Source organism: Gimesia sp. (genome assembly GCF_048262075.1).
In the GTDB taxonomy this organism is placed as follows: Bacteria; Planctomycetota; Planctomycetia; order Planctomycetales; family Planctomycetaceae; genus Gimesia.
In genome coordinates this window covers 806,835-864,505 of record NZ_JBLXFK010000002.1, presented here as the reverse complement: position 1 = coordinate 864,505, position 57,671 = coordinate 806,835, and the positions used below count along the sequence as shown (strand labels likewise).

Sequence of the window (57,671 nt, the reverse complement as noted above, 5' to 3'; positions counted from 1 at the left end):
TCAGGTTCGCTTTTTTCCGGGACCACAGGTTTTTTGTTCTGAGCATCAGGGAACTCAGGAAAGAACCCGTTAAAAGCACCCAGGCGATCGTATAGTAAACAGGGAAATGTAATGTAATCAACTGGTCTCTGGTTAAGGAGTCAAAAGGCTGAAACGTGACGTCCTGTACGCCATTGATCACAAAAATCACTGCTGCACCTACCCAGGCCGACAGACAGAAACGGATTAAAACCAGGTTGAATGACTGCATAATTCACTATATTCAATCGAAAGTTATTGCGGTAGTGATTTCTTTTATCTCTCTCTAAAGCATGTTATCAGGTTAAACAATTCAGGAGGGGAGTGAAAAGCCCATTGAGTCGCCGAGTACACGAATCATCAAAATAGCTGGCTGAGATTCCGAAAAAAGCGGAGAGTCTTGCTGCAGGGGTGCATTGGACCTCGTTAAACGTTAATATTGTTTATAAATTCTCAAAAAGCAGGTTCAAGTAAGATAGAGAGTCGTCAATCGGTCGGTTACGATAGATTCGAAGTAAAGTCATTCCTTTTTGTGATTCCAACCAGAATTCAGTTTATATTGTTACGGTGGTCCAACATGAAATCAGCTACTTTTCTTGCGTTTAAACAACCCGCCGGTGATGGAAATCACTCGATCCCGCGATTCACTTCTCTGGCATTCCGCTGGGGTTCGCTCCTGCTTGTTGCCGCTGTCTGCCTGAAGTTCTCTTTCGCTGCGGATACTGCGAAAAAAGAAGTGCCCAAATCTCCCTTAACACCGGAGGAAAGTTTGCAGCAGACGGTCGTGCATCCTGATTTTGAACTGCAGGTGGTCGCTTCAGAACCAAATATCATCAATCCCGTGGCGGTTGCCTTTGATGAAACCGGTGTCCTGTGGGCCGTGGAAATGACTGACTATCCCCATGGTCCCCAACCTGGAGAAGAGCCGAAAAGTCGGATCAAATTATTACGGGATCAAGACCAGGATGGCTTTTATGAGACCGCTACTGTTTTTGCCGACAAACTCTTGTTTGCGACTGGTGTGCAACCCTGGAAGGGGGGCCTGATTGTCACCCTGGCGGGTAAGGTTCAGTATATGAAAGATACCGACGGCGATGATAAAGCGGATCTCGTCGAGACCTGGTTTACCGGTTTTAAAGAAGATAACTCTCAACTGCGGGCCAATCATCCCACACTTGGTTTAGACAATCATATTTATATTGCCAACGGCTTACGGGGCGGTTCCGTAATTGCCACTCATCCCGAATGGAAAAAGAAGGCGGAACAGGTTCCCATTAACGGTCTTGATTTTCGCTTTCACCCCCTGGCTGGAAAATATGAATCGATTTCCGGTATTGGACAGTTTGGCTTGACTTTCGATGATTACGGGAATCGTTTTGTCTGTTCCAATCGTAATCCCAATAAACATATCGTGCTGGAAAATCGCTACCTGAAGCGGAATCCTTATCTGGCCGTGAAGTCAGTTTACCATGATGTTTCTCCCGATGGTGAAGATTCCCGCGTGTATGCCATCAGTCGTACCTGGACGACTTCCACGTTACACGCCGGTCAGTTTACAGCCGCTTGCGGTGTGACCATTTATCGAGGCGGTCTGTTTCCCCACTCATTTTATGGCAACAGCTTCACCTGTGAGCCGACTGCGAATCTGGTTCACCGGGATGTGCTGACACCCATGGGGGCGACCTATGACTCTAAATATGGACGGGATCAGGTGGAGTTCATCGCCAGCCGCGATGAATGGTTCCGACCTGTCAACCTGGCCAATGGCCCTGATGGCGCATTATATCTGTGTGATATGTATCGTGCTGTGATTGAGCATCCGCAGTTCATGCCCGCCGAATTGAAGGAACGTTCCGACCTGAATGATGGAATTGACCGTGGCCGAATTTACCGGATTGTTCCTAAAGGGACAAAGATCGACAAACGTGTTTATACCTCTTTAAAGGATGCGACACCGGAACAACTGGTGGCTGCATTGTCTTCTGAAAATGCCTGGCAGAGGGAAACAGCTTCTCGATTGATTTTCGAACGCCAGGATGCATCAATTCAACCCCAACTGGAGCAGTTGGTTTCCAGCGGTAAAACAGAGCAGTCGCGAATTCTTGCCTTGTGGGCTCTGGAAGGTCTGGGAAAACTCAGCGATACGCTGATTGAAACAGCTTTGAAAGATAAGGCTCAGCGTGTAGTCGCCCAGGCAGTCAAGTTAAGTGAACCCCGGTTGTCACAGAATGAGCAGCTTAAAACCAAAGTGCTTTCTCTGGTGAAGTCTGCCGACGCGCCTCTGCGATTTCAACTGGCCATCAGCCTGGGAGAAGCGAAAGACGGCCCGTCGGCAGTAGACCAGTTGGCAAGCCTGATGTTAAACGGTGCCGCAGATCCCTTTACGCGTGCGGCTGTGCTTTCCTCTGCACCCGAACAGACGGTGGAGATTTTCACTTCTTTCTTAAAACAGCTGCAGGCCAGTGATGAGAGACAGGCAACTCAGGCGGGCATCACCGATGCCGTCGGAGAAATGACTGCCGTCATCGGACCCCGGTTGAAACCAGGGGAAATTCAGGAGACGCTGTCTTTGATTGCCGGGCTTAATTCTGATGTACTTCTACCACTGCAGATTGCCGGGTTTGAAGGGCTGGGTAACAGTCTCAGACGTCGTGGCAAGTCGATCACGGAATATCAGGCCAAACTGTCTGATAAGGATCAGCAGAATCTGAAGAAGTTCTATCAGAAGATTGTAAATACCGCCACCAATTCCAAAACATCGCTGGCACAGCGTTTGGATGCAATCAGTATTTTAAAGTTCGTCGGTTTTGAAATTAGCGGTGAAACACTGCTTACGCTGATACAGGATGGCAATTCACAGGCTGTGAAAATCGCAGCAATTGCAGCGATCAGCCCTTATTCTGATCCCCGGATTGGGGAAATCTTAATGGACGGTTTCGCGACACAGACACCCGGCATGCGACGGGCGATTCTGGATGCGATGCTGGCCAATCAGGATCGAACTGGTCTGTTGCTGGATGCGATTGAAAAAGATCAGATCAAAATTTCAGAGCTGGGGCCTTCACGTTCCAGCAGTCTGCAACGTCATCGCAACCCCGAAATCAAAAAACGGGCAGCCGCTCTGTTCGCTGCTGCAATCCCCGCTGATCGCAAGAAAGTTTTAGCCGACTATCAGAAGTCTCTGAAATTGAAAGCTGATCCTCTGCAAGGCAAGCTTGTGTTTGCCAAGAACTGTGTCACCTGTCACAAGATTGGCGAGATGGGAGTGAATGTGGCTCCCGATATCGGGGACTCGCGTACTAAAACTCCGGAATATCTGCTGACAAATATTCTCGATCCCAACCGGGCCATTGATGCGAATTTCTTCAGTTACACCATCATCACCATTGATGGCGTGGTTCACACCGGCATTATTTCTTCTGATAGTGGAGCGTCGATTACCCTGACGCAGCCGGAAGGCAAGACGATTACCATTCTGAAGGATGAGATCGATGAGATGAAATCGAACGGTGTCTCACTAATGCCGGTCGGACTGGAGAAGACCATTGATCCGCAACAGATGGCGGATTTGATTTCCTTCATCAAAAACTGGCGTTACCTGAGTGGACAGGTTCCTAAAGAGATCGCCAAGCCTCAGTAAAACTGAACTTATAAAATCAGCATGGCATCCCCATAGCTGTAGAAGCGGTATTCTGCTTCTACAGCTTTTTTGTAGGCTTCACGAATAAATTCAGATCCAGCAAAGGCACTCACCAGCACCAGCAATGTGGACTTCGGCAGGTGAAAGTTAGTCAACAGACAATCAACGGCCTGAAACTGGTAGGGAGGATATATGAAAATATCCGTCTCTCCCTGCCAGGCTTTCAGCGGTCCCTGTTGTGCAACCGATTCCAATGTACGAACGCTGGTCGTGCCGACACAGACAATCCGGCCTCCCTGTTGTCGCGTCTGGTTGAGCAGCTCAGCTGATTCGGCAGGCAGCTCGCACCATTCCGAATGCATCTGGTGTGCTTCGAGAGTATCGACGGAAATGGGTTTGAATGTGCCAATGCCAACATGCAACGTCACGTTCGCGATCCGGGTCCCCTGCTGAGTGCAGCGTTCCAGCAGTGCCGGTGTGAAATGTAATCCCGCGGTAGGTGCAGCAACGGCGCCCGGTTGAGCTGCATACACCGTCTGATAACGTTCCCAGTCTTCCTCGGTGGCAAGATCACGTTTCATATAGGGAGGGAGAGGCATCGTTCCAAAATGTGCAAGCAGACTGTGGTGATCTTCGTCAGACTGTACCTGGGCAGTCCAGTAACCTTCAGGATCTTTCGACAATAACTTCAGGGTCACCTGTTTCTCCAGCGACCGATGATGCGCAGGACGTAACTCGATGATTCCCCCGGGATGCAGTTTGCCACGGGTTTTACTCATCAGTTTCCACTCACCCGGTGCTGGGGAGCCAAGGTAAAGGCCTTCCCATTTGCCCCCCGTCGACTGACGCGTGCCAAATAATCGTGCTGACAGGACACGGGTATTATTCAGAACCAGGCAGTCGTCTGCATTCAAATATTGAGGCAGGTCAGAAATGCAACCATGTGTAATGGACTGGGACTTCCGGTCAAGAATGAGCAGACGCGACTGATCTCGCTGTTGGGTCGGCTCGGTCGCGATCAATTCAGGAGGCAGTTGATAGTCAAAGGAGTTTAAATCGGTCATTCAGCAGGGTTCCAGCTGGTATTCAGGTTTTGATTTGCTTTTCCTGTCGCTGAGGAATGAAGTACGCTTCTGTCAGCATGAACAGGGATCGTTGATCGTTTTGTCGAATAGACTGTCGGAAATGATGGATTTTAACGGAGATTTTCATTTTCTCCGCCCTCAATGAACACTAATTTCGAATCTAAGCTTGTCGGGTATTGCTACCTGAGAACAATAGACCTTATGTGAACAAGACTGTGTCCGGCTTTACCGTAGCGTCTCCAGAGGCAGTTGGGCCGAGTATAATAGAATGAGAGGCGCTTGTGAAACGGGATGCTTCTCCCATTCTGATAAATAATGGTTATGTATTCAGTGAGCTGATTCTTGGCAGATCAAACCAGACCCATTCCGATTGCGTTTTGTATTACCGGCCTGCAGCCCGGTGGCGCAGAACGTGCGCTGGTTCAGATTGTGACTCGCTTGAATCGAGAACGCTGGGCACCAATGGTCTACTCTCTGACGGGGAACGGGCCACTGGTGGATCGTCTGGATGCGGCTGGGATTCCTACGGAACTCCTGCAGGTTCGTTCTACCTGGGATGTGCGCATCATCTGGAAGCTGGCTCAAAGGCTGAAAGTTCAAAAACCGCTATTGCTACAGACATTTCTGTTCCACGCAAATCTGGCTGGCAGGCTGGCTGGGAAACTGGCGGGAATTCCACATATTGTCTCCGGAATTCGAGTTTCTGAGAAACGGAAAAATGGACACCTGCTGCTGGATCGACTCACAAATCGCCTGGTAGAGCTGAATGTCTGTGTCAGCCAGTCAGTGGCTGATTTCTCGATTCAACAGGGGAAGCTGCCCGTCTCTAAGGTGACGGTCATTCCCAATGGCGTTGATTTTGAAATGTTTGATACGGCTGAACCACTGGATTTAAGTCCATGGGGAATTCCCGCTGACGCAAAAGTGGTGCTGTTTGCAGGAAGGCTGGATCCTCAGAAGGCTCCTGCTGATCTGTTAACCGCGTTCGAGCTCTTTGCCAGACAGGCGGCTGGCTATCATCTGCTGTTTGTGGGAGAGGGGCCTTTGAAAGCCGAACTTCAGCAGAAAGCCAGTACTCTGTCCTGTGCAGATCGAATTCATTTTTCAGGCTGGCAGCCTCACGTACCACAATTGATGAAAGCTGCGACCTGTCTTGTTCTTCCTTCCTTATGGGAGGGGATGCCCAACGTGGTTCTGGAAGCGATGGCTTCCGGGTTACCTGTCATCTCCACTCGAGTGGATGGTGTTTCCGAGTTGATTCGTGATGGTGAGCAGGGGACTTTAGTGGCGACGGGGGAGCCTGATGAGATCTATCAGGCGCTATGCGACCTGAGTACCCAGCCTGCCAGGTTTATCGAGATGTCTGAGGTTGCGCAAGCTCTTGTTGAGAACGAATTTACATGGGATTCCATTGCGGACAGATATGACAAAATTTATGCGAAAATGTTGTCCCTGGAAGACTGATTTTGTGCGAATTTGTGGTCGCTGAATCTACTTCCCACAACAAAATTTAAAAATCCTTAAAGTCACAATTCCTGTCGTGATAAGTATCTAGGTCGATTCATGTTCCCCGAGTTCTAATCGAACTTTCAATCATCCTTGACGATTCCAATTTGGGTGGTAAATTCATCACTCTGTGGTGTCTGGTGGTGGTGAGTGGGGCTCAATGGCGTTAACGGGAACTTTCAATAAGATTCTGGATGGTAAACGTCGATTGGCAATTCCGAAACGACTCAAGGAAGAGCTTGTAGAGGAAAAGTCTCCCCAGATTTATATCGCTCCAGGTACTGCGTCCGTATTGTTGGTTTACTCGGAAAAAGGATTTGAACAGCAGGCACAACGATTAGCGGACTTTTCCAGAAATGGTCCGGAAGCTGCCCAATATCTGCGTCTGTATTATGCCAGAGCAGAAAAAGTGGAAGTCGACTCGCAGGGAAGAGTTTGTATCCCGGAGCGATTAGCGGAACTGGCCAGTCTGGAGCCGAAACAGGATGTGGTTTTAATTGGAGTTCAGGACCACGCGGAAATCTGGAGTGCAGAACGATGGAATACCTATCTTAATGATCATGGACCAAATTTTGATGAAGTGGCCGCTCAGGCCTTTGGTCAGATGCCCTGGTAGTCATTGAGGGAATGTGGAACATTTCCTTAAGAAGACCGGTTGGTAAACACAACTCATAACAATGTATTGTTCAAGGAGGACAAATTGGGACTCTTCCGCTGGCTACCGGGCTTTGCGGATTGAAGGTGAAATGGATGTCACCTGTGTGTGCTCATGATATTGGGTTGGGCCACCGGTCGTTCGTCTCCTGATACAAGTAGAATGGATGCTGCTTGAGACGGATGGCTTCAGGGGTCCCCTCCTTGAACAGGAGAAGCCTGTGCCGAAACAGAGTTGAGATGCCTCCTCTAGAACGCATCACATTTAACCATAGCGTCTGTCAATCTAATATACCCGGTCCAAGTGGACCTGGAGACGCTACAGTAAAACTGGACACAGTCTAGAGTCAGTCTGCCTGACGTTCGTGCTTTCAATCGGTTTCAAATCAGTCACTTAGGACTATTGAAATCGATTTCCCAAAAATCTTTAACTGATCTTGCCAAAAAAACAGGATTTTTCTAAACTCCCTGCGCTTGAGGATCGGACTTGTTCTAAGATCCGCGACTCAGGTCAATAATCTCTCTGAGTTACACTTCTCAAGTTTCTACCCCATCCTAAAAAATCAATTCGTATTTCTACTGCTTTCTGTCGGAATTATTCTGTCGGAGTCAGTCATCCAATCTATTGTTCAATTCATTTATTTAGAATCGTTTCCAGTTGAATGTCAGGTAAGCCCGGCGATCAGAAGAGGCCTGTCCATTTACCGGTCCTGTTACGTGAAGTGATATCACAACTGGATCTGTCTCCAGGGTTGATTGTCGTTGATGGCACAGTCGGGGCAGGTGGTCATAGTGAGCATATACTGCAAAAAATTAGCACAGAAGGCACCTTAATTGGTTTGGATCGAGATTCAATGATGTTGGGTTTTGCCACAGAAAAGTTAAAACCAGAATCAATACCAGCGGGGCGATGTTACCTGCGGCAAGGTAGTTATGCGGCACTACCCGCTGTGATGGAGGAATTACAGATTTCGTCTGTAGACCGAGTACTGTTGGACCTGGGATTATCTTCTGATCAACTGGTCGACGATGAACGGGGCTTCGGTTTTGAATCGACGGGTGAACTGGATTTGCGTTTTGATACCAGTACCGGAGTTCCTGCCTGGCAATTACTGGAAAACCTGTCGGAATCAGAGTTATGTGAGATTCTGGAAGTGTATGGTGAGGAACGTTTCAGCCAGCGGATTGCGAATCAGATTGTGAAACAGCGGAAAACAGCTTCAATCAGGACTGCAGCCGAACTAATCAAAGCGGTACAGCAGGCGATTCCTGGCAAAGCGCAGGCGAATGCAAGAAAAAATCCGGCAACACGTGTGTTTCAGGCGTTGCGGATTGCGGCAAATCAGGAACTGGAACAACTGGAAACCATGCTTGAGACTGTATTACCACAGGTACTGCGACCTGGAGGCAGAGCTGTGATTATCAGCTTTCATTCACTGGAAGACCGGATGGTCAAGCAGGCTTTCAAAAATCAGAAGATCTGGAAAAATCTGACTGCCAAGCCCATTGTCGCGACCCAGGCTGAACAAAGAGTGAATCCACGTTGCCGCTCAGCCAAGCTGCGAGTGGCTGTGAAAACATAAATGTGACAATTGAAAATAACAGGGAGGCAGACAGTTTACTGTTTGTCTGAATAAGACTTATTTCGTTTAAACGAGAAATGGTTTAGAGCCATGACTGAAGAAAAAAAAGCAGAACAGCCCGCCGAAGAAGACTGGGGAATCGAAAAACCCAAGTCGGGAATCGCCATTGAAACGAAAGTAGGACTGTGCCTGATCTGTATCCTGCTCAGTGCCTTTGGTTTGGTTGTTTATCAGAAAATAAACCGCCCGCAGGAGTCAGTCGCCATTAATGGGCCGGAAGAGGGAGGCCAGGAACAGGAATCGTCCGGGGAAGTTGATCCATTTGCAGCAGATAGCGGCGCTGCTGAAACGACAGACCAGGTAGCCGATCAGTCCCATGACTTTACCCCCCCCGCTGAGAATACAGGCTTTTCGACTCCCTCTGAGCAGCCGGTTCAGGATAACCCGTTTGCATCGGACCAATCAGCGTCAACGGGAACAAATCAGTTCGACCAGAGTTCATTTAATTCACAAAGTGAGCCGACACAGCCAGTTGAGATTGCAGCGAATCAGGCTGACAATGGATTTCAACAGTTTGATCCTCCGCCACAGCCTGCCAATGATTTTTCGAATCCCACTGCAAATCAATTTCAGGGAGGCATGCAGAATCAGGCGGAACCAGCGGCTTTTGATAAACCGCAGCAGGATCCTTTTGGCGGGACCGACCAGTTTGCGCAGCAACCAGCGGCTCCACCTCAGGCGAATGAATTTGGAAATGAACCAGCGTCCGATTTTTCTCAACCGGGGGCCAGTGATCAGTCAGGCTTGATGGAACAGCCAGCGGCAAATGAATTTGCTCCTGCCGCTGAAACGGGCGTTGGCACTGTTCAGGTGGATGACAACCCTTTCGGTGCCGAACCGCAACCGGCGCAGTCGATGCAACCTCAGCAGCCTGCTGTCAGTGAGTTTGATGACTTCGGACTGGCGGAAGAGAAAAATTCAGTACCAATGCAGAAGTTTGACCCCATGGCTGAGAAAACTGCCAAGGTGAATATCACGGAAGTCTCAAAATCCAATGGCTTTGATGAATTTAGTGATTCCGGTTTTGCTCAGGAACAACCCCAGGCACCCGCGGCAAGCGTCGAGAATTCCTTTGAGTCAGGTAATTCAGCCATGCCGAATCAGGAGTTTGAACGCCCCGCCGTCTCGGAATTCAGCGAAACAGAAGTCGTTCAAAGCCAAGAACGTTTTGGAGATTTTCGGGCCGAAGAGTTTTCAGCACAGCAGGCAGAAAGCGTGACGACAGTGAAACGCCCTGCAGCGGGTATCGATTCAAATACGTTTCGCGATTCCGAAATGACAGCGAAAAATCAGGTACAGGCTCGTGGGCTGTTTGATGGGCCGGCTCCTGTGAAGGAAGTTACCACTGAAGAGTTTGGAGCATTTCAAGAAGAGTCATTCAATCCGCAGCCTGCGACAGTAGTAGGCGGAGAATATGTGGTGCAAAATGGTGAGAATTTCTGGACGATCTCTAAAAAACTCTATGGCACTGGTCGCTATTTTCAGCTGTTGGCTCAGATCAACAAGAGTCGCGTGAGCGATCCTCGTAAAATGAAACCCGGTTTGAAATTAATTGCTCCCGATCAGGCAGCGATTGAAGCGCGCTATCAGGCCAATCATAAAGCAACTCAGACCACAGTCACCGAGTTTGCCGGTACAAAAGCCGTTCGTAAGCCAGGTAAACCTTCCGGGTTTTTTATCAGTTCCGACGGAAAGCCGATGTATCGTGTGGGAGGGAATGACACGTTGACTGATATTTCGCAGAAGCACCTGGGGCGCTCTTCCCGGTGGTATCAGATTTATCAGATTAACCGTCAGAGGCTGCAAAACCCGAACAAGCTTCAAATTGGAACAGAATTGCAACTGCCTTATGATGCCAGCCGGGTCAGTCTTGTGCCTGGAAACTCATCCAGCCGATAGTGAATACAGGCGCAATGGTACGTCATGTTTCATTATCCACTTAGCTGGCGGCGAACTTTCCGATAGCGTTCTCGCTGGTGGGGAAGGTCGGTCGGATGTTATTCCGTTTCAGTAGTGCAATTTTACTGGCGGTTGCCATCTCTCTAATCGGAATTGCACTGGAAAAAGAGAGCCTGAAGCTGAAACGCCTGGTCAGTCGGCAGTACTACCAGTTGGATGTTCTGGTCAATTCGCATGCCAAGATGAAGCTGGCGACACAACGCGCGGGTTCTCCCCGTCAGGTGTTAAATTCGATCGAAAGCGGGGAGCTGGATGTCGAATCAAATCAGCAGCCTGCTTTAAGTAACCGACGTGAGATGCCTTTACTGCAATGGCATTTAAACCCGCTTAAGGGGCAGGCAGAAAAATAATACTGTCTGCATGATGTTGTGTTCTGCCTGCCAGGCGGAGGTCAGCAGAAGCCAGATCTGCGGGAGAAGCAATCCTTGAATTTCGTACCATCAAATCTGCGAAACAGCTGGCGCACCTGGAGCCTGGTCCTGATAGTGTTGCTGGCCTGGCTCGTGATCTCTGGGCGTCTGGTCTATCTGCAATATGTCGGCCACCGTCAGTTTGCCCGAGTTGTAGCTCGGCAGCAGGTCTACAAAGAAAAAATTCCCGCACGGCCTGGGGATATTCTCGACCGGAATGGTCGACTACTGGCTACCACAATTGTCAGTAACAGTCTGTATGTCGTCCCCCAGCGGCTGGAAAATGAGAAACATCTCACCCGGATTTGTGAGATTCTCCAGCTCGATCAGGCAGCGTTTGAAAAACGATTGAAGGAAAACCAGGATAAGTTGTTCTTGTGGGTGAAACGCCGTCTTTCTGATCGGGAACTGTCCGGGATCAGGTCATTGGATCTCTCAGATGAGGTCTGGGGATTTCGACACGAATATCGCAGGCAGTATCCCCAAGGCGCTTTAGCAGCGCATGCTCTGGGATTACGGGATATCGATGGAGAAGGGCAGGGGGGACTGGAAGAAGCATTTAACCATCTGATTTGTGGTCAGGATGGTTATCGTTTTCTGATTCGAGATGCCCATGGCCGAGTGATTGAAGTACGCAATGACTCTCGTGTCGCAGCCAGAAACGGCGAAACGCTGGTGGTGACTCTGGATTCCATCATTCAGCTCTACACAGAGCGGCAGTTGCAGTCGATTGTTGAAGAGTGGAAGCCCAAAAGCGCCTGTGCGATCGTGATGGATGTCAAAACCTGTGAAGTTCTGGCGATGGCATCGGTTCCGACATTCGATTTAAATCATCCGGAAGCGATCGATGAATCCGCCTGGAAAAATACAGCCATCGCTTCGATCTATGAGCCTGGTTCAACACTCAAGCCGTTTATTGTGGCTGCTGCACTCGAAAAGGGACTGATTCAAACTGACGAAGAATTTGACTGTGAGCATGGCGAATACCGTATGGGAAAGCGACTGTTGCACGATCATCACAGTTACGGGGTATTGAGTGTGACCGACGTTCTGGTGAAGTCGAGCAATATTGGGATGGCCAAGATTGGGGAGAAACTGACCAACCCGGGATTGTATGAAGCAGTGGCGGCGTTCGGCTTTGGTCAGAAGACTGGCATCCAACTACCCGGTGAACTGGGGGGAATTGTCAGGCCCTTAAAAAACTGGAATATCTATTCGACAGGCTCGATACCGATGGGGCAGGAAATTGCTGTCACCCCCATACAATTGATTACCGGACATGTGGCCCTGGCAAATCAGGGGAAATTGTTGAATCCACGTTTGATCCGTGATCAGATCGATCATAATTACTTTCCCCGCTCTGAAGAAGAACCGGCACAGGTACGCCCCCTTGTTTCTACACCGATTGTTTCTCCGGAAGTTGCTGACTGGCTGGTTCGGATTCCGATGGTAGAGACAGTAAAAAGAGGGACCGGGAGAAAAGCTCAGCTTGAAGAGTATGTGGTGTTTGGGAAGACGGGAACCGCTCAAAAGCCCGACCCGCGAACAGGCAAGTATTCCTCTGAGTTGCATGTCAGTTCCTTTATTTGTGGAGCCCCGGCACATGATCCCCGTGTTCTCGTGCTGGTCGTGGTGAATGAGCCTTCCGTGGGTGAGAATCATTATGGGGGAACGATTGCCGGACCTCCTGCTGCAGAAATTCTGAAGCAGACATTAATGTATCAACGGGTTCCCTTTGATCATTCCAGTCAGGCGCCTCCCGAACGGACTGCACAAAGATTACGAAATGCCCTTCGCTGAATCTTTCAATTTACCTGTTTTGTGATTTACAGGTAAGAAAAGCCCTCTCTGGTCTGTTATCTGGGGCAGAGTGGAATCAATATTGACAAAAAATCACTTTTTTTTGTATTAATGCTCAAGTTACACCTCTCTCCGATTCCATTCTCGAAAAATTTCAACACTCTCAAATCAATTTTGCGAAGCGGTTTTCTTCCTTTCGTAGAATACGACAAGTCCTTTAGCAGTTCTGCTGATTACTCCAGTTTTCCATTCCAGAATTCACCTGCTGATATCAAATCAGGTCACAAATCCTTGTTGAGGATGCCCTGATTACCTCACAGGCAGCTCAGTCATGGCCAAAGAAACAATCGCGAAACCAGAATCAGATGAGTCAGCGAACGTCGCTGTTCCGGACTCGTCTGAAAAACCATCAGAGCAACCAGAGGTTGAATCTGCTGCATCCGATTCGGTCGCGTTGCGCACTCGGATAACAGACTTTGTCAAATTACGCTGGAAGATTCTGGCTGGTATTGGTGCGGCGTTTCTCCTGCTGGGCGGTTATCTGCTGTCGCTGTCAGGTGAACCGGAAAAGACTCCCAAAGAAATTTTGACAGAGGCACTGCAGACACTGGAGTCATCGACAGATTCCAAAACTCGGACCGAGGCGCTCGAACTGGCTTATCTGCTGAAAAAGCAGGAATATCTGGATCCTGATTTTCCGGGGGCGCTATACTTTATCTTTGGTGTTGTTGCTTTTCGGAATGCCGAAGAGCTGACTGGGGAAGCCCAGGATCACCAGTATCTGATTGCCAGCCGCTACCTGAAAGAAGCAGAACGCAGAGCCATAGATCAGGAACATCGTCCTGAATGGTGCTATGCACTGGGGACAAGTCTTTACCTGACAGGGTCTATTCAAAAGTCGCGTCCTCTGCTGGAAGAAGCCGTCAAGACGTTTGCTGAAGGCAAATTAAATGCTTCCATGTTATTGACCGATATTTATCTCGATAACAAAGAATCTGCTGAAATCAATCAGGCATTCGATTTAAATTCAGAATGTCTGCAGTTGGAAAATCTGGATCATGAATTGCACGATCGATTGTATTTGCAGCGTGCACAGATTTTTCTGGCACAAGGCAAGAATGCTCAGGCACAGGAGGTTCTGGAGAAGGTCAAGCAGCAGGAGTCTGTAAATCAGGTAACACTTGTGTTTCAGGCACAGACCTTGATGGCGGAAGGGAAATACCAGGAAGCGTTAACCATTCTGGCACCGGTGAAGGATAACCTGGGACTGGAACGTAAGTTTTCCAGGCAGGCGTCCTATCTGATGGGAGTGTGTGCTGAGTCGCTTGGTAATGCTGATGGTGCAATTGATTTTTTCGAGCAGACAACACATCGTTACGCAGGGACACAGGAAGGCCAGGCTGCATTTCTGCATCTAGCCGAATTACTGCGGAAAAACGGACGTACTGAAGAAGCTTTGATTGCTTATCGGACAGCATTGCGTTCTATCCAAAATCCTGACGAATTTCGTAATCGCTGGATCAGTCTGCAGGGCGTCAGGACTTATGTCCTGAATGCATGGAACGACTGGGTGGATGAAGACCGGATCAAAAACGATGTGACCTACTTCAATGCGGCAATTCAGCTGTCTGATTACCTGCCTCCACTGCTGCCGGAAGTCCAGGCAAAGGAACTGGCAGCGAATGCCAGTCGTCGCTGGGCGGAATATCTGGAACGCCGCTATGAGGAGGCAACGGAGACGGAGCAGGAGTCGCTCAGAGGCGAGTTAAATGAACACTGGAAGCAGAGCGGGCGTGCTTATTTTGAACTCGCCCGTCGCTTGACCACCTCTGACCGCTATGCAGATATTCTTGCCATCTCCGCAGATCACTTCCAGAAAGGATTGGACTTTGAGACCGCGCTCAAAGTTCTGACGCGGTTCATCAATACAAATCCAGATAAGCAAATGCCGCAGGCTCTGGTTCAGCGTGGTGAGATTTTACTGGAACTGGATCAACTTGAAGAAGCGATTAATCACTTCAAACGGGTAATTACAAATTACCCGACCGATGTCTCTGCCTTTGAAGCTCAGTATTTACTGGGGATTGCTTATCTGGAAAAAAATGAACTTGATCAGGCTCAAACCGTATGGAAAGAGATCCTGGAGTCAAGCAAATTAACACCCAAAGCCAAACAGTGGGGGGACGCGTTGTTTTCGCTGGGTAAGTTGAATTTTCACCAGGGAAAGATTGCCGAGTCAGAAAAAAAGAGTGAGGCCGCAGGTAACACGCCGGAGGAACAGACCAGCGGCTCCAGCCAGAACCTTTTTTATGAAGAGTCGACGCGTCGTCTGACTGAATACGTCAGTCGGTATCCTGAATCAGAAAAAATTTCTGAAGCCCGCTATCTGCTGGCACGTTCCTTACAGAATCTGTCAGATCAGCCACTACAGGAGATGAAGGAAGCCAGGACAGAAAACGCCCGACAAGAATTAAAGCGTAAGCAGTTTGGTTATTTGAATCAGGCCCTCGTACAGCTTCAATCTCTAAATCGTGACCTGCGCCAGCTGGAAAGTCGAGACAAACTGGATGCCCTGGGGAAGCGGTTACTGAAATCGAGCTGTTTTGGAAAAGCCCACATATTGTATCTGACTGAAGAGTATGCCGAGGCAATCAAATCATACCATGATGCCGTAAACCGGTACCCGCAATGCACAGAAGTGTTGATTGCGTATATGAAAATGTCCGGCTGCTATGAAGCGCTGGGGAAAAAAAATGAAGCCAAAAGTATGCTGGAGCAAGCCAAAATTATATTGAAACAGATGCCTGACAGTGTATTCGAGTCCGGGGCAACGAACCTGGGACGAGAAGAGTGGAATCGCTGGCTGGACTGGTCTCGCGAGTTTCGCGATTCCGACAGTCGAACCAGCGCTCTGCCATCTGTCAATGGTGCCTGAAACGAAGACTTGACCAGAGGACGGGATCTGATCCTCATTGTTAAACCTGAATAATGATGTAATTGATATGACTTCGACAAATACCATTGATTATCCCAAACTGTTTGCAGTGCGTCTGGAGTATTCCCGGGCGCTATTAACTTTGTCGCTTCAACAGCAGGAACTGATCAAAGAAGATGATTATTCCAGTCTGCTGGACGTGTTGGGGAAAAAACAGAGGTTGCTTGGTCAACTGGATCAATACAAGAAACAGTTGCCTCGACTCTGGGAGCAGTGGCAGCAGGACCGGGACCAGTTACCCTCCGAGCTGCGCGCTTCCTGTGAGCAGATTTTAAGTGATTCAGAAGCAGTGCTGGCACAGCTACTGAAGAATGAGGATACCAGTACACAGTCCATGGTTGATCGACGGGAGCAGACAAGGCAGCAGATCCAGTCGTTAAACCAGGGGGCAAAAGTCGGGGAAGCCTATCGTGACAGCCTGGCACCTGCAACACATCGGCATCTGAATATTGATCAGTAACAGTTACAAAAGATTAAAAAAAGTAGTATCCCTTTGATTGAAACGGGTTTTAAATAATGAATCATAGCTTGTTAAACAGCTCAACATCACGCGGTCTGGTCCAGATTGTTTCTGAGGATCGTATCCGCAGACTGGAAGTCTGTACGCAATTCTCAAATCTGGGATATACGGTTATACCATTGACCGAAATGACATTCGCTCCTGCATCCCAGCGACCGGAAGCCGATATTTGCGTGCTCCTGGATCAACGATCGATTACTGAGTTCATGTTTGCCGTCGATTCCGTTGCAGAACAGAATCTGATCCCGGTGCTTTATTATCCCATGCTGACACACGAGATTCAGCAGGCCTGTCTGAAGCCTTCCCGTACTGCATCCCATGAAACGATGGCACCGTTTGCGGAACTGCGTTCGAGCGATTCACTGGATCATATCAGTCGCCTTCTGGATGCTGCGATCAAATACTCCCGGCTGTCTCGTGAATGCACTGAGTTGATTTCTGAGTTAAACCTGCGTTCCAGTCGTCGACTGATCGGATACAGTCAGGCAATCCAGACATTGAGAGACCGGATCGCAGATCTGGTGCATTTGCGAACTCCAGTTCTGATTCAGGGGGGAGTCGGGGCCGAACTGTCTGTGGTCGCGGAAATCATACATGATACCATGTACCTGAACTATCAGCCTTTAATCAGAGTCAACTGCAGCACCTTGACCATTGAAAATATGGAACGGGGACTGATCGGTTATTATTCAAATGAAAAAAGCAGTTATGCAGATGAGCCCGTCTGGAATCCGGGGCAATTCGAACAGGCAGCGGGCGGCACACTGGTGCTCGATCAGGTCCACCTGACTTCTTTGCCGGTTCAGGCCGCTCTGCTGAAAATTCTGGAAAGTGGCGAATATTGCTCGCCGGAAGACAACCAGCAGAAAAAATTAAACTGCCGCATTCTCTCCCTGAGCCATGTCTCGCTGCATGAACTGTCGGCCCAAAATCAGTTCAAGCGAAAACTGGCCGGAATCCTGTCCGCTTCCATTCTTTCGGTCCCACGTTTAAATGACCGGAAAGAAGATCTTGCGCTGCTGACAGAAAATCTGTTAAATGAAGTGGCTATCGCTGAAGGGACAGTGCCCAAACTGCTCACCCTGGATGGCCTGGAATTATTGAAGAAACATGACTGGAGCGGGGACGTCCAGGAATTGCGAAATCTGATTCAACACGTGAACCGTGTCGATAATGGGCTACGACTGGATGCCGCCAGTTTATTGCCATGGATTGATTCGGAATCAATTTCAAGCGCTGATTCCCTGACGGGGATGACTCTGCGTGAAATGGAACAGAAACTGATCGAGAGTACGTTTGCACGTTGTGGAGGCAATCGCGAAAGTACAGCTCAGTTACTGGATATCGGGTTGAGAACGCTTTCTGGCAAGCTCAGATCCTATGGGTACCCCCCTCGGGGAGGCCCGGATTCCAAGCGGACTTTTTCGATCAGGCGTGCTGCCTGATCGCGGGTTTTGTGTTTTTATCCAGGCAGGTGACAGTATGTTAGATCAGATTTTAAATTCGAAAGCATTACCATTGCTGGAAAAAATGGCGGCGTTCTCCGAACGGCGACAGGATGTCCTGGCGGGTAATATTGCGAACATCGACACCCCCTCATACAAGATGCGAGACCTTCCTGTCCAGGAGTTTCAGCAGGCTTTACGTGATGCCGTCGTGTTGAAGGAGAATGCAGCTGGTCCGGTTTCACATTCTACATTGGCAATGCCTGTAACACTCGAAAAACCCAAGTCCATTGAGGCACAACTGGAGGATCTGTTTCCGCGCAGTCTGTTCCAGGCACGGGAAGCAGCTCCCCAGAACCTGACGTTTCAGGATGCCAATAATCGAAGTGTGGAATCACAAATGATGCAGATGACCAAAAACTCAATGATGCAGCAGTTTGCCATCGAGGTCATGATGGCGCAGATGAATCAGATGTTGACGGTCATTTCTGAACGCGCTTGAGGTTCTGACTAAGCGAGCGGAAAACAGCAGAAAATTTAAAAGGAGCAGCGAATGTTAAAAGGAATTGATATCAGTACCAGCGCCCTGGTCGCCCAGAGGCAACGGATGAACACGATCGCGGGCAATATTGCCGCGGTTAACGTGTCACACGATCCCGCAAGTGGTAAAGAACCCTTTTATCGCCGGATTGTTACCTTTCAGACAGATACGGAGAGTCTGGACCAGAGCAATTCCGGAGTGGGTGTAAAATATCTTGTTGAAATTGATAAAGACAAACCCTTAAGAAAAACCTATGATCCCGGACACCGCCATGCGGACCAGGATGGGAATGTGACCTATCCTAACATTGATCTGGTGACCGAGTTCGTCAATGCGTTAGAAGCAGGACGCGCTTATGAAGCCAATATTTCGGCTCTGGATATTACCAAGGAAATGTTCAGCACTTCATTGCGGATTTTAGCATAAATTTAGATCTCTATAGAATAGTCCTATTCATCTGATCTCAGGGAAGGGAACAGCATGACCAGTTCCATCAGTCATATTGGTAACTCATTACTGCCCGGACTTTCACCGGCGGGCCTGAAAGATGCAGGCACAGGCACTCCAGCCGGCGCCCCTTCGTTCCAGAATATGATGTTACAGTCTCTGGACAGTGCCAATCAGTTGCAGCTTCAATCGGAACAGGCGATTCAAGCAGGGCTCCTGGGAGAAGATATTACTCAGGCAGAGGTTTTTTCCTCGGTCAAGAAGGCTGATCTGGCTCTGAGAATGATGGTTCAAATGCGAAATAAACTTCTGGAGGCTTATAACGAGATCCAGAAAATGCAAATGTAATACTCAAGTAAATCAGGCAATACTTTCACCATTTTGACACGGATTCGTCGATTGGTCACCCGGTATGGATACGATAAAAAAAATATATCAACAGTTCTCAAACCTGTTTCAAACAATGTCAGGCAGCCAGCGCGCGATTTTGCTGTCGGTCCCCTTACTGATGATGCTGGCTTTTGGCTTCCTGTTTTTTCGGGACAGTAAATCAAGCTATGTGTCGCTCTCTCTGGGTAAAGATTTTACGACCGAAGAGGTGATTCATGCAGAAGAGGTTCTGCTTCGGGCCGGGTTGACCGATTTCTCGCGAAAGGGGCAGCGAATTATGGTCCCCCAGAACGAAGTACCCCGCTATAACGCAGCGCTCATTGAAGGCGGAGGACTTCCGACAGACTGGGCTTCTGAATGGCAGGAGCAATTTGAAAAATCAAGCATGTTTGTCAGTAAAGATCAGTTGCAGGTGATGCGGGATATTGCTCTTGGAAACCAGTTGCGGCGGATGATCCGTGCGATCCCTGCGATTGAGGATGCCAGTGTGATGTGGGCACGATCTAAAAAAAGGTTACGCTGGAATAATACAACTCCGGAAGTGACGGCAACCGTCATGGTCAAACCCCGTCCGGGACAAGATCTGACTCCGGTGCTGGTGACCAGTCTGAGAGCTGCTGTCTCGACGATGGTCCCCGACCTGACTACAGATTCCGTGACGGTCTTTGATCAATCTACGGGCACATCCTATACCGCGGATGATAAAAATGATGCCTTTGACAGCAAATTCATCAGCTGGGTCAATAAGCATACTAAAAACTACCAGGATAAAATTCTCGATTCTCTGGCCTATATTCCGGATGTGATCGTGAATGTGAATGTGGACGTTGAAAATCTGAAACGGTATGTCGAACGCAAACAGGAGATCAGTACTGACGGCTCAGTCACGCTGCAGTCGAAGGAGCAATCCACCGAACGCAGCCTGACAGAAAAGCCAAGCCGGGCAGAACCAGGGGCCCGTTCCAACCAGCCTAACTCTCTGGCCGTGGGGCGGGGGAATGAAAAAAATGAGAAGGTGACAGAGACAAATAATGAAGCGACCACAGCTCCGTCCTTTACCTGGACAGAAAAAGAGTTTGTAGCTGCCATGCCCAGTACGGTGCAGGTTTCTGTTTCCATTCCGGAAGACTACTATTCTGCAGTCGCTGTGAAACGGGGAATCAAAAAGGGAGAAGCGGAAGCGGATCTTGCAACTTTCAAGCAGGCCACGACTGCCATTCAGACCGAAGTGGAAACCAGCATTCAAAAGCAGGTCCAGAGGCTGATTCCTTCGCAGTCGGCCGAAGATGCAGTCAGTGTGGCATCTTATGTACGCATTGATGCAGAGGTACCTGAGCTCGAATTGCCATTAACTGAAAGTGTCGGTGAGTTTGTGAGTCAGTGGGGGAGTACCCTCGGTCTGGGGTTATTTGCGATTTGGGCTTTATGGATGCTGAATAAGAGTATGCCTCAAATGGAAGAAGTCCAGTCTGAAGAGATCGATTTGCCTCAGAAAAGACCACCTGTACCCACGCCGGATGAAGAACTAGAAAAAACGAAGAAAGAACCGACACAGCGTGATGAGGTTCAATTGCTGGTTCGCGATAATCCGGAAGTTGCGGCGATGGTGTTGAGTAAATGGATCCACTCTAAAACCTGAGACTGAATTTCTGGTTTGAAGTTCTTGAAATACTTGTTTTGCAGGCTGAAATATGGACGAATTACAAAAAGCCGCTGTGTTGTTACTGAGCCTGGATAAAGCGCTCGCCGCTGAAGTACTCAGCCTGATGTCCAAAGAGGATGTCGAAAAAGTGACGATGATGATAGCCGGAATGCAGGATGTTTCCAAAGACCAGCAGTCCAGTGTCTTGACCGAATTTACCAACCTGCGCGGCGAACAGACCACAATGGAGCGAGGCGGTCTGGCTGCCGTGAACGAATTGCTTGAGCAGTCACTCGGGAAAGAAGGTGCCGGCTCGATTCTGGATAGTATTAATCAGACTATGAATTCAGTGCCGTTTGGATTCCTGCAGAAATCTGGCGCAAATAACCTGTTGACATTTATCATTGAAGAACATCCTCAGACGATTGCCATGATCATGTCACACCTGCCCAGTAACATGGCTGCGGAAGTTTTAGCCGGGCTGCCATCCAATAAGCAGATGGATGTGATCAAACGCATTGCCAATATGGAGCAAACCAGCCCGGAAGTGGTACGTGATGTCGAGAAGAGTCTGGAACATCGCATGAAAAATACATTCAGTCAGGGGACTGAAAAGGCCGGGGGCGTTGAACTGGTTGCCGAAATCCTGAACGTGACAGACCGCATGACCAACAAAGGAATCCTGGAAAATATGGATCAGGAAACTCCCGATCTGGCTGACGAAATTCGCCGTTTGATGTTTGTCTTTGACGATCTGGTGAAACTGGATAATAAAGCAATTCAGGCCCTGTTGAAGGAAGTGGATACCAATCAGTGGGCGGTTGCCCTTAAAGGGGCCTCAGAAGAGATCAAGCAGAAAGTGCTCAGTAACCTGTCTCAGCGGGCAGCGGATATGCTCCGAGAAGAAATGGAGTATCTTGGTCCGATCAAGGTCAGTGATGTAGAAACCGTTCAGCAGCAGATCGTGGACAGCGTCAGGCGTCTGGAAGATGCAGGAGAAATTGAAGTTGCTGCCGGAAATGAAAGTGAGCAGTACATTACCTGATGCATACCGAGTTTTGTCTTGAAAATCTAGTGGAACCAATAATAACAGGATTGATATAGTCGAAGATATGGCGGAACTGGAAACTGCAAAATTGTTAAAGGCGGATGCGTTTCGCGCGTTGGGTTCAAAAATCGCCTATAACTTCAATGACATTGAGAAACGCTGCGAAGACTATATCTTAAATGTGCGTAACCAGACGCGTCAGATGATCATCGATGCGCGAACAGAAGCAGAGCAGATCAAGCAGGAAGCGTATCAGGCAGGAAAGCAGGAGGGGCTGGAAGATGCATCGCGCGATGTGGAAGAGCAGGTCCAGTCACGATCTGAAGCGCGAGCCAGTCAGATCGTGGAAGAAAAACTGGGTACGGTCTTTCCCGCAATGCAGGCTGCAGTGTCAGGCTTGCAGCAGGAACAGGTCAACTGGAGACAGACATGGGATGATACTGCCGTCAAAATGTGTCTTGTGATTGCAGAAAAGATGGTACGGCATGAGATCAAGACTCATCCCGAAACTGTGAAACCCATGATGAGTGAAGCGCTCAAGCTGGCATCCGGAACTCAGCATATCCGGTTCCAGATGAATCCGATGGATGTTGTTCACCTGGGAGAGAATACACAGAGCTTTATTACCAATCTGACAGGATGTCAGACTTGTGAAATCATTGAAGATGAATCAATCTCCCCAGGGGGATGTATTATCGAAACACAGCATGGAACAATCGACGCCAGCATTGAAGCACAACTGGATCGAATTTTCCAGGAGCTGATTATCCAGACTCAGGACTAGCCGCATTCCATGTTCGATGTTTCACAACAGATTAAACAGATTTTACCCTTTCGCCTGACAGGCAGAGTCACGCGCGTGGTTGGATTGACAGCTTCCGTTTCCGGTTTTCCAGCGCCACTGGGATCCGTCTGTGCCATTGATCGGGAAAATGGGTCTGCAATCGAAGCGGAAGTGGTTGGTTTTCAGAATGAAGAAACACTGTTGCTGCCTTATGAAGATCTGTCGGGGATCCGACGGGGCGATCGCGTCAGTCTGATACAGTCGGTACCCGCTGTTGCAGTGGGGCAGGGAATTCTGGGAAGAGTTCTTGATGGCCGCGGACGCTGTATAGATGGTAAAAATCAGGCGATGCTTTCCCATCGTGCCAACTTAAAAGCCAAACCAATCTCTCCCCTGAGTCGTCCCCGTATCGATACCCCCTTGAGTACCGGCATCCGTACTATCGACGGACTGTTAACATGTGGGAAAGGGCAGCGCCTCGGGATTTTCGCCGGGAGTGGTGTTGGTAAAAGTACCCTGATGGGGCAAATGGCGCGTCAGAGTTCCGCTGATATTAATGTGGTATGCCTGGTGGGTGAACGAGGTCGTGAGGTACGTGAGTTTCTGGATCGTGATTTAGGACAAGCAGGGCTGGAACGCAGTGTGGTGATCGTTGCTACAAGTGATGAACCTGCGCTGATTCGATTACGGGCTGCTCATCTGGCAACCGCTGTTTCTGAATTTTTCCGTGACTGTGGTAAAGATGTCCTGCTGATGATGGACAGTGTGACCCGCTATGCTCTGGCACAGCGGGAAATCGGTCTGGCTGCGGGAGAGCCTCCGGCGACAAGGGGCTATCCACCCAGCGTGTTTTCCCTCCTGCCTAAGCTGCTTGAACGGAGTGGACGGACTGAATCTGGCAGCATCACCGGGTTCTATACTGTTCTGGTTGAAGCCGATGATGCGAACGAGCCGATTTCAGATACGGTGCGGGGAATTCTGGATGGGCATATCATGCTTTCCCGGAAACTGGCACATGAATCACACTGGCCGGCGATTGATGTATTGCAGAGCATCAGCCGTTCGATGAATGATATAACATCAGCCGCGCATCAGCAGGCTGTAGCTCAAATCAAGAAACTGATGGCCGCCTATCAGCAGTCAGAAGATCTGATCTCAATCGGCGCCTATCAGGCGGGATCGAATCCGGAGGTCGATCTGGCGATCAAGATGAGGCCTCTCTGGAATGAATTTCTGAAGCAGGGAAATACGGAAGATTCTAATTTTAATTCTGCCTCAGAGGGGCTCCATAATCTGATTGCCCGGATGCAGCAACTGAAACCAATGAATGCTTCAGAGGCAGGTCAGCAGCCTGCAACCGGTCAAACTGCAGAAGCCGCCCGCTAACTTAAAACATAGAGAGCGATCAACGTTTTTTAACCCTGTGTGAATCTGAGTAAGATGAAAAAATTTCATTTTCAATTTGAATCAGTGCTCAAAATGCGGCGGCATAAACGCAGTATGTGCCGTCAGTTGCTGGGGGAGATACTCCAGGCTGACCAGCGGCTGATTGATCAGACCGAGCAATTGAAACAACATCGCACAGAACAGCTTCAGGAAATCCGGGTACGTCAGGCTGAGGGGCGGGTCGACATCGATGGGTCGACGAGTTTGCGGTATTACGCCGGCCAGTTGCAAACACAGATTCAGTCAATCATTGCCAATCGGGGTGTCATAGCAAAACAGATTGGCCTCTGCAGGCAGGCGTTGGCCAAAGCCGAGCAGGAAGTGAAAGCCATGGAAAAGCTGTCTGATAAATATCGTGATGCATTCCTCTATACACAAAATCAGAAAGAGATGGTGGAGCTGGAAGAGACCTGGTCAGCAACACAGCAGACAGGAGGTTATCAATGATTCGTCCCCTGGTTGTTATTCTCTGTGTGTTTTGTGTGGCGACGATTATCTCCGAAATACTTGGGCTCAGTTTTTTATGGGTTCGGGGGCATCTGAATGCGGATTCCGTCAAGGACATTCGAATGATCGTGACGGGCCAGTCGCTGGATGATGTGGAAATCGTTGAGGAGGAAACCAGTTTGCCCTCACGTGATGAAGTAGCGGAAACACGGGCGATGCGAATTCTGGAATTAGCATCACGCGAAGATGAAATTGAGATGTTGAAAAGTTCGATTACGGAATCCTCCGATTTTCTCAAAAAAGAGCGGCTGGCGTTTGAACAGACGAAAAAAAACTTCGAAGAAGAACTGAAAACGCTGAAAGAGCAGAGTCAGAGTGTCGCGACAAAGAAGACTCAGTCTGTGCTGGTTGCTTTACCTTCCGGAGATGCAGTCCAGTATCTCATGCAGCTTTCCATCGAAGAAAATATCGAGCTGCTGAAAGGGATGGAAGGCAAGTTCATAGCCAAGCTCCTGAAAGAATTTCTGGTTGCTCCTGACCCACTGATAATTAAACGCGGGAAAGAAATTTTCAAAGAGATTTCTCAGGATGAACCGTTTCGCAGCTTCGCTGATGGTACATTAGACAACTTGTCACAGAGTAACTAGTGGAGTGTCATTTTTAAATTTTGGGTTGATAGATATCCCGAGAGTGCGACAACGGAGCACGTAAACAATACCCCCAACCCTCAATTTCCAGCTTGACAAAGCAGTAGAGCGCAACGCATTTGAGCAGGGCGTCTCTCGCACAATGATGTCCGATCCAATGCACCTGGAGAGGCTACAGTAAAACTGGACACAGTCTTGATAGCACGACGGACACTGTAAGGTGATCGCTGGCTGTCATCGTTCTCGCTTAAGGTCGTGCTGTACCTTCTCTCACCCTCTCAGATCAGGCCTGTAATCGGGTTAATGCAATTTTTCGCTAAAATTGATCTATTTTGTGTATTCTTACGTGATGTCCGGACGACGATTCTGACGAATATGATACTGATGAAACAGTCAATTTCCATTGTGGATGCCACTGCGCGGTTCCCAAGTAACCTGCAGAAAGACTGTCCTCGGTACTTATTTTACTTAAGGGTAATGAGAAATGTCAGATTCTCACAAGGTTTCACTGCTGGATCTGCAAACGCTGGATCTCGGCAAGTATGGAAAGCAAAATCTTGATTTGAATCAGGGAGCAACCCGCAATCCCGACTCAAGTTATCGCAGGCAGTTAAGTGAGTCTCTCTCCAAAAAACAGTCGAGTCTGTCCACTGAGCGAAAACCGGAAGTCGATTCGCGTTCACGGGATTTGCCCTCAGAGCGAACTCCTGTAGAGAATCAGGGCTCCGCCCCTCAGAGTGCGGCACAGAGCCGGGGAAATTCTGAATCCTCAGGTAATCTGCAGCGTGAAGATTCGAGAAACGACTCTAGAGAGGTACAGAATCAGTCGGCCGCTGCAGACAGCGTGTCGGAAAAGTCAGCAAATTCAAGTGAGCCAGCTTCAGAAAGCAGTACCGAGTCCGCAGAAGTCACATCTGACACGATCAATCCGCTGGCTGTTGAGACACAGCAACCTGTCAAACAGAAAGAACAGGCCTATTCACTGTTTAGCGATTCATCTGTTGGCGATTCCAGTCAGCAAGCTCACGTGGAAGTGACAGCGACTGATGGGGAAATTGAACCTCCCGCCAGTTTTCAGTTTGCCAAAAATGAGGCCCTGGTAAAATTGCCGACCGAAGTCACAGAGACGAATCCAGAGGGAGCCTATCCGATCCCAGAAGGTCTGGCAGCTTTAATGAAGAATCAGAGCAATGGTATTTCGTCTACAGAATCGACTCAGGTGGAATCGGCGAGTGAATCCATACTGGCAGATCAGCAGCAGAATCAGGCAGCAGAAGCTTTAACCGCAGAGGCAACGGCTGAATCTGTAGAGGAGTCTGTTTCTCCATTGTTGTCAGCTGGACTTCAGGAGATCAAAGTAACAGAGGAATTGAAGCAGGCAATTAAAGAACTGCAGTCGGAGAATTCAGAGAACGCGAATACATCGACAGAAGATTCCGAAGTTGATATTCAAGCGATTCTTCAACAGCGATATCAGAGTTCCGAAGAAGAAAACCAGTCAGATTCTCTCGCGGACGAAAATCAGCAGGGTGAACAGTCGCCGGAAAATACAGCTGTGGAAGATGTTTCCCGAACGGTGATTCAGCAGTTACAGCAGCCTGTAGAAGCCACTTCCGAAACACAGACTGAAGTCGCAGATAAGAAGACAGATGCCAGGACGGAGGCCGTTGATGATTCAGGTGATGATTCCATTGATGCTGTCGCTTTAAGCTCGGCACATTCAGTAATGAAGTCCGCGTCAGATTCAACGAATCCCCTGTTAACTGAGGCATCCAAGGCCGCTCCGCTGACTCAGGATACGATTGCAAATCAGCAGACAGATCACTCAAATGTTCAATCGTTGAACGGCAACCTGGCTGCGCCTGCCACAAATGATGTAACCCCAGCTGCGTCTGCGGGACCCGTGCTGGATGTGAAACAGGTTGATCAACTGGTGGAGCGGATTTCCACTGCAGTCAAACAGTCGCAATCCACCGGGCAGCAGCTAAAGATCCGATTGAGTCCACCTGAGCTGGGAACGTTACAGATTGAGGTCTCGTTGAAAAACGGTGAATACACGGCGAAGCTGGAAGTTCAGAACCGTCATGCACAAAAGGTGATCAATGATAATATCGCCCAGTTAAAGGAAGCGTTATCAAAAACGGGCGTCTCGTTAGATCGGATTGACGTGCACATCAATACGGATGCCAGTGAAGACCAGCGTTCTTCTCAGTCAGGTACGCAGTCAAACTCAGGAGAAGAATTTAATTCTCAGCAGTTTTCAGATAACCCGCAAGACAACGAGCAACGCTCGGGGGAACAGTCATTTGTAGAGGATGCAGTGAAGCAGGATGAATCTGCCGACGAGGATCGTCCGCAAGTCGTTCGTTCTCAAGGCATCGTGACAGAGAATGTCGAAGAAATAGACGTGCAGATTTAAGTCCATTTTTCAGGGATGAAGGAGTGCCGTTATGGCCGTTGATGGAATTGGTGGAAGTAGCAGTACCGGTGGTACGACTGAGGTAGATGTCGTTGATCCGGATAAAGTTGGCTTCAATGGATTAACCGCCGAATCGTTTATGAAACTGTTAATTACCGAACTGCAAAACCAGGACCCGACAGAGCCGTTGGGGAATGAGCAGTTACTGGCACAGATTTCCAGTATGCGGGAACTGCAGTCGAATATTGAGTTGTCAGATACATTGAAAGCCATCACAACAGGGCAGTCGTTGACTCAGGCAGCCGCGTTGATTGGAAAAGAAGTAGAAGGACAGGAAGGCCAGCAAAATCCAGTTACGGGTGTGGTGGACCGGGCTTTTGTCCGCGATGGGAAATCATATGTTGGCGTGGGAGCTTTTGAATTACCTGTCTCTGCAATCAGCAGTGTTCAAGAACCTGCAACTGTGGAATAGAGTTAGGTTTACGGTGAATAGATTTTGAACGGATTGTCAATAACAGAGTGATTCTTGAAAAAAAACGTATGAATTGTTTCCGTTTAGACGATATTCAGAACAGGGCGTAGCCTGAGTAAGGCTGATGCTGCGCTCTGGCGCCAATGGATTGGGTTTTACCTGGTTGATTCAACCGAGGAGTAGTCATGGGATTGACATCTGCATTAAATACATCGTTAGGTGGTTTAAGCCTGAATGAAACCAGTATCGATGTACTGGGTAACAATATTGCCAACGCAGGCACGAACGGCTTTAAAGCTTCAAATGTGCTGTTTACCACTCAGTTATCACGTACTTTAAGTGTGGGGTCACGCCCGACGACGAGTAATGGTGGTACGAATCCCCGTCAGGTCGGTCTGGGGGCGTTGAGTGCATCGATTCGCAAAGACTTTACTCAGGGAAGTGTGACCAACAGTACCAGTCCCTCTGACCTGGCAATCCAGGGAGATGGATTTTTTATCCTCGATGGTCCGGATGGTCAGGTTTACTCTCGTAATGGTAACTTCGAACTTAACAGCCAGAGCCTGTTGACAAACCAGAGTGGTTTTAAAGTCCAGGGATACGGCGTTGATGAAGATTTTAATCTTGTCACGACAACGTTGGCTGATATTGAAATTCCCCTGGGGGATTTGAACGTGGCTCAGGCTACACAGAATGTCCAACTTGGTGGTGCATTGTTACCGACGGGGGTCCTGGGAACTCAGGGGTCTATCCTGGCAACGGGTAACCTGACAGACGCGGGAAATGCAAATGCAGCCATTACGGGAACCACCCTGTTGTCAGATGTAGAAGCCTCCATTGGAACGCCATTGTTTACCGTGGGGGAGACACTGGAGTTTACTCCCAACAAGGGAGGTCGTTCGCTTGATCCAATGACATTGCTGGTCACCGGAACGACGACGGCAGCCGACTTTACAGATTTCCTGGATCGGACACTGGGAATTCAAAATGGCAGCGGTATTCCCAATGATGCCACCACGGGAGCCCAGCCGGGGGTTACGGTAACCGCGGGAGGGGCATTTCAAGTCGTCGGTAATACAGGAACGGTAAACGACATCGCTATTACGATCGGGAATATTACTTCCGACGGTGCAACGGTCTCTCTGCCCTTTACAAAATCAGAGATTTCCAATGGTGAAAGTGCAATTACCGACTTTGTGATCTTTGACTCACTTGGTGAGCCTGTGACAATGAAGATGACCAGTGTGCTGGAGTCTCGTTCGTCTAACAATACGGTCTTCCGCTACTTTCTGGAAAGTGCTGATGATAACGACGGAGACATCGCCGTCTCTAACGGAACCATTACGTTTGACAGTAACGGGAATGTCACCAACTATACGCCCAATACCTTTGGGATCAGTCGTGTGAATACAGCCGCCGATGAAATGGATGTGACAATCGACCTGTCAGATATTTCCGGTATTTCTTCGGCGAGTGCCGGTAGTACTTTGAAGTTGACTCTCCAGGATGGATCCGATCCGGGAACGCTTGCCAGTTTCGTGATTGATGAAACCGGGATTATCAATGGCGTATTCGATAACGGGATTATCCGTACCCTGGGGCAGGTAACCCTGGCACGCTTTGCGAACCCACAGGGGTTACTGGAATTTGGAAATTCGACATTTCAGGAAGGGGTCAGTTCAGGACCTCCCTTCCTGGTGACACCAGGTAACTTCGGAGCGGGAACAATTCGTGCTGGTTCCATTGAATTGTCAAACACCGATGTCGGTCGTAGCCTGGTTGACTTGATTGTTGCTTCCACTAACTATCGTGGAAATGCGCGAGTGATCAGTTCTGTGCAGCAGCTGGTAGATGAACTGCTGGTTCTGGGACGATAGTGAGACACGTATGAAGTTTCATGATCGCAGGGCAGAAACCGCTTTGCCAGAGAGGTTGGCGTTATGATCAAATTGACCCGGTTGAATGGCGAAGAATTCGTAGTGAATGCAGAGTTGATCCAATGCATTGAAAGTCGTCCCGATACCTTTATTACGCTGACATCAGAGGATCGACTGATTGTCCGTGAAAGCGTCGAAGAGGTGGTGAAACGTTCGATCGCCTATTCCCGGGCGATTCGTCTTGTCCCCGGATTATAAAATGAAACACGGCTGGTGTCACCAGGCCGTGAAATGAATTTACAGTGGCTGACACGCCACTAACACATCAGGAACATTCGCAGAAATGGATAAGGCAACCGCTGGTGGATTAGTTTCCGGGATGGCATTGCTGCTGTTGGCGATTGCGATTGCGCCGGGCTCCAGCTTCGCTGCATTCATTGATATTCCCTCTGCTGCAGTCGTGGTGGGAGGGGCTATCGCAGCCTGCTTTATTGCCTTTCCCGGTGCAGCCATGTTGCTGTTTCCCAAGGTGCTCAAGAAAGTATTCTTTCCTAAGCCACAGGAACTGGCGCCCGTGATTACACAAATCGTGGAGTTTGCCGAGATCGCTCGCCGGGACGGAATTCTGGCATTAGAGGCGAAAACGGAAGAGATTGAGGACCCGTTTATTCTCCTGGGGATCCAGATGGCGGTAGATGGTACCGATGTTGATCTTATGGAGCAGATCCTGAGAACAGAGATGGAAGCAGTTGCCGGCAGGCATAAAAACGGAAAATCACTCATGGATACGGTGGGGCGTTACGCTCCCGCGTTTGGGATGATCGGAACTCTGATGGGTTTGATCATCATGTTGGGAAACATGGATGACCCCGAGGCGATCGGCCCGGGTATGGCGGTGGCGTTAATTACCACGTTATATGGTGCTCTGGTTTCGAACCTGTTCTTTCTTCCGTTTGGTGACAAGCTGGCCTATTACAGTAAACAGGAATTTCAGGTCCGTGAAGTCATCATCAAAGGTCTGGTTGCCATTCAGGAAGGTGATAATCCGCGCGTGATCGAACAGAAACTGAATACCTTTTTACCACAGGATCAGCGAGTGGGCAAAGACAGTGAGGCAGCCTGATACTGTGAAAGTGTTCCTGGAATTCTGGTTCGTTTCAGCCCGTTTTGTTTTTTGATATTCGCAGACCGCAAAGGAGAGTACTCAGATGGCGATGCCGGAAGAAGAAGCACCTCCTGGCGTTCCCGAATGGGTGGTAACCTATGGTGATATGATGTCGCTGCTGCTGACATTCTTCATCATGCTGGTGTCAATGAGTGAAATTCGTAACGATGAAGGTAGTGTCCGCGCCATGCTGGATTCGTTACGAGAGCGGTTTGGTACTCATCAGGGGACAGCAGCGGTCCCGGGGAAATCTCTGGATCCCACCAGTAACCAGAGCAAGCCTGCTTCAAAAGGTTCCAGTTCAGATGGCGGGACCAAAACTGGAAAAGAAAAGTCCAGCGGGGGGGGCGGCCCGAATAAAACCGTCGAACGTATCAATACAGGTACGGAAGTGACTCTGGGGGGAGCGGCTAGTTTTGGCAGGTTTTCGGCTGAGCTGACTCCGGAAATAAAGAAAAAACTCGACATCATAGCCGAAATTCTTTTGCCAACGCCGAATCGACTGATTGTCCGCGGGCATGCGTCACCAGAGCCCTTACCAAAAGACTCAAAGTTCCTGGATTCACAGGAGTTGTCTTTTTATCGGGCTAAAAATGTCGCAGAATATCTTGAGTCCAAAGGAATTGAACCCGAAAGACTGATTGTCAGTTCAGTGGGTGATGCCGAGCCCAGGACGGTGACACGTAACCCTGAAGAGCAATACTTAAATCGTCGGGTTGACGTATTTTTAATTGATGCGTATATAGTCTCTCCTAAGACAGGCAATCGTTAATCCAAGACGATTGAATTGACCTGATCGAGCGTTTTCCAGATTCACTCGGTTATATATCGCGAAGCCTGTAATCACCAATCCGCCTGAAGCGGAGCGTACTTTCAAGACAACGGATTTGTCTTTACGCAAACAGGATGCGAGAGTTCAAGGAGGAGACTCGTGGCAACAGACACCGAAACGCAAGAGCCTGGTGTCGATTCGGAGGCGGATGCTTCAACAGAAGAAGCGTCCCAGGGGAAATCGAAAGGTAAGCTGCTGAAGATTGGAGGCTTGTTACTTCTGGTAATAATCCTGCAGATCGGCATTTCCTACTGGCTGCTGACTCCACCGGCTCAACCCGCTGAACTGGCAGAGGATTCACTTTCGAAAGGGAGTGAAAACCTACAGGTAACGACGGCCGAAGTGACTGTCGATAACTTCAGCGTGACAAACAATATCGCCGAACCTGGCGCGACGATTCATGTCACTTTTAATCTGGTGGCACTGGTCGAACAGGGAGCTGCCGCTGATTTTGATTCGATGGTCAAAGAGCAAAATAAGGCACGTGTCAAGCAGGCAGTCATTGAAGTCGTGCGAAAATCCAGTCTGAGTGATTTGAATGATCCGCAGCTAAGTACGATGAAACGCATGATGAAAGAGGCCGTTAACAAGGTTCTCAAGAAAAGTTATGTCATCGAAACTGTGATCAGCGAATATCGCACAATGACACAATAATGCGTGTATAGCACGACAGGATGGTAATGTGGCTGAAGAGAATGATGATCTTCTGGATCCCTCTGAAATCGAAAAACTGCTGAATTCTCAAGGGCAGGATGCGCCGGCAGATTCGCCTCCTGCCGGGGGAGATGAATCAGATAATCTTCTCGATCCTGCTGATATTGAAAAATTACTGCAGGGAGCTGGAGCCACTGAAACCGAAGATGCAGACAATCCGGGGAAAGTCGTCAACAACGACGATATTGATGATCTGTTTAATCAGCATTCCTCCGGGGCAGACGACCAGTCAGGGATGCCATTTTCTTCGCGCGAAGAGACGGAAGCGTTATTAAATCAGGCGGAAGCGAATCTGGCTGCAGCGATTTCACCCAATCTGGGACCTGGAAACGGGATCCCCAATGATCTGGGGGGAACCAAAGCGTTTCAATTCCCCAATTTTGAGTCAATGACCAGTAATCCGGAAGAGGCGATGAAGCTTTCATCGCTGCAAAATGTGGAACTGGACCTGTGCATAGAGCTAGGCAGAACAGAACTGCTGATTGAGGAAGTTTTAAAAATGAAAGAGGGCGTTGTGGTTCCTCTGGACAAACTGGCGGGGGATCCGGTTGATATTCTGGTGAATGGTCGGATTATCGCACGAGGGGAAGTGCTGGTTTTGAATGATAATTTCTGCGTCCGTGTCGCAGAAATCATTTCGCCTGAGTTGTAAACGGCGATTGGAAATCTGTGTTCCTGTGAATCGGGAAGACTGACGACGTGAAGGATGCGATGATTCGTCTTTGTAATATATCTCTGCTGGCATTGCTGTGCTCTCTGGCTTGTACTCCTCTTGTGCATTCAGCAGACAATCCTGCTTTTACACAGCCTGCGGAATTTCGCAACCAGAATCATTCTACGGGACAGTTCCCGCAAAAATATCAGCAGCCAATGCGAAGCGGAACACCCCGACCAGTAGCACAAAACAGCCGGACCAACGTGACTTCCGATCCGAATACACTCAACAATTCGAGAATTCAGGCATTGCCTCAGCGAAGTGCAGTCGATGTACGGAAATCCAAGCCTAATCCCATCACTCCCCTGGAACGCCAAAAACAGACAGGTTCAGGCTCCTCCAGTCAAAGTGTAAGCAAACGGGCTCCCTCAATCTGGGGGACATTTGGTGCATTGCTGGTTGTGATTTCGATTATCCTGGTAGGGGCAAAATTATTCAAGAAACATCATCCGCTCGGATCAGCGGGTCTGCCTCGTGAAGTGATGGAAGTACTGGGAAAGAAACCACTGGATGCCCGGCAGACCATTCACTTCATACGGTGTGGATCCCGGATTCTGATTCTGGGTTCCTCTCCTGCCGGGTTGGAAATGCTTAGCGAAGTGATTGATCCTGTCGAGGTCGACCTGATCACGGGCATGTGTCGGGAAGGTGCTGAATCGGCTCGATCTGCGAATTCATTTCGAAACCTGTTTCAAAGCGTACAGAAAAAAGAGCAGACGCGTTTTACACGTCCGGCCGAGGAACCATTTCAGGACTCAGACGAATCGGATCCCGTTCCGGAGCAGGAGCAGTATTCCGATTATGACTCGGCTGTGAGCCGTTTACAGCAGAAACTGCAGCATTCCCCTCGCCAGTCCCTGAATGAGCGCGCGGAGTCGGATCATGCATAGCCGGGGGGGCGTTTCAAAACGGATCACAGCTAAGATAGCTGAATCAACAGTACGAATTCAGCTGTTACTGCTGGTCATCCTGTGGCTGGGACTGTCAGTGCAGGGAGTCCACGCACAGCCGCCTGCTTCGAATCAGGCATTATCCAATCAAGGATTAGCCAGTCAGAATTCCCCTCAGACACCAGTTCAGCCCACCTTTTTATCGCAAGATAATCAAAAAGGTGGAGCAGGTGTTCCTGAAATGCTGGATGTCGAGCAGATGACATCGCCTCAGGGGTTGAATTCGACTTTGAAGCTGTTTCTACTGCTGACGATATTGAGCCTGGCACCTTCAATTCTGATCATGACGACGAGTTTTATTCGCTTTGTCATCGTGTTTGGGTTACTGCGACAGGCGTTGGGGACGCAACAACTGCCACCCAACCAGGTGCTGACTTCCCTGAGTCTGTTTCTGACGATCATGGTTATGGCGCCGATCTGGGAAAAAGCATATGAAGAGGGTGTTGTGCCTTACACGAATCAGACGCAACAGGCTCCGGTCTCACTCGAAGTCGCTTTTCAGAAAACCGTAGCGCCCCTGCGGAAGTTTATGAGTGATCAGATTGAATTAACAGGCAACAGCGATACGGTCTGGATGTTTCTGGATTATCAACAGCCACTGCCAGGTTCACCCGGGGCTGAGTCGTATCAGGCACCCAAAGATTATGACGAAGTGCCACTGACTGTTTTATTGCCTGCTTACATGTTGAGTGAAGTGAAGACGGCTTTTCTGATCGGTTTTCAGCTGTATCTGCCTTTTATTGTGATCGATATGGTGATCAGTTCCATCCTGATCAGTATGGGGATGATGATGCTGCCTCCCGTCCTGATTTCATTACCCTTTAAAATTCTGTTGTTTGTCTTAATAGATGGCTGGTTACTGACGGTCGGGATGTTGCTGGAAAGTATCAGGGCCGTCGGTTGACTTCGGGCGCTCAGGGTGCGCCCGTATTGTTCTTAATTTCAGGTAAATGTTATGGAAACATCCACTGTTCTCGATCTGGGACGCGAGGGGCTGCTGATCATGCTGGAAGTCAGCGGTCCGGTCATGCTGACTGCTGTCGTGGTAGGTCTGGTGATCAGTATCGGACAGGCTGTCACACAGATTCAGGATCAGACAATCAGCTTTGTTCCCAAAATTATCATGATGGTGCTGGCGATCCTGTATACGCTGCCCTGGATCACTTCATTAATGGTGGAATACAGTACGAATCTGATTACCAATATACCGGCACGTCTTTAACTGCCGCTTTAGCATGAACCAGGGAAACAACGGGTCCGGTGAGCGAACTCCTCGATCAATATGTAATGAATCCGATTCTGCAACTGGCTCCGGGACAGCTGCTGCAGTGGGCGATGCTGCAGTTTTATGCGTTTACGCTGGTACTCGTGCGAATCAGTGGTCTGATGATTATCGGTCCTGTGTTCGGGCAACCGATTTTTCCCACGAATATCCGAATTCTGCTGATCCTGAGTCTGTCTCTGCTCATTACTCCGACGTTGCATGACCAGACGACAGTCGGATTTTATCAACTGGACAGTAACCAGAATCAGAGGCTCAGTCAGGATGAAGTTCCAGAACATCTCCAGGACCGATTTGATGATCTGGTCGTTACAGCGGGTCGCCAGGCCACGCGGGAACTGACGGTTAATGATTACCGGTTCGTAACGCGGATGCCGAATTCACTGCTGGATTATGCCTGGTCGATTCTGGGGGAATTAACATTAGGTTTTTCGCTGGGCCTGGGGATATATATCATTCTGCTCAGTCTGCAGATGGCAGGGCAAATGATTGATCAGCAGGCCGGGATGGCTCTGGGGGAGGTTTTCAATCCCGGATTTGACATGAATGCTTCGCTCAGTGGTCAGTATCTGTATTTTATCGGGATCACCGTCTTCCTGCTGATGGAACCGGTCAACGGTCATCTGTTAATGTTGTCATCCCTGATTGATACGTTCCAGGTCTTTCCCGTCGGGGAAGGCATTGTCTCTACGAATACGCTGGATCTACTGCAGACATTGATGCATCAGTCGCTGGTACTGTCGATTAAAGTGGCAGCGCCATTGCTGGCAGTCAGTGCTTTAATCTCGATTTCAATGGGCTATCTCGGGCACACGGTTCCCCAGATCAATGTACTGGTGATCGGTTTTCCGATTCGAGCAATGATCAGTCTGATCGTACTGGTTTTCACACTGTCGGGAGCCGCGGATATTGTGGTTGAATCCATTCCCTCTGCCATTGATCAATTGAGTCGCAGTACCGTTTTATAAATCGATTTGAAAACGTTTTGTCATGGCTGAGAACGATACAGGAGAAAAGACAGAGCAACCCACGGATCGCCGGCGCAATGAAGCCCGCGAGAAGGGGAACATTGCGAAAAGTACCGACCTGACCGCAGCCGGAATGATGCTGGCGACCGCATCTGTCCTTTATTTCTTTGCCGTCAACCTCAGCAGTGATATGAAAAACCTCATGGAGGTTTCGTTGACGACTCCCGTCTGGCTGCGGGTTGATCCCCCATTGCTCATCGAACGCTGCGAGTCCATTATTGAACTGTTCCTGGAGGGGACGGTCGTGATGATGGTCGCGTTATTTTTCGCTGCGGTGTCTTTGAATATCGTGCAGGTGGGATTCATGATGACTCCGGATGTGCTCCAGCTCAAGTGGGAACGGCTGAATCCGATCGAAGGAGCCAAGCGAATCATTTCCATCCGTGGCCTGGTCAAGCTGGGGGTGAGTCTCGGCAAAATCTGTCTGCTGGTATCGATTGCTGCCTGGTTCAGCTATCTGGTATTTCCCAGTTTTCTGGGATTAATGGGAGCGTCTCCTGAAACGATTCTGCGTGATATTTTCAATTCGACAATTGAACTGGGACTGCTGTTGGCGCTGGCGTTAATCATATTGGGGGGGCTGGATTATGCATTTCAGAAGTGGAAGCATGAAAAAGACCTGATGATGAGCAAACAGGAAATTCGGGAAGAAATGAAATCAATGGATGGAGACCCGTTGATTCGACAGCGGCGTCGTGAAGCACACCGGAAGCTCGCGATGTCGCAGGAACTTTCCAAGGTGGCGTCAGCAGATGTCGTGATCACGAACCCCACACATATTTCGATTGCCATCAAGTATGATCCGGAATCTATGCCGGCACCGGTTGTGGTAGCGAAGGGGGCAGGGGAGATCGCGTTTCAGATCCGAAAAATTGCCAACGAGCACGGAATTCCGATTATCGAACGAAAAGCACTGGCACGTCAGATGTACCGCGATGTAAAAACCGGACAGGAAATCCCGTTTGAGTTATATGAGGTCTTCGTCGAGATTATGGCCTATGTTTACAGTTTGACCGGGAAAACCATGCCGGATCAACGTTGAGCTTGCAGAGAAGGAACTGCGACATTCTGTCAGCAGAAGACGGGGAGGGAAAACGATCTGTCATTCTGTCTGGCAGTATTTGTTGATAACCTACTTTTCAGTAACAATAACAGGTTTTCCGGTAGTATTCTCTGGTGTTTACGTTGAATATTCACCAAGATATTGAAGTGGATTCATGTAGAGTAATTACGTTTCTGAAGTTAGTGGGGGTTTGAATGCGTTGGGAACATCCAGTTCAGTTCGCATCGCAGAGTGATGTTGGCTTTCGGCGCAGGAATAACGAAGATTCGATCTCGGTTCGAATCTGTAAAGATCAGGAAAGCTGGCGAGACCACGGGCATTTCTTTCTGGTTGCGGATGGTATGGGAGGCCATGCCGTGGGGGAACTGGCAAGTAAGATTGCCTCAGAAACCGTACCTCATACCTTCTTCAAAAATAAACCCGGGCCTGTTGACAAATCACTGAAAACCGCGATTGAGGTTGCGAACCAGGCGATCAATGAACGAGGGATGGCCAATCGCGAATTTATGCGAATGGGGACGACCTGCAGTTCTTTGTGTCTGTGCTCAGAAGGCGCTGTCATCGGTCATGTTGGGGACAGTCGCGTCTATCGTGTGCGTGAAAATCGCATCGATCAGCTGACGTTTGATCATAGCCTGCAGTGGGAACTGATTCGTCAGGGACGGATGAAGCCCGAAGAGGTTTACATGAACGAGCCCCGCAATGTTATCACTCGATCGCTTGGACCTGAACCGGTGGTCAAAGTTGACATTGAAGGTCCCTATACGGTTCTGGAAGGGGATCGTTATATCTTGTGCAGTGACGGATTAACCTGTCACCTGAAAGATGAAGAGATCGGCATGATTGCCAAATACCTGGAACCGAGTGATGCCTGCCGCCTGATGATCAATCTTGCCAACTTACGTGGTGGTTCAGATAACATTTCGGTCATCGTGGTGCGCGTGGGAGATTTGCCAGATGTCAATTTGCCCCAGGAAAAAATGCCTGAACCAGAGCCGGAAATCGAACTGGAGCGCGAGTACGGAGAGTGGTTATGGCTGGCAGGAGTCTGGGTGGCTTCGCTGATGGTGGCAGCCGGAATTCTGATGTGGATTTTAACCAAGTTTGACCAGGGTGAGTTTCTGACCTTTGGGGGCATGTCACTCCTGGTAATGTTACTGGTCCGCAAAGTTTTTGCGCAGCGCGAATCCAATAAACGTGAAGAGTATCTGGACAAAAGCAAAACGATTGAGTGGAAGCCTTATCGATCTGAAAAGCTGAGGTTCAATACGGATTTCCTGCAGTATCTGACCACCATGGAGTCCGAGTTGCAGCGGGCCGCGATGGAAGAAGAGTGGACGATTGAATGGTCCCAGCATAATAAGATTTATTACGAGGCCAAAGAAGAGCTGGAACAGAAGAAATATTTGAATGCTTTTCGTGATTTCTCCCGCGCCATCGATATCTTGATGACGGGCCTGCATTCTTACCGTAAAGAGATGGTGCATCAGGCACGCTGGAAAAAAGGGCCTCCCACCTCTTCCCAGGAAGATTAAACTGTCCCCGGTTTTACCGTCGCGTCTCCCGGATCTCTGGGGTCGAGTATCATCGTACGAGAGGCACTATGTCACTGTCTGATGCGGTCCAGCTTCTCTACCGAATGTTCAGAACTCTGCAGCTGCTGTGGTTTTATGTGCACTTTCTGGTCTTTGTAATTTTAACATTGGATTCCTGTCGGGTTTCAGATATGATCCGTCCCTTATTTCAGTGACTCTGAAGGACTTGTGACACGGAGGTCAGTGTGTTCTTTACTCAAACAATCAGGCGCAAGCTGGGACTGGGGCTGGGGATTATCTTCTTCATGCTCATCATCATGGCCTATGGTGCCGTGTCCGGTTTACAGTCCTATCACAATACGGTTTACGAATTTAAGTATTCGCTGGACAATTTACCCAACCGTGATCGCATGATCGTCTCTGTGGTGGCACTGAATGAGCCCCTGCAGAGAATTCGCCAATCGCGACCAGAAGCCAGTGCACACTATCAGCAGGAGTTTGATAAACAGCTACAGGAAGTAAGAATGGAAATTCAGGGCTTCCTGCAAAAAGTGGATCGCTTACCGGCTGATCCTGCAATCAAAAACTGGAAAGGATTCGTTGAATCACAGTTGAGCGAATACAGTGCGTGCATGTCCATCCTGAATCAACTGGAATTGATGAAGGTACAACTGGAAAATCCCCAGAAGCGTCTAGAGATGGCAGAGCAGATGATTTTGGAAGTTGCCCATCTGGAGACGTTGATTCTGGAAGTGCGTGATGTTCCCTCAGGAACGAAAGCAGTTCTAACACGCGCATCTTCGGTGTATCGTTCACGCTATAATCTGGTCTGGGTGACCTGCGTGGTGGTCTTTGTCACATTCGGCTGTCTGATCTGGTATGGCTACCGTACTGTACTTGCGCCGATTCAGGCATTGCATGAAGGGGCACGAATTGTCGCCCAGGGGCACTATGACCACCATTTCAAAATCAAATCTAATGATGAGATGGCGGAGCTGGCGGAAGCATTCAACAAGATGACCATGCGGTTCAAAGAAAAACGAGACGAATTGAATCATAAGGTGGACGAGCGGAGTAAACAGCTGGTACGTTCAGAGCGCCTGGCGGGTATCGGTGTGCTGGCAGCAGGCGTGGCGCATGAAATCAACAATCCCTTGTCTGCGATTTCAATGGCATCGGAATCATTACAGGGACGGATCGTCGACTTAAAACCCCATTGTGAAGATGCGGACTTTGAAGTTGTCGAGCAGTATCTGAGTCTGATACAGCGAGAATCGATGCGCTGTCGCGAGATTACCTCGAAACTGCTTGATTTTTCCCGTGGCCAGAATTCCGTTCGCAGTCAGAATGATCTTGTAGGAGTCATTGATGAAGTCTGCTCCATGGTAAATCTGATCAAGCGGTTGAAAGGCAGAAACGTAAATTTTTCGGTACGGCGGCCCTGTAGCGCGGAATTTAACCCTGCTGAAATCAAGCAGGTGGTTCTCAATATTATGACGAATGCCCTGGAATCTATGGAAGTCGGGGGAAATCTGGAGATCGAAGTCCATGAACATGTTGATTCGGTCACCCTGATTTTCCGGGATGATGGTCGAGGAATGACCCAGGAAGTGAAAGAGAGTCTGTTTGATCCCTTCTTCACTCAGAGGGCAGATGGAACAGGGACGGGACTGGGCATGTCAATCACACATCGGATCGTGAAGGATCATGGAGGTGAGATCGAAGTTGAAAGCCCCGGACCCGGACAGGGCAGTACGATTTTTGTTGAACTGCCCAAAAAGGCTAAGCTGCAAAGTGCAGCAGCATAATACTTTAGTGACATTTAAAACTGACAGGGTTTCTGCGATTCTCCGATTGCCACGATTTTAAAAATCTGATATCACACGTCTCTCCCCACAAATGATTCACATAAAGTTAACGATACAGGAGAAAATGGATGTTCTCTGTACTGCAGGCAAGTCTCAGTATTTCCCTTCCTGATTTGACACAGTTCGTGCAGAGAAAGGTCTTATATGGAGTCCCGGTTCCGGGGCTGCAGCTTTGAGTATCGATACTGGAGAACAGGATGAGTCAGTTCATTGCGAGCCGGCTTTCTCCAGAGCCTTTCCAATAATCCTTCCTGAATACCATTCGGTTATGAAATTTGTTAAATGGCTTTCTCTTTGACAGGATGTCAGAGCAGGAAGAAGGAGCACAACTTGAGTAATTCGGTCAATAAATTACGGGTCCTGTTTGTCGACGATGAAGCGGCAATTCGGGAAGTCATGCGAATTGAGCTACCACGGATGGGACATGATGTCACCATTTGTGAAGATGGCCAGTCGGCACTAACGGCATTGGATAAAATTACATTTGATGCAGCGATTGTTGATTTACGAATGCCTGGCTTGAGTGGCTGGGATGTGGTCGATCATATTAATAAGGTTTCACCTGAGACCGAAGTGATTATCAGCACCGGGCATGGCAGTATCGACGAAGCGATTCAGGCGATCCGACGCGGCGCCTATGATTTCCTGCCGAAACCATGCAAGCTGATCGATATTGCTACCGTATTACAGAAAGTGGCTGATAAACGGTCCCTGCAGAATAAGAATTTTGCCTTGGAATCCCGCCTGAAAAGTGTGGAAGGGCCCTGCCAGATTGTGGGTGAAACTCCCCCGATGCTGCGGGTGAAAAAGCTGATTGAAAAGATCGCACCGACCGATTCCACGGCACTGATACTCGGAGAAACCGGGACCGGGAAAGAACTGGTGGCACGAAGAGTTCATGACTTGAGTACGCGAGCTTCAATGCCTTTTGTCCCTGTCAACTGTGGTGCTCTGCCGGAAAACCTGGTGGAAAGCGAACTGTTTGGTCATCGTAAAGGGGCTTTCACTGGTGCAGATACACCACGTAAGGGACTGATCGAGATTGCAAATGGTGGTACACTCTTCCTGGACGAACTGGGAGAACTGGATAAAACCATGCAGGTAAAGCTGCTGCGTTTTCTGGAATCGGGAGAAGTCCGTCGTGTCGGTGACAGTGAAACATTCCATGTTGATGTGCGGATTGTCTGTGCGACGAACCGCGATTTAAAGGAAATGGTTACGGAAGGCACGTTCCGCGAAGATCTTTATTTCCGTGTGAATACGTTCGAGATCAATCTGCCTGCATTGCGGGAACGTAAAGGGGATATCCCGGAAATTTCCCGTGTGCTGTTAAAACGGCATTTGAAAAAAGATTCCATTCCCCTGGATATCCTGTCACCTGATACGATTGAGATCCTGCAGGAGTATGACTGGAAAGGGAATGTTCGTGAACTGGCCAATGCCCTGGAACATGCAGTGATTTTATGGGATGGCGTCCAGATTCAGGCTGGCGATTTGCCATCCAACCTGACCCGGCATTCTTCGATTCCGATGTCTTCTGGTTCGACTGCAGTCAACTGGACCGAGGGCATGGAGGGGAAAACATTACGGGATATTGAGATGGAAGTAATTTACCATGTACTTGATAAGCACGATGGTGATAAACCCAAATGTGCGGCTGAGCTGGGAATCGCATTGAAAACGCTGTACAACAAACTGAATCAGTATCAGACCCGGGCAGCTGGTTAATCCCCGTCTGCACATCACGTTTTACATGCATAAAAAAATGCTCTGGCAGAAAATGCCAGAGCATTGATTATTATTAGCTTCGAAAATCATTCCGTTCGCTTTGATCTGTTGCAGTCATGCTGCAGATGATTCAGCGAGACAGATTGCTTTAATATTTTCGAATGACTCCTGTAACCACGCCAAGGATATCTACATTCTTGGAGTAGATTGGCTGCATGCTGGAGTTTGCTGGCTCAAGGCGAATGCGATCACCTTCGGAATAGTAGCGTTTTAAAGTTGCTTCCTGACCATCTACCAGCGCCACAACAATGTCGCCTTCTTTACAGGTGTTCTGCTTGTGGACGATAACATAATCTCCATCAGCGATCTGATCTTCGATCATGGAAACGCCTTTGACTTTGAGGCAGAACTGATCATCGGGATCAAACAGCGAGCCAAAGTCAATATGCTCATCATCCTGGACAGCCAGAACAGGGCTGCCTGCGGCAATTTGTCCAGCTAATGGAAGACGTGTCCGTTTCTGTGAGTGATCGCACAACTGAATCGCACGTGACATATGAGATTCGCGAGTAATGAGCCCTTTCTTTTCGAGGGCCTTCAGGTGGCACATCACGCCATTGGGAGAGCGAATGCCAAAATTAGCACCGATTTCACGGACGGTCGGGCCATAACCACGGTTAATGATCTTGTCTTTCAGGAAATCATAAATTTCCTGCTGTCGTTGTGTAAGGTTTGCTTTGGTGCCTGCCATAACAAAGTACCCCATTTCTTAAATATAGAGTGAACTGATCATAGATTCCTGAAACAATCAGGAATAAAAAAATGCCTGATCCCAAAACAAAACTGCTTTGGGGTCTCTCAAAAGATATATAAAATCAGGAAAAGAAGGTTTGAGGGTGTCTTCATGTGTTAGTCACATAGAATCCTGATTTTGCATATAATTTCTATTCTAGTATACTGTCGTCTACACGGCAAGTATGAGGATTGAAAACATACTTGATTTATGAAGTCTGAAATATTTAGTTAAACAAAATTAGTTGCGGCATCGAATCGTAAAGTTATCAAATAAATGGAGTTGCGTTTATTTAATCTTGTTGATTATGAACACTATGTTTTTCTGAATATTTGTTTGAATGTTCATACGGTAGAACTGTTAATACTCTAGGTGGATTACCTGAATTGAAAAGAGATCTAAAATCCCAATTATCAAATTCAGTGAACCTGATCAATTAAATGTGCGTTTATGTGTGGAAGTCTGCTCAAGATGGACTTCAGTAGTTAGTTGTATAGTGAGCTGCTATTCTTAACACAGAAAAATGAGAATTTAAAAAGAATTTGCAGTAAAAAATTTCTATTGGTGGTTCAGATGACATTTGAGATGGGGCATTTTTAGAGGGGGGAGCAGATGGTTCGAGCCGATGCCGAATGCAGGTGTGAGCAGAAGGCAACTCAACGTGGGTTCACTTTGATAGAGCTTCTAGTAGCATTGACGATCATAGGTCTTCTGATTGCATTGCTGATCCCCGCGGTGCAGGCAGTCCGCGAAGCCGCCCGTAAAATGCAGTGTGCCAATAATCTGCATCAGGTCGGGATTGCCTTACAAGCTTACCATGAATCGCATGATGTCCTGCCATTTGGAGTGGGGGATGATCATGATGGGCCGATCTCCTCGCTGGGGACTCTGGAGGATCGTCGCTATTCCGCCCATGCGATGTTACTGCCTTACCTGGATCAGGCTGTCATTTATAATCAGTTGAATTTCAATGTGGCGCCTTTTCACCCCTTTGTGAATGCGGCGAATGATAGTCAGGCAGAACTGGATAGCCGGTTTAATGAAGTGATCAACGGACCAGCTGCTCAGGCCAGACTGCCTGTCTTTATTTGTCCCAGTGATCTGGATCGCCTGCAAAGCCGCTGGGGACCAAATAATTATCGATCCTGTAACGGCAGTTCCTGGTCAGGGAGGGCAGGCAACGGCATGTTTGGGCAGAACAGCAGCGTGCGCATGCGGGATGTCAAAGATGGCCTTTCTCAGACTGCAATGTTCAGTGAGCATGTCAAAGGGAGCTGGGATGATACAGTCATCGATCCGCTATCCGATTTATATAACCTGCAGGGGATCTGGACGGAAAGCCAGTTTTCTGATGCCTGTGGAGGTCTGACACCTCAGTCTGCAGGGACATACCAGTACGATGTGGAATCGGGGCAAACCTGGCTGGCGGGAAATATGAACTGGACCCGCTATAACCACGTACGAACGCCAAACCGGACCAACTGTAAAAATGGATTTACCTGGGATGGTGTCATATTAAATCCTTCCAGCTGGCACGGACAGGGAGTGAATGTGTTAATGGGAGATGGAAGTGTCAGATTTGTAAATGAGAATATTAATACCGAGGTCTGGCAGGCACTGGGAACCATCGCCGGGGGCGAACCAGTAACGGAGGCAGGTTTATGAATTTGCAAACTCACTCTGCAGTCATTTTTCCAGGGGTATTATGGCTGATACTGTTAATGGGCGGACCACTCCGGGCAGAGCAGGGGGGGCGTGAGCTGGAATTCAGTTTTCTGGGGCAACAGTTTGACAATGAACAACTGGTTCCGCTGGGAAGAGGAATGCTCAGATTAATAGAACCGCGCAAGGATGGTCTCTTCTTCAGCCTGCCGGTGGGGCATCGAGTCTCTTCTGTGGGCATCAGTCCGCGGTTTCAGTTAAGTGGTGATTTCGAAATCTCTGCTTCGTATGAGATTCCCGCCTGGAAAAATCCAACGTCGGGTTATGGAATGGGGCCGAGTGTGTATATAAGAATGCACGACGAAAAAGAATCGGCTGCGATGATTGGTCGATTATTAAGGCCGGGTAACAAGCATGTTTTCAGCACTTCCCTGTCGACGACTGTGGAGGGGAAACGCAATTACGATGTCGAACTGGTAGATGCGAAACAGAACTCGGGTAAACTGAAACTGATCAGAACCGGCAAGCAGTTGAAATTCCTGATTTCTGACGGACCCGGAGACGAGTTTCGTGAACTGCGGGAAGTCGAGCTGGGTACAGCTGATATTGATCTGCTGCGACTGGGAGCACAGCAGAGCGACCTGGAGACTCCCGTGCAGGTGTTGTGGAAAGACCTGTCGATCACAGCAGAAGAATTTCCCAATCATCCTGATACGCTGGCGCTGGGGGAACGCCAGCATGTTCCCACATATCAGACTGCGCCCCAGCCCCATTCCATTTCTCTGATGTGGAGCCTGGTATCGGGTATCGCTTTGCTGTGTATTCTGTTCGTGGTGTACCTGATCAGAAAACGGGCCTGACGCCTGAGCGGCCTGTGAATCGGGGGGGATCGCTGCTGTAAAAAAGCACGCGCGGACTGGCAACAACCAAGTAATTCCGGTTAGACTGAACAGACGAAATTCAATCTGGATTCCAGCTGGAATTACCTCACAGATCGCATCAACGAAGAAAGCGGGGCTACGATGATTCAGAATGACGACCAGTTTTCCATGGACCGCAGAACAGCTTTGCAGAATATTGGACTGGCTTTACTGTCCGCCGGTGTCATTGGTTCTCCCGCGGAACTGGCAGCAGTATTCGCAGCGGACGAAGATCCCGCATTCAACGATAGTCGGCTGGAAGCATTGAAAGATCTGAATGGTTACTTCCCCTTTACTCCTGCAGAGTCGTTGGAAGCCTGGGAAGAGCGGGCTGACTATGTCAAACGGCAGATTCAAGTCGCCGCCGGAGTCTGGCCGGAACCGGAAAATATAAAACTCAATGCAACCATCCATGGAAAAGTAGACCGGGATGAGTACACCGTTGAGAAAGTGTTTTTTGAAAGTTCACCGGGATTGTATGTGACCGGTAACCTGTATCGTCCGAAAGGCAAATCGGGACCGTTTCCGATGGTACTGTCTCCGCATGGACATTTTGCAGAAGGTCGTTTTTATGATAGTGGGGCGCAGAAAGTTCAGTCAGATATTAAAGCGGGAGCAGAAAAACATGAAGTCGGCGGACGCTATCCGTTACAGGCGCGCTGTGTCGAACTGGCACGCATGGGCTGTATGGTCTTTCATTATGATATGCTGGGGTATGCTGACGGTTTCTGTTTAAGCTATGATCTGATTCACCGGTTTGCGAAACAACGGGCCGATAAATCGAGTGAAAAGAACTGGGGTCTGTTCAGCGCACAGTCCGAACTGCGGCTGATCAGCGCGCTGGGATTACAGACTTTGAACTCGATTCGTGCCCTGGACTGGGTCTGCTCATTGCCGGAAGTCGATCAGAAACGAATTGGAATCACGGGCGCCAGTGGAGGTGGGACACAGACATTCATCCTGGCAGCCATCGATCAGCGTATTACCGCTGCGTTTCCTGCGGTAATGGTTTCGACTGCAATGCAGGGAGGCTGTACCTGTGAGAATGCGACCTATCTACGCGTTGGTACGGGGAATATTGAATTTGCAGCCTTGGTGGCACCGCGTCCGTTGGGCATGACGGCTGCGAATGACTGGACGAAAGAAATCGAAAGCAAAGGACTGCCTGAACTCAAGCAGCATTTTAAAATGCTGGGCGTGCCGGAAAATGTGATCGGGAAGTATTACCCGTTCCCGCATAATTATAATTATGTCAGTCGGGCAATGATGTATGAGTTCTTCAACCAGCATTTTCAACTGGGATTAACGTCTCCCATTGTTGAAGCTGATTTCAAGCCGCTTTCTCGAGAGCAATTAACTGTCTGGAATGATAGATATCCGGCGCCTCCCGGAGACGAGCAATCAGAAATTAAGATATTGCATACACTGGCAAAGCATAATGCGGAGCAGATAAGACGCCTGACACCACGGGATCAGAAAAGCCTGGCAGAGTACCGTCGTGTCGTGGGAGGTGCATTTGAAATCATGATCGGCCGAGCGCTGCCCGGAAAAGATGATCTGGAACCCGAGAATCTATCGGAAGAATCCAAATCAGGCTATCGTCAGTATCATACATTGATCAAAAATAAACGATATGGAGAAGTGACACCAACACTGTTCTTTTTGCCGGATCAATGGAATCAGAAAGTCGTTATCTGGTTAGACGACCAGGGCAAAGCGGGATTGTTAAAACCGGATGGAAGCCTTAAATCGCCCATTCAAAAGCTCATTGATTCGGGGACTGCTGTCGCGGGCATCGATGTTTTATATCAAGGAGAATTCAGCAAGCTACAGGCTGCACCAACGGAAATGCCTGTCGTAGACAATCCCCGGGAATTCGCAGGCTATACTCTGGGCTATAATCATCCGGTCTTTTCGAAGCAGGTCCATGACATTCTGAATGTACTTTCATTTTCTAAGCATCACGATAGTCAGCCGCAATCGATTGCTCTGGCTGGTTTTGGTTTTTCTGGAGTGCGGGCGGCTGCAGCGTGTGCGCACTCTCCCGATGTGGTTCAAAAACTGGCCGTCGATACGGATGGGTTCCATTTTGCACAAATCACAAATATCCGTGATTTGCGTTTGTGGCCTGGAGCAGTCAAATATGGGGATGTCAACGGATTACTTTCGCTGTGTCAACCTGCATCACTGTGGCTGTCAGGATTCTATGGTTCTGTCCCTGAACTGATTCAGGCGAGTTATAATGCCGCCGGTCAATTAAATCAGGTCACTTTGTTCAATGACAGGAAAAACAGGGAAACAGCAGTTGTCGACTGGTTGCTGAAAGGCTGAACGTAGGAGTCACGAAATAAAAGCCGAAAAAACAATGCAATATGAGTAGTCCGGTATATACTGGAGAGGCATATGTTTTGTTGGACGATACCAGTTTAATTCTTTGTGTGGAGTTTCCCATGTTCGCTCGTCAATTCTCTCGATCGATGTCTGCCAGTATGCTGTTCTGGGCTTGCTCTTTCATACTCTTTACAGTCCCGACGGGCAGTCCTGCTGCAGAGCCGCTTCCACTGAAATACAACTGGGAAAAAGGCCAGCAGTATGTTTATCGAGTGAAAATTGAAGTCAGTATGGAAGAGTATGCGGAAACGCTGAGTGGGATTCAGCAATATGACGTAACCGAGTCTGATGCCGATTCCATCTCTGTACGATGCACGGGGAGCTTAAATTCCGTGACCAAACGTAAGAGCAGGCGGATCTTGGTTCCCCCGATGCGCATGCAACTGCACAGTCCCTTTGCCGGACTTTCTGGCAACTTTTCAGGGGCGTTTGAACAACATGAAATTAAACTGAACCGTTTGGGTGAAATCGATACCATTAAAGGTTCATCCCTGTTGCCTTATCTGCTGGGACACCTTTCTCAAATCAACCTGATTCCGCTTTCTCCTGAAGGGGAGCGGTCATGGGCGGAATCTGAGAAAAGTAAGATCTCAGTCATCTCCACAGATCGTTTTACCTCGCCTTTGCGTGGCCCGAATGTAGAGAAGACGCTGGGAGCCAAAAAAACAACGGATTATAAGATTGTTAAACAAGAGGGAGACCTGGTTACGGTGGAAGTCAAATACTCTTATCGTACAGTGTCAATGATTGATGACAGTGGTCCGGAAGTAGAACTGTCTGGATCTGGCACGATTCAGTTCGAGCAAGAGCAGGGGTGTATTCAAAATCTGTCTTTGAATTATAAACTCATTAAGCGTTCAGAGAACATCACGCAAAAAATTCCAATCAGCATTTCCTCAACGTTGTTGAGTGGTGACGAACTGGCCAAGCTGAGAGCAGACCAGAAAGCAGCCATGGCGAAGCATGCCGCGGATGTGAAAAAACGAGAGGAGGCTGCTCGATTTGAGATTCCCGAAAACATTGACGGCGAATTAAAAGCAATTCTGACAGATCTGGCGACGAACAATGTGCTCAAACGCAAAGCAGCATTACAGAAATTAAGTCAGATGCAGCCAGAGCAGGAGAACCGAGCTATCTCCAGCATCCTGATCAGGATACTGAAAAGTAAAGACATCAGCGTTGTGCAGGATGCTTCGCGCGCTCTGACAGCCTGGTCGACAAAAGAAGATATTCCTGCGATGACCGAACTGTTGTCCGAAGTAAATATTCTGGGTCAGGAAAACGTGATGGAAGCGATTCTCAAACACGAGACACCGGAAGGCGTGTCGGCAGTCGCAGAGCTCTTGAACAATCCGGTGAAAGCTCATCATGCTTCTAAGAGGTTGATTGAGTACGGCAGTGGAGCTGAAGATGCTGTATTGGAACAACTGGATCCGGATCAGTTTATAGTACTGGTGAATGTTTTACGTGTGCTGAAAGAGATTGGCACAGCAAAAAGCCTCAAAAAAATTGAGGAAGTCACGCGCACGACGACTAAAAACAGCTTTCGGTTTCAGGCAGCTTCCACGCTGAAAGCAATCGAAGCGCGGATCAACTGAGCCTTTCAGAGTTTTACGGACTGGTCAACTCATCTGGTGAGCGGAACATCGGTTCTTCTGCAGGAACCTCGTTTGAAATGCGGATGATGGCCGGTTTGTCTTGCTCCTCAAGTTCATCCAGACTACGGAACGAATTGATCTCCAGAGGTTCCAGTTCTTCAGGGGTCTGTTTCTCGATGCGCGGCTCTGTTTTGGCTACTGGAGCAGGCTGACTTGGAGCAAGTAACTCTTTCTTGAGAGTTGCCTGTGTCACGAATTTCTGAGTGTTTGTATTAACTGGTGAATCGAGAGACGGTCGTGATTCTACAGGAGCGGATCGATTTGCACTCACCAACTGAGTTTTCTGCTGAGCTGGTATTTTACGAAATTCCGGTTCTGCAGCCGGTTTTGCTGTTTCCGTCCGGCTGGCGACACTTTGTCTCGTAACCATCTTTTCAATGGGGGAGTTCACTGTCGCGACTTTTTCAGGAGCGGTTTGAGCAGGCTGTGTCTGGCTGGAAGCGAGCTGCTTTTCGGGTTGAGCTTGTGGTTGCTTTTCCTGTTTTGCAAGATAGATGTTTTTCATCACAGCTAATTCGGCTGCAGCAAGCCCAGCCGTTTCCAGGGTCGGGTCCGCTGTTAATGCCAGATCGTATTCCTTGAGGGCCATTTCCCCTTCACCACGCTGAGTATGAATGTATGCTACATTTGCGTGTGCTTCGGCTTCTGACATGATATTACGGAAGAGTGTATAACTTTCTTTGAAACGTCCCTGGTTTCCTACCGTTAATGCCAGGTTGTTCATGACACGTTTATTATTCGCATCGTTCCGCAGCGCTGCTGAGAGTATTTTTTCCGCAGCTTCATATTGGCCGCGTTTATACAGAGCATAACCAAAGTCGTTAAGCACTTCCGAATTATTAGGGTCGAGCTGTTTGGCCTGCGTGAAGTATCGAGTGGCAGCAACTGAATCACCCAGTTGCGAACACACAATTCCTAACCGATGGCAGGCAACAACACTGCGAGGATTTTTTTTCAGATAGGTTTCGTACTGCTTCCGGGCTGCCATCCACTCTTTTTTACGCTCATAGCCACGTGCCGCAGTTAATACCTGTTCCGAATGATGTTTTCCCGGTAAAGCTGATTTCACTTTGGAAACCTGCGATCCCAATTGGGCGCATCCCTGCAGTGAAATGATGAGGATTACAGCTGAACAAAACAATCCTTTGTCGTTCATAACTCTGTCCTGACGTAAATCGACTTTAATATTGAAGAATTCACCTGGAATTCAATGTTGTCACATTACAAAAAATATCGTCTGTAAAAATGGTAGACTATTTTAAGATTAGTGAAATGTAGTGTGAGTGGATCGTGTTTATTAAAAAGTGGACGGACTCATTGGAATCCGTCCACCATATTTTAATTCAGTGCATTCAGCCGGGTTTAGAAGACGCCAGCACCGCCGCCGCCAAATCCTCCGCCGCCAAATCCGCCGCCACCAAATCCACCACCGCCACCGCGATTCGAGAATCCGGTGGAGTATGCCCTGTAGGCTTCGAATCCTTCAAAGCCAGGTGTGAAGGCAGGGGCAACAACAACACGTTCGTCCGCATCCTGAACGTTCATTGCCTGCAGCATTTTGACAATGACATTGCGGCGATGCATATCCAGGTCATCGTTACCATGGATCGGATATTTATATTCCGAAGATTCCCTGACCGACATCGAACTGGGTTCGACAACAACGGGGAACGGTGTTGAAACCATGCGAACAGCGATCTGTTTAATGTGATCTTCGCCAGCGGCATTCAGTTTTGCAGTGGTACCTACGAATTCACTTTCGACAATCACGAAGTCAGAAGCTTCTCCGTTTTCTTCCTGCTTTTGCCAAATGTCATCACTAATGGTTCCCAGTGGTGCTACAGAGTCATAGGGAATTTCTGCGTGATGTTGGTTATGTTGGCAACCGCTGATCAGCATTGCTGCTAATGCAATAGCAGGCAAACTTGCAATTTTGGGTTGTATAGACATCGGTTACTTCCTTGTATTTCTCTCACATAATATTCAAAAAATGTGATTGGAATTTTATAGGTATCATTTGGCAAAGAAATAATCAGTTAAAAATTATTCAGAGAATCCATAGTCACCGTTGATGTAATATTTATCACACTTACTCTGGTGAATGAAATCTTTCTGTTGCTGGTGAATCCGTTTTTTCTGCATGTACCAGACCGTGCTGCGATGATGCACGTCAGGTTTCCCTTCAATATTATTCATAAAGAAGAAGTCCACATCGCCTGGTTCGGTCACTTCCATTCCAGGTAGTACGGTGGGGGCATCTTCTGGTTCCATTGGATGTACCAGTTCGGGGCTGATCAGGATGATCAGTTCTGTTTCATCACGAGAAACTGCTTTATTAGAAAACAGTGTACCAACCAGTGGAATGTCTCCAATGAAAGGAACACGGTTCAAGTCACCTCGCTGTTGTTCCTGGAGCAGACCGGCGATTGCCAGTACTTGTCCTTCACGCAAATCAACCGTTGTGGTGACAGCTTGAACATTCACACCCAGCACCCCACCTGATGTTAATGCCGGGTTGACCGTACTGAATGAAGGCGAGACCTGTAATCGAATTCGGTCTTTATCCAGAACAGTAGGCAGGAAGGACAGCTGAGTTCCAAATCCTTTGAATGTTGTCGTAGCAGCTTGTGCACCGCCTACACCGACGACAGTCGGAACGGCAAACTCACCACCAGAGATAAAGTTGGCTGAGCGGCCACTGATAGTGACCAGGTTTGGTTCTGCCAGAATTTTTGCATAACCATTCTGTGCCAGGGCTGAGATAAACAGATCGACATCATTGCTCGTCAAGGAAGCAGTAACGAGACCAGTTCCCCCGTTCCCCAGTTGCTGTGCAACTCCGGAGAATAGCTGAGCCCAGCCGAAGTCTCCCGATTGAACAAGCAAGTCGGTGCTTGCAGTACGGGCTGCGGACCGGTCAATTTGAGCGATACGAACCTTAAGCATAATCTGTTTTTCACCGGGCACTTTCATCATATCGATGACTGTTGCTTCCGGAAGAGTGGCTCCATCCGGGAACGGATCAGCGGCAGTACCATCTGCGAACAGGGAACCGCCTCCCACTCCACCGCCTTGGCCTCCTCCACCTGAACCAGAGTGTGCACGGATAATTGTAATGATTTGTGTTGCTTCCTGTTCATCCCGAGCCTGGCCGCGGACAATCAGTTTGTCTGCAAAGGGGATGAGTTGGATTTTGCTGTTCGGGAAGAACTCATTGATCATTTTCTGGAATTCGCCGTATTCCATGCGACGAAGATCTTCGATGGAATTGTCACCTTCCACTTTTACCTGCACACTCAGGATCTGGGGATTCGCTTCATCACCCAGCCAGAGTGTCATGGTGGTAGTACCGGTTTCTTTTCCGATGACTTCCACTTCCTGTGACCCAAATGCTACCACTTCAATTTTTGAAGGGTCTGCAATGGCTACCCGGAACACGTCCATCTTCATTTTCAAAATCTTTGAATGTCGTTGTTGAACACTGAGTTCTACTTCAGATTCGTAAATCTGGTCAACGAGTTGATGGACTTTCTCTTTGGTTTTAGTGCTGATGACCGGTACGTATTTTTTCTTCGTACCAGGCTTGTAATTATTTGTGTTCAACTTTCCCGGAACAGGAGGAGCTGGCGGGACCTGCGCAGCAATTGGCGATGCTGTGATAGCGACACCGCAGGCAACAGCCAGCATTGTGCGTCTTTTCCATGAGGCATTTATAGACATACTTGTCTCCCAATCCTTTGGTCGTCAATTTTGAGAAATTGGAGTAAGTGATTTATTGAGTAAAGTTCTGTTCGATTAAAACCACGTTCTAACGAACTTTCATCTTAAACTTAGTCCAGGTGTCTGTTCTGTGTTGCCAGCTATTATGTCACCGGGTCAGTGACTTGAATCTCTATCGTTCTCTTTTTTCTGAGTGGCAGTAAGGGGCTGTTCTCAAGAAACAGCTCCCATAGCATCAATCATATCGGTTAGAACTGTACGGAAGGTTGATATAAATTATGTCGTGTTTCCCAATTTACGTATATTTTAAGATTTTGTTGATTTTCTCTATTTTTACTTTACATTTGGTCCATGTCAGGACGAAAACGAGATATGGTGGGAGAATTTGTGCTCTGAAATCAGAGTGAAAATAATTTTTAATGTCCACCATAATGCCTCATCAAAAGTGTTGTTGATACAACGTAAAAATAAAAGGTGGTCTCATGAATGCGAGTTTTGCATTGCTCATCGGTTTAAGTGTCTGGCAGTACGACGGCGAAGTTGTACCAGTCAACTCCGTCAGTGCTCCCGCAACGGTCTCAATGGCATCATGTCAAAATACCTGTACTGCTTCCAACGCTTGTGTATCAGGCGGTTGTAGTACTGGTGATCTCTGTCAGCCTGGGGGACTCTTCGGTCACTGGGGACTGTGGGACAACTGCTACAGCGACAATGGATGCAAATTGAAAAAGCGTAGCTGGTTGTGTTGGAAAACAACAGGTGATATGTACCCACACTATCCTTACCCGCCTGTCTATCATGGATACTATTATTTCCGACCTTATAACTACACAAATATTCTTCGTCAAAAAGGTGAGATTATTGCTCTCGGTGGAAACCCGAAAGCGCCCTACGCTCACAAAATGTTTGATCGAATCTACGAGCAGATCGATTTGACAGCATACGAAGAATTCCCAGCAGACGGTGATGGCGTTCCGACGCTGCAACCAATTCATAATGCCCTTCCCGATCTGGAAGATATTTTGAAAAGCAAATAGTTCTCTCTATTGTGAACTAAGCAGCTGAGAACAGAAATCGAAAAAAATAAAAGATCTGTACCATTGAGTGCAGGTCTTTTTTTATTTCCAGCATGATAACAAACTGCTACTGGCAGCGTGGTTCGCGAATCGAATCCACCGGGAGAATAGTGGTGTCAGTGTCTGAAATAGAATCCGGGAATACTGAATGGGAAATGGGTTCTCGCGAATGGTATTTTTCTTCGGGGATGATCTGGGTGGCATGTCTGTTCTTAACAGGCACTGTGACAATTGCCGATCCCGATTTATGGGGACATACCCTCTACGGATTACGTGCCCTGGAGCAACATGTTCTGGTAGAACGAACTGATCCGTTCTGTTACACCGAGCCAGGCACGATCTGGATTAATCATGAGTGGTTTTCTGAATTGTCATTTGGCTGGCTCTGGATCCAGATGGGAAATACCGGTTTATGGCTCTGGCGTAATTTCTGGCTATGCATGATCCTGATTCCAACCTGGATTGCATTAAGAAAATCCAGGGCAAGCCTCTCTGGTGCCGTCCTGCTACTGGTCTACGGTGCATTCTGTCTGGCACAGTTTGTGGTTTTTGTTCGCCCGCAACTGGTCACTTTTGGTTGTTTCGCATGGACTCTGTTGCTGCTGCGGCATTATGTTGACCGCCCTCAATCAAAGGGAGTATGGTATCTGCCTGTTGTCATGCTCTTCTGGTCGAACTCACATGGAGGTTTTCTGGCGGGTGTTGGTGTCGAAGCCCTGGTGGTCCTGTGGGTGGGATGGGGATATTTTCAAGGCCTCTACCAGAGAAGAGATTTTCTCAGACTGGTAGTGGCTGTTTCAGCAAGCTGGATCGTGACTCTGATTAACCCCTATGGCATTCAACTGCATCAGATGCTCTGGGATCATCTGATTACAACACAGATTGTCCGTGAATGGCAGCCTCTGTGGCAGGCCCGTCAGGCACTGTTGTATTATATTCCGTTTCTACTGATAGCGCTGGCTTTTTTCTGTTCGAGAAAGTGGGAATGGATTGACCTGATGTTGATTGCAGTGGTCGCCTGGCAGGCGGTCAGTCATATCAGGCATGTGGCTTTACTGGCGATTGCCGTAATGATCTTATTACCACGGCCGATCACAGATGCAGTACGAAACCTGTTTCCCATCATCAATCAGCAATGGTCAGGGAGGGCAAGACTGGGATTACGGTCCGTTCTGATCGTAACGATGACACTGGCGATACTGGGGCTGGGGACTCATACCGTAATCCATCTGCAGGAAGAAGGAGTTCCGCCCTGGCAGATTGGTGTCGAAACAGTAAGCAGAGCTCCCGGGATGCCTGTTGCCGCGATTGAAGTCTTAAACAACGAACAACTGGCCGGGAATATTTTGACTGATTATGGCTGGGCACAATATGTGATCTGGCAGACCTTTCCTGCATCCCGTGTTGCCTTTGACGGGCGTTATCGGACGGTCTACTCAGCTCAACTGGAAGAGGAGTTTATAGCGTTCCAGAAGCTGAATCAGAATTCCAGCACCTCGACCCCGCTGCTGGATGAATACCCGACGGAAATTATTCTTCTGCCAAAGTCTCAGCAGACGAATGGTTATCTGAAGAACAGGCGCGACTGGTCACTGATTTATGAAGATGAACAGGCAACACTCTGGGTGAAAGACATTTTCCGGTTTCAGGCAACGCTTGAACGTTCACGAAGGTCGGCAATTCTGAAGCCGGAAATCCCTGAATGGCTCCTTTTTCCAGCGGCCCCTCCTGAAATAGAAACACAGCCTTAAATAATCAGGAACTCATTCCAGAAAATGAATATCGGAGTGAATTTCAGCGACAGAAGTGGGAATCTTACATTGCGTTTGCGGCAGGTCCCGTTGGATTGTCTGAATCGAGTTGAAACAAGATTTCGTTTCCCTCGATATCAACAACCGTTAAAAACTGATCTCCGATCTGTATTGTATCACCAATGGAAAGTTCAACTTCTAAACTTTGAGTTGTCAGATCTGCCACTTAGGAGCCTTTCATCGATAAACAGCGAATATTCACCAGACAACAGGGACCAGTCGGGTACTGACAAGTGTACGCATGGTTCAGGTTGGTTGTCGATGGCTTCAAGGGGGGAGAGATTAGCAGGAGTTCCCGTTTATGGCAATTGGAACCTTTTAAGATCGTTAGTTCCCAGAAAACAACGAAATATATCAGGAGATTCCCGATCTCATAAATCGTACAGATTATAGTTGCAATTGAGGGGTTTCGTGAATTACGATTATAAGAGTTACCATCTTTACCAGTCTTTCTATCTTGTTACCCAGTAATACTTTTTATCTGATTATGTCATTACAAGAAGTCCAATCTACCGCCACCTTATTACCGCTGGAATTCACGCCGATTTTAAAGCGTGCCAGATGGGGCGGGGAGCGTCTGGGTACTCAGTTGCACAAATTAATTGGTGTAGAACAGGATTATGGAGAAAGCTGGGAACTGTCTGACTATCCTGGCGCTCCCACACAGATTGCCAGTGGGGAATTCGCTGGTTGGACATTGTCACAGTTAATTGACAAGAACCCGAAAGCATTATTTGGAGAGGGGAAGAGCTATCCACTGTTCCCCATACTCATCAAGTTTATCGACGCCACCGATCGACTTTCGCTGCAGGTGCATCCGGACGCAGGGCATCTACCCCGATTTGATGCAACGAAGTCGGGTAAATCTGAAGCCTGGGTCATTCTGGATGCAGCGCCAGACAGCTGTATCTATGCGGGTTTGAAG

General features: G+C 48.6%; 48 protein-coding genes (2 of these 48 cut by a window edge). 42 read left to right on the top strand and 6 right to left on the bottom strand.

Features of this window, described 5'->3' with window-relative positions:
- On the bottom strand, nt 1–250 hold the start of the coding sequence (locus ACN0YH_RS07075) for a hypothetical protein (protein WP_417378860.1). Its footprint begins 257 nt before the window's first position; only the first 250 of its 507 coding nucleotides appear in the window; its start codon is at nt 248–250; its stop codon lies beyond the left edge, outside the window.
- A 345-nt stretch (nt 251–595) separates the two neighbouring features.
- On the opposite strand from ACN0YH_RS07075, the gene ACN0YH_RS07070 reads away from it, so the two are divergent.
- Nucleotides 596–3,658, top strand: a complete 3,063-nt coding sequence (locus ACN0YH_RS07070; RefSeq protein ID WP_417378859.1) for a PVC-type heme-binding CxxCH protein — start codon at nt 596–598, stop codon at nt 3,656–3,658.
- An 8-nt stretch (nt 3,659–3,666) separates the two neighbouring features.
- Here the strand turns inward: ACN0YH_RS07070 and queA are convergent, their stop codons facing one another.
- Nucleotides 3,667–4,722, bottom strand: a complete 1,056-nt coding sequence (queA, locus tag ACN0YH_RS07065; protein WP_417378858.1) for a tRNA preQ1(34) S-adenosylmethionine ribosyltransferase-isomerase QueA — start codon at nt 4,720–4,722, stop codon at nt 3,667–3,669.
- 363 nt (nt 4,723–5,085) lie between these two features.
- Between queA and ACN0YH_RS07060 the strand changes: the two genes are divergently transcribed.
- The 34 genes from ACN0YH_RS07060 to ACN0YH_RS06895 all read left to right on the top strand — a co-directional run bounded on the left by ACN0YH_RS07060 (nt 5,086) and on the right by ACN0YH_RS06895 (nt 42,715).
- Nucleotides 5,086–6,207 (top strand): glycosyltransferase, encoded by a 1,122-nt coding sequence (locus ACN0YH_RS07060; RefSeq protein ID WP_417378857.1) that lies wholly within the window; start codon nt 5,086–5,088, stop codon nt 6,205–6,207.
- Between the two features lie 202 nt (nt 6,208–6,409).
- On the top strand, nt 6,410–6,865 hold the full coding sequence (gene mraZ / locus ACN0YH_RS07055) for a division/cell wall cluster transcriptional repressor MraZ (protein WP_417378856.1): 456 nt from the start codon (nt 6,410–6,412) through the stop codon (nt 6,863–6,865).
- Nucleotides 6,866–7,565: 700 nt separating this feature from the next.
- Complete coding sequence (gene rsmH / locus ACN0YH_RS07050; protein ID WP_417378855.1) at nt 7,566–8,486, top strand: 16S rRNA (cytosine(1402)-N(4))-methyltransferase RsmH; 921 nt, start codon at nt 7,566–7,568, stop codon at nt 8,484–8,486.
- A gap of 90 nt (nt 8,487–8,576) precedes the next feature.
- Nucleotides 8,577–10,445 carry a LysM peptidoglycan-binding domain-containing protein gene (locus ACN0YH_RS07045; protein WP_417378854.1) on the top strand — a complete coding sequence of 623 codons (1,869 nt, stop codon included), beginning with the start codon at nt 8,577–8,579 and terminating at the stop codon, nt 10,443–10,445.
- 95 nt (nt 10,446–10,540) lie between these two features.
- Complete coding sequence (locus ACN0YH_RS07040) at nt 10,541–10,855, top strand: hypothetical protein (protein ID WP_417378853.1); 315 nt, start codon at nt 10,541–10,543, stop codon at nt 10,853–10,855.
- A 75-nt stretch (nt 10,856–10,930) separates the two neighbouring features.
- Nucleotides 10,931–12,715 (top strand): peptidoglycan D,D-transpeptidase FtsI family protein, encoded by a 1,785-nt coding sequence (locus ACN0YH_RS07035; protein ID WP_417378852.1) that lies wholly within the window; start codon nt 10,931–10,933, stop codon nt 12,713–12,715.
- Between the two features lie 331 nt (nt 12,716–13,046).
- Nucleotides 13,047–15,650, top strand: a complete 2,604-nt coding sequence (locus tag ACN0YH_RS07030; protein WP_417378851.1) for a tetratricopeptide repeat protein — start codon at nt 13,047–13,049, stop codon at nt 15,648–15,650.
- A gap of 67 nt (nt 15,651–15,717) precedes the next feature.
- Nucleotides 15,718–16,170, top strand: a complete 453-nt coding sequence (locus tag ACN0YH_RS07025; protein ID WP_417378850.1) for a hypothetical protein — start codon at nt 15,718–15,720, stop codon at nt 16,168–16,170.
- Nucleotides 16,171–16,226: 56 nt separating this feature from the next.
- Nucleotides 16,227–17,675, top strand: a complete 1,449-nt coding sequence (locus ACN0YH_RS07020; RefSeq protein ID WP_417378849.1) for a sigma-54-dependent transcriptional regulator — start codon at nt 16,227–16,229, stop codon at nt 17,673–17,675.
- A 37-nt stretch (nt 17,676–17,712) separates the two neighbouring features.
- The gene (flgB, locus tag ACN0YH_RS07015; RefSeq protein WP_417378848.1) at nt 17,713–18,177 is read left to right on the top strand and encodes a flagellar basal body rod protein FlgB; all 465 of its coding nucleotides are present in this window, start codon (nt 17,713–17,715) and stop codon (nt 18,175–18,177) included.
- A gap of 51 nt (nt 18,178–18,228) precedes the next feature.
- Nucleotides 18,229–18,642 carry a flagellar basal body rod protein FlgC gene (gene flgC, locus ACN0YH_RS07010; RefSeq protein WP_417378847.1) on the top strand — a complete coding sequence of 138 codons (414 nt, stop codon included), beginning with the start codon at nt 18,229–18,231 and terminating at the stop codon, nt 18,640–18,642.
- Between the two features lie 54 nt (nt 18,643–18,696).
- Nucleotides 18,697–19,011: a flagellar hook-basal body complex protein FliE gene (fliE, locus tag ACN0YH_RS07005; protein WP_417378846.1), complete on the top strand. Its 315-nt coding sequence runs from the start codon at nt 18,697–18,699 to the stop codon at nt 19,009–19,011.
- Between the two features lie 64 nt (nt 19,012–19,075).
- Nucleotides 19,076–20,692 carry a hypothetical protein gene (locus ACN0YH_RS07000; protein WP_417378845.1) on the top strand — a complete coding sequence of 539 codons (1,617 nt, stop codon included), beginning with the start codon at nt 19,076–19,078 and terminating at the stop codon, nt 20,690–20,692.
- A gap of 52 nt (nt 20,693–20,744) precedes the next feature.
- On the top strand, nt 20,745–21,740 hold the full coding sequence (gene fliG, locus ACN0YH_RS06995; protein WP_417378844.1) for a flagellar motor switch protein FliG: 996 nt from the start codon (nt 20,745–20,747) through the stop codon (nt 21,738–21,740).
- A gap of 67 nt (nt 21,741–21,807) precedes the next feature.
- A complete protein-coding gene (locus ACN0YH_RS06990; RefSeq protein ID WP_417378843.1) occupies nt 21,808–22,527 on the top strand; it encodes a FliH/SctL family protein in 720 nt (239 codons plus the stop codon).
- A 9-nt stretch (nt 22,528–22,536) separates the two neighbouring features.
- Nucleotides 22,537–23,913 (top strand): FliI/YscN family ATPase, encoded by a 1,377-nt coding sequence (locus ACN0YH_RS06985; protein ID WP_417378842.1) that lies wholly within the window; start codon nt 22,537–22,539, stop codon nt 23,911–23,913.
- Nucleotides 23,914–23,967: 54 nt separating this feature from the next.
- Nucleotides 23,968–24,420: a flagellar export protein FliJ gene (locus tag ACN0YH_RS06980; RefSeq protein ID WP_417378841.1), complete on the top strand. Its 453-nt coding sequence runs from the start codon at nt 23,968–23,970 to the stop codon at nt 24,418–24,420.
- Nucleotides 24,417–25,067: a hypothetical protein gene (locus tag ACN0YH_RS06975; RefSeq protein ID WP_417378840.1), complete on the top strand. Its 651-nt coding sequence runs from the start codon at nt 24,417–24,419 to the stop codon at nt 25,065–25,067. The genes ACN0YH_RS06980 and ACN0YH_RS06975 overlap by 4 nt, the downstream gene beginning before the upstream one ends.
- A gap of 484 nt (nt 25,068–25,551) precedes the next feature.
- Nucleotides 25,552–27,486 carry a flagellar hook-length control protein FliK gene (locus ACN0YH_RS06970; RefSeq protein ID WP_417378839.1) on the top strand — a complete coding sequence of 645 codons (1,935 nt, stop codon included), beginning with the start codon at nt 25,552–25,554 and terminating at the stop codon, nt 27,484–27,486.
- A 31-nt stretch (nt 27,487–27,517) separates the two neighbouring features.
- Complete coding sequence (locus ACN0YH_RS06965; RefSeq protein WP_417378838.1) at nt 27,518–27,958, top strand: flagellar hook assembly protein FlgD; 441 nt, start codon at nt 27,518–27,520, stop codon at nt 27,956–27,958.
- Nucleotides 27,959–28,143: 185 nt separating this feature from the next.
- Complete coding sequence (locus tag ACN0YH_RS06960) at nt 28,144–29,835, top strand: flagellar hook-basal body complex protein (RefSeq protein ID WP_417378837.1); 1,692 nt, start codon at nt 28,144–28,146, stop codon at nt 29,833–29,835.
- Nucleotides 29,836–29,898: 63 nt separating this feature from the next.
- Complete coding sequence (locus tag ACN0YH_RS06955) at nt 29,899–30,093, top strand: flagellar FlbD family protein (RefSeq protein ID WP_002649047.1); 195 nt, start codon at nt 29,899–29,901, stop codon at nt 30,091–30,093.
- 85 nt (nt 30,094–30,178) lie between these two features.
- Complete coding sequence (locus ACN0YH_RS06950) at nt 30,179–30,958, top strand: motility protein A (RefSeq protein WP_417378836.1); 780 nt, start codon at nt 30,179–30,181, stop codon at nt 30,956–30,958.
- A gap of 85 nt (nt 30,959–31,043) precedes the next feature.
- Complete coding sequence (locus tag ACN0YH_RS06945; protein WP_417378835.1) at nt 31,044–31,772, top strand: OmpA/MotB family protein; 729 nt, start codon at nt 31,044–31,046, stop codon at nt 31,770–31,772.
- A gap of 159 nt (nt 31,773–31,931) precedes the next feature.
- Entirely contained in the window at nt 31,932–32,486 is a 555-nt protein-coding gene (locus tag ACN0YH_RS06940) for a hypothetical protein (protein WP_417378834.1), read from the top strand.
- 28 nt (nt 32,487–32,514) lie between these two features.
- Complete coding sequence (gene fliN / locus ACN0YH_RS06935) at nt 32,515–33,198, top strand: flagellar motor switch protein FliN (protein ID WP_417378833.1); 684 nt, start codon at nt 32,515–32,517, stop codon at nt 33,196–33,198.
- 59 nt (nt 33,199–33,257) lie between these two features.
- Nucleotides 33,258–34,151 (top strand): FliO/MopB family protein, encoded by an 894-nt coding sequence (locus ACN0YH_RS06930; RefSeq protein ID WP_417378832.1) that lies wholly within the window; start codon nt 33,258–33,260, stop codon nt 34,149–34,151.
- Nucleotides 34,144–35,115, top strand: a complete 972-nt coding sequence (gene fliP / locus ACN0YH_RS06925) for a flagellar type III secretion system pore protein FliP (protein ID WP_417378831.1) — start codon at nt 34,144–34,146, stop codon at nt 35,113–35,115. Before ACN0YH_RS06930 ends, fliP begins: the two co-directional genes overlap by 8 nt.
- A gap of 51 nt (nt 35,116–35,166) precedes the next feature.
- Nucleotides 35,167–35,433 carry a flagellar biosynthesis protein FliQ gene (fliQ, locus tag ACN0YH_RS06920; RefSeq protein WP_417378830.1) on the top strand — a complete coding sequence of 89 codons (267 nt, stop codon included), beginning with the start codon at nt 35,167–35,169 and terminating at the stop codon, nt 35,431–35,433.
- 38 nt (nt 35,434–35,471) lie between these two features.
- Complete coding sequence (locus ACN0YH_RS06915) at nt 35,472–36,461, top strand: flagellar biosynthetic protein FliR (protein ID WP_417378829.1); 990 nt, start codon at nt 35,472–35,474, stop codon at nt 36,459–36,461.
- Nucleotides 36,462–36,483: 22 nt separating this feature from the next.
- Nucleotides 36,484–37,563: a flagellar biosynthesis protein FlhB gene (gene flhB / locus ACN0YH_RS06910; RefSeq protein ID WP_417378828.1), complete on the top strand. Its 1,080-nt coding sequence runs from the start codon at nt 36,484–36,486 to the stop codon at nt 37,561–37,563.
- A 215-nt stretch (nt 37,564–37,778) separates the two neighbouring features.
- Nucleotides 37,779–39,119 (top strand): PP2C family protein-serine/threonine phosphatase, encoded by a 1,341-nt coding sequence (locus ACN0YH_RS06905; RefSeq protein ID WP_417378827.1) that lies wholly within the window; start codon nt 37,779–37,781, stop codon nt 39,117–39,119.
- Between the two features lie 245 nt (nt 39,120–39,364).
- Nucleotides 39,365–40,927: a sensor histidine kinase gene (locus ACN0YH_RS06900; RefSeq protein ID WP_417378826.1), complete on the top strand. Its 1,563-nt coding sequence runs from the start codon at nt 39,365–39,367 to the stop codon at nt 40,925–40,927.
- A gap of 390 nt (nt 40,928–41,317) precedes the next feature.
- Nucleotides 41,318–42,715 carry a sigma-54-dependent transcriptional regulator gene (locus ACN0YH_RS06895; RefSeq protein ID WP_417378825.1) on the top strand — a complete coding sequence of 466 codons (1,398 nt, stop codon included), beginning with the start codon at nt 41,318–41,320 and terminating at the stop codon, nt 42,713–42,715.
- Nucleotides 42,716–42,863: 148 nt separating this feature from the next.
- Here ACN0YH_RS06895 and lexA read toward each other — a convergent pair whose 3' ends face one another.
- Entirely contained in the window at nt 42,864–43,466 is a 603-nt protein-coding gene (gene lexA, locus ACN0YH_RS06890) for a transcriptional repressor LexA (RefSeq protein ID WP_002649781.1), read from the bottom strand.
- A 654-nt stretch (nt 43,467–44,120) separates the two neighbouring features.
- On the opposite strand from lexA, the gene ACN0YH_RS06885 reads away from it, so the two are divergent.
- The 4 genes from ACN0YH_RS06885 (at nt 44,121) to ACN0YH_RS06870 (ending at nt 50,079) form a co-directional block, all read left to right on the top strand.
- Entirely contained in the window at nt 44,121–45,173 is a 1,053-nt protein-coding gene (locus ACN0YH_RS06885; RefSeq protein ID WP_417378824.1) for a DUF1559 domain-containing protein, read from the top strand.
- Nucleotides 45,170–46,030, top strand: a complete 861-nt coding sequence (locus ACN0YH_RS06880) for a DUF1583 domain-containing protein (RefSeq protein WP_417378823.1) — start codon at nt 45,170–45,172, stop codon at nt 46,028–46,030. Before ACN0YH_RS06885 ends, ACN0YH_RS06880 begins: the two co-directional genes overlap by 4 nt.
- A gap of 162 nt (nt 46,031–46,192) precedes the next feature.
- Nucleotides 46,193–48,421 carry an alpha/beta hydrolase family protein gene (locus ACN0YH_RS06875; protein ID WP_417378822.1) on the top strand — a complete coding sequence of 743 codons (2,229 nt, stop codon included), beginning with the start codon at nt 46,193–46,195 and terminating at the stop codon, nt 48,419–48,421.
- Nucleotides 48,422–48,540: 119 nt separating this feature from the next.
- Nucleotides 48,541–50,079, top strand: a complete 1,539-nt coding sequence (locus ACN0YH_RS06870) for a hypothetical protein (protein ID WP_417378821.1) — start codon at nt 48,541–48,543, stop codon at nt 50,077–50,079.
- 13 nt (nt 50,080–50,092) lie between these two features.
- Here the strand turns inward: ACN0YH_RS06870 and ACN0YH_RS06865 are convergent, their stop codons facing one another.
- The 3 genes from ACN0YH_RS06865 to ACN0YH_RS06855 all read right to left on the bottom strand — a co-directional run bounded on the left by ACN0YH_RS06865 (nt 50,093) and on the right by ACN0YH_RS06855 (nt 53,859).
- The gene (locus tag ACN0YH_RS06865; RefSeq protein ID WP_417378820.1) at nt 50,093–51,208 is read right to left on the bottom strand and encodes a tetratricopeptide repeat protein; all 1,116 of its coding nucleotides are present in this window, start codon (nt 51,206–51,208) and stop codon (nt 50,093–50,095) included.
- A 293-nt stretch (nt 51,209–51,501) separates the two neighbouring features.
- Nucleotides 51,502–52,089 (bottom strand): hypothetical protein, encoded by a 588-nt coding sequence (locus ACN0YH_RS06860; protein ID WP_417378819.1) that lies wholly within the window; start codon nt 52,087–52,089, stop codon nt 51,502–51,504.
- A gap of 93 nt (nt 52,090–52,182) precedes the next feature.
- Nucleotides 52,183–53,859: a type II and III secretion system protein family protein gene (locus tag ACN0YH_RS06855; RefSeq protein ID WP_417378818.1), complete on the bottom strand. Its 1,677-nt coding sequence runs from the start codon at nt 53,857–53,859 to the stop codon at nt 52,183–52,185.
- A 482-nt stretch (nt 53,860–54,341) separates the two neighbouring features.
- Between ACN0YH_RS06855 and ACN0YH_RS06850 the strand changes: the two genes are divergently transcribed.
- The 3 genes from ACN0YH_RS06850 to ACN0YH_RS06840 all read left to right on the top strand — a co-directional run.
- On the top strand, nt 54,342–54,896 hold the full coding sequence (locus ACN0YH_RS06850; RefSeq protein WP_417378817.1) for a hypothetical protein: 555 nt from the start codon (nt 54,342–54,344) through the stop codon (nt 54,894–54,896).
- A 152-nt stretch (nt 54,897–55,048) separates the two neighbouring features.
- Complete coding sequence (locus tag ACN0YH_RS06845) at nt 55,049–56,686, top strand: hypothetical protein (RefSeq protein WP_417378816.1); 1,638 nt, start codon at nt 55,049–55,051, stop codon at nt 56,684–56,686.
- Between the two features lie 547 nt (nt 56,687–57,233).
- Nucleotides 57,234–57,671, top strand: the beginning of a protein-coding gene (locus ACN0YH_RS06840) for a type I phosphomannose isomerase catalytic subunit (protein ID WP_417378815.1). Its footprint extends 564 nt past the window's final position; only the first 438 of its 1,002 coding nucleotides appear in the window; it begins with the start codon at nt 57,234–57,236; the stop codon falls past the right edge of the window.

What these genes read in the sequence shown, in the direction of transcription:
- ACN0YH_RS07070 (WP_417378859.1), top strand. Translation starts at nt 596, where the DNA reads ATGAAATCAGCTACTTTTCTTGCGTTTAAACAACCCGCCGGTGATGGA.
- queA (WP_417378858.1), bottom strand. Translation starts at nt 4,722, where the DNA reads ATGACCGATTTAAACTCCTTTGACTATCAACTGCCTCCTGAATTGATC.
- mraZ (WP_417378856.1), top strand. Translation starts at nt 6,410, where the DNA reads ATGGCGTTAACGGGAACTTTCAATAAGATTCTGGATGGTAAACGTCGA.
- rsmH (WP_417378855.1), top strand. Translation starts at nt 7,566, where the DNA reads ATGTCAGGTAAGCCCGGCGATCAGAAGAGGCCTGTCCATTTACCGGTC.
- ACN0YH_RS07045 (WP_417378854.1), top strand. Translation starts at nt 8,577, where the DNA reads ATGACTGAAGAAAAAAAAGCAGAACAGCCCGCCGAAGAAGACTGGGGA.
- ACN0YH_RS07040 (WP_417378853.1), top strand. Translation starts at nt 10,541, where the DNA reads ATGTTATTCCGTTTCAGTAGTGCAATTTTACTGGCGGTTGCCATCTCT.
- ACN0YH_RS07030 (WP_417378851.1), top strand. Translation starts at nt 13,047, where the DNA reads ATGGCCAAAGAAACAATCGCGAAACCAGAATCAGATGAGTCAGCGAAC.
- ACN0YH_RS07025 (WP_417378850.1), top strand. Translation starts at nt 15,718, where the DNA reads ATGACTTCGACAAATACCATTGATTATCCCAAACTGTTTGCAGTGCGT.
- ACN0YH_RS07020 (WP_417378849.1), top strand. Translation starts at nt 16,227, where the DNA reads ATGAATCATAGCTTGTTAAACAGCTCAACATCACGCGGTCTGGTCCAG.
- flgB (WP_417378848.1), top strand. Translation starts at nt 17,713, where the DNA reads ATGTTAGATCAGATTTTAAATTCGAAAGCATTACCATTGCTGGAAAAA.
- flgC (WP_417378847.1), top strand. Translation starts at nt 18,229, where the DNA reads ATGTTAAAAGGAATTGATATCAGTACCAGCGCCCTGGTCGCCCAGAGG.
- fliE (WP_417378846.1), top strand. Translation starts at nt 18,697, where the DNA reads ATGACCAGTTCCATCAGTCATATTGGTAACTCATTACTGCCCGGACTT.
- ACN0YH_RS07000 (WP_417378845.1), top strand. Translation starts at nt 19,076, where the DNA reads ATGGATACGATAAAAAAAATATATCAACAGTTCTCAAACCTGTTTCAA.
- fliG (WP_417378844.1), top strand. Translation starts at nt 20,745, where the DNA reads ATGGACGAATTACAAAAAGCCGCTGTGTTGTTACTGAGCCTGGATAAA.
- ACN0YH_RS06990 (WP_417378843.1), top strand. Translation starts at nt 21,808, where the DNA reads ATGGCGGAACTGGAAACTGCAAAATTGTTAAAGGCGGATGCGTTTCGC.
- ACN0YH_RS06985 (WP_417378842.1), top strand. Translation starts at nt 22,537, where the DNA reads ATGTTCGATGTTTCACAACAGATTAAACAGATTTTACCCTTTCGCCTG.
- ACN0YH_RS06980 (WP_417378841.1), top strand. Translation starts at nt 23,968, where the DNA reads ATGAAAAAATTTCATTTTCAATTTGAATCAGTGCTCAAAATGCGGCGG.
- ACN0YH_RS06975 (WP_417378840.1), top strand. Translation starts at nt 24,417, where the DNA reads ATGATTCGTCCCCTGGTTGTTATTCTCTGTGTGTTTTGTGTGGCGACG.
- ACN0YH_RS06970 (WP_417378839.1), top strand. Translation starts at nt 25,552, where the DNA reads ATGTCAGATTCTCACAAGGTTTCACTGCTGGATCTGCAAACGCTGGAT.
- ACN0YH_RS06965 (WP_417378838.1), top strand. Translation starts at nt 27,518, where the DNA reads ATGGCCGTTGATGGAATTGGTGGAAGTAGCAGTACCGGTGGTACGACT.
- ACN0YH_RS06960 (WP_417378837.1), top strand. Translation starts at nt 28,144, where the DNA reads ATGGGATTGACATCTGCATTAAATACATCGTTAGGTGGTTTAAGCCTG.
- ACN0YH_RS06955 (WP_002649047.1), top strand. Translation starts at nt 29,899, where the DNA reads ATGATCAAATTGACCCGGTTGAATGGCGAAGAATTCGTAGTGAATGCA.
- ACN0YH_RS06950 (WP_417378836.1), top strand. Translation starts at nt 30,179, where the DNA reads ATGGATAAGGCAACCGCTGGTGGATTAGTTTCCGGGATGGCATTGCTG.
- ACN0YH_RS06945 (WP_417378835.1), top strand. Translation starts at nt 31,044, where the DNA reads ATGGCGATGCCGGAAGAAGAAGCACCTCCTGGCGTTCCCGAATGGGTG.
- ACN0YH_RS06930 (WP_417378832.1), top strand. Translation starts at nt 33,258, where the DNA reads ATGATTCGTCTTTGTAATATATCTCTGCTGGCATTGCTGTGCTCTCTG.
- fliP (WP_417378831.1), top strand. Translation starts at nt 34,144, where the DNA reads ATGCATAGCCGGGGGGGCGTTTCAAAACGGATCACAGCTAAGATAGCT.
- fliQ (WP_417378830.1), top strand. Translation starts at nt 35,167, where the DNA reads ATGGAAACATCCACTGTTCTCGATCTGGGACGCGAGGGGCTGCTGATC.
- flhB (WP_417378828.1), top strand. Translation starts at nt 36,484, where the DNA reads ATGGCTGAGAACGATACAGGAGAAAAGACAGAGCAACCCACGGATCGC.
- ACN0YH_RS06905 (WP_417378827.1), top strand. Translation starts at nt 37,779, where the DNA reads ATGCGTTGGGAACATCCAGTTCAGTTCGCATCGCAGAGTGATGTTGGC.
- lexA (WP_002649781.1), bottom strand. Translation starts at nt 43,466, where the DNA reads ATGGCAGGCACCAAAGCAAACCTTACACAACGACAGCAGGAAATTTAT.
- ACN0YH_RS06885 (WP_417378824.1), top strand. Translation starts at nt 44,121, where the DNA reads ATGGTTCGAGCCGATGCCGAATGCAGGTGTGAGCAGAAGGCAACTCAA.
- ACN0YH_RS06880 (WP_417378823.1), top strand. Translation starts at nt 45,170, where the DNA reads ATGAATTTGCAAACTCACTCTGCAGTCATTTTTCCAGGGGTATTATGG.
- ACN0YH_RS06875 (WP_417378822.1), top strand. Translation starts at nt 46,193, where the DNA reads ATGATTCAGAATGACGACCAGTTTTCCATGGACCGCAGAACAGCTTTG.
- ACN0YH_RS06870 (WP_417378821.1), top strand. Translation starts at nt 48,541, where the DNA reads ATGTTCGCTCGTCAATTCTCTCGATCGATGTCTGCCAGTATGCTGTTC.
- ACN0YH_RS06860 (WP_417378819.1), bottom strand. Translation starts at nt 52,089, where the DNA reads ATGTCTATACAACCCAAAATTGCAAGTTTGCCTGCTATTGCATTAGCA.
- ACN0YH_RS06855 (WP_417378818.1), bottom strand. Translation starts at nt 53,859, where the DNA reads ATGTCTATAAATGCCTCATGGAAAAGACGCACAATGCTGGCTGTTGCC.
- ACN0YH_RS06850 (WP_417378817.1), top strand. Translation starts at nt 54,342, where the DNA reads ATGAATGCGAGTTTTGCATTGCTCATCGGTTTAAGTGTCTGGCAGTAC.